We start from the raw sequence: 56,713 nt of genomic DNA, 5'->3' as shown, positions 1-56,713 counted from the left end.
ATAATCGCCGCGCTGTGACCACGCCGTCCTGCGTGTCGGAGCAAGCCAGCGTTTCCGACAATCTCTTCATTGATCGTCGCAACCAGAATCGTGGCTTCCGGCCCGAGCGTTTCCAGCCACTTGCGTGTCGTCTCGAGGCGTTGAAACGGAGTGCGCAAGGTGCCGAAACGAAATCCCGGCATGTTCTGCAAATGGGTGAGTCCTTCCGCATCCGCGGCTTCCACTGCGCGAATGACGAGATTTTCAGGTCGCATTGTTTCTCCGGGATGTTCTCAATTCCTCATTAAATTCAGTTGGTCCACTGGCAAACATCCAGACACGCAGAGACCGGCTGGCGGTTCTTGTCACAGATACAGCCCTTTGTTGCGGCATATGATACGGCCGGCATATCCTGCCGATAGTATGAAGACATATGCGCAAGCGCGAAACCGGAAACCATCAGGCACAGTATTCGATACATCTGGAACTCCCGTGCACGGCAAGATCAGGCATTGTCCTTGCCGGCACGAGAATTCTCAACTCCAACAACTGCCTCATGATTATATGGAGGCACAGTCTTGCCGCCATCATGGCTGCCAATAGCAATGCCGCCGGTGACGGCATTGCCATTATCGGTGGGCTAACGGTTTTTTGTACTTATTTTTCAGGGCCGTAGGCGTCGAAATCAAAGTATTTGTCGTTGACTTCCTTGTACTTGCCGTTGGCACGGATGGCCTTGATCGCCTTGTTGAACTTTTCGACCAGTTCCGGGCGTCCCTTCTTCAAGGCAACGCCGACGCCAACACCATGGATGTTGTCATCGGGCGGATAGGTGCCGACCATCTTGCAGCAGGCGCCATCCGGCGTCTTCAGCCACTCGCTCAGCGTTACGCTGTCATCGTTGACGGCATCCAGGCGGCCATTGGCCATGTCCAGGCGATATTCTTCCGCTGTCGGATAGGCCTTGATGGTGCTCTCGGTGAAGGCGTGTTCGGCATAATTCGCATGCGTCGTGGACACCTGAACGCCGATCGTCTTGCCTGCCAGGTCTTCCTTGGTCACGCCCTTGATGTCGGTGTCCTTCGGCGCGGCAATGCCGGGTGGCGTGTTGTAGTATTTATCGGAAAAATCGACCTGTTTCTTGCGCTCTTCCGTGATCGACATGGAGGAAACATAAGCGTCAAACTTCCCGGCCTGAAGCGCCGGAATAGTGCCATCCCACTCCTGTGTGATGAATGTGCACTCGGCCTTCATCTCCGCGCAAAGCGCCCGTGCGATATCGACATCGAAGCCGGAAAGAGAGCCATCCGGATTGATGAAATTGAACGGCGGATACGCGCCTTCCGTTCCGATAATCAGTTTCAGCGGTTCTTCGGCGCTTGCTGCGCCAATTGCAAAACCACCTGTCGTGGCCACGATCCCCATCATCGAAGCTGCCACAGCGATACGCTTTAAAACGCGCATTCCAGTTCCTCCCATTTCGTACCGGCTCCCTCTGGAATTGTTCTTCCGGTCCGGCCACTTGCAAAGGGGGAAGATTCACGCCGGCAATGCAAAATTGCCGACTCGTCATAATTTCTCCCCCGTCGCTATCATTAGATGGTTCGGCGCGGCTTGCACACTGTTCTTTCGCTTGCGGCGCACCGGTCCCTACCACGGTCGAACGCTTTCTATCCCTGGGATTTATCAATGCCGGTTTGCTGCCGATTGCCGGTTCCTTGCACAGCGGTGACTGCCAAAGGTCGCGAACACAATCGCCTGTTCACCGAACAGAAACGATTGAATTTCACCGTTGATAGGGCTTGAGCCTTCGATGGGTACTAAAAGCAGAGCGGACGCAAAGGGGTGCTGACCTGTTGCGGCTTTTTTGGAGCCTGGAGACTAATGCTCGGCAGACGAGCCTTGTTCGCCGCTGTTTTGCGGGCTTACGCCATAGTAATAGGGCGTTGCGAAAATGAAGCCCAGGATCACGGCAACGGCCAGAATAAAAAACAATAAGGACTTTCGCATTCAATTCTCCTGTTCACGAGAGACGAAACGAGCCTCCGGCGATCAAGTTCCGTCTCTCGACAAACAACTGTGACGCTCTATCTGCCGAAATCGAAACAGTGAGGGGATCGCCATGTCCAATCCGGAAGAGACAGAACCGACTGCGGATGGACTAAAAGAAGTTCTTCCGTCAAAATCGGCGGCAATACACGAGCTGATCCGGCGCGACGGAGAAAAGGAGATAAATCGCGAAGCGATGGCGCTGCTCTGGTCTGCCATTGCGGGCGGTATATCAATGAGCACTTCGATGATCGCTCGCGGCATTCTGGAGACCTATCTCCCCGAGGGCGACCTGTTCTTCCTGATAAGTTCCGCAGGATATACCGTCGGTTTCATAATCGTCATCATCGCCAATCAGCAACTGTTCACCGAAAATACGATAACACCGGTTCTGCCGTTCATGGTTGAACCTACATTGTCCCACTTTCTGAAGATGATCAGGCTCTGGGGAATAGTCCTTTTCGGCAACCTGATCGGAGGCGCCATTGCGGCCTACGTCATGGCCTCGATGCCTATTTTTTCAGACGAGGTGACGAAGACCTTCATCGGCATGGGAAAGCACCTCATGGCCAACACCAGCAATGAGTTGTTCAGCAAGGGCATAATGTCGGGGTGGCTTATCGCGACGCTGGTCTGGATGCTCCACAGCACCAAACAGGGTCACATCGCGCTGATATTTCTCGTCACCTACCTCATTGCGATCGGCGATCTGACACACATCATCGTTGGCTCGATCGAGGTGTTGTTTCTGCTGATTATTGGGGAAGTTTCACCATTTGACAGCCTCTTCAAGTTCGGCCTCCCCACATTGTTGGGGAACGTCGTCGGTGGAACATTCATCTTCGGATTAATTTCACACGCGCAGGTACGCGCGGACGAATGATGAGATTCCAAATATCTGGCGTGCTCTTCTCGGCAATCACGGTCAAGGCGTGCGCCCGATTCTCACCGGATTATCTGCTCAAAGCAGCATCGGCATCGAACTTCCAGACTCAATTGAACCCGTAGTCGCTGCCAGTTTGCTCTATCGGGCATATTCCAGTTGCAGTGCGACCAGGTCTGCGGTTGCGTCGCCATAGCGTGCTGCAATCTCCTTAAGAGTGTGGTCTAGAGCCTTCGCCGAGGCAGTTGTCTGATCGAGAGGTAGCTGGCTTTTGCCTGTATCCGCATTCTGATCCGGTATCAGGGCAAGACCGTAACGCGATTCGACAACTGCCTTTCCGGACGTGGCGACCGCTTGCGAACGATAAGTTCTCGACCATGCGTCGACGCTGAGCGCAAGCGCAATTTCATCAAAGCCGTCTGTGACCGGGATCGATAGGGTCTCACGGTTCCAGAACGAGAGAAAGTTGCGAGCAACGAGCCACATGCGCCGCGCCGTGAGATGAAACGATGCGGAATCATGTGCCGAAGTCCAATTTCCGGTACCGAGTTCGGCCGCCATCGCTTTCGCTTTTGCACGTCCCGCCAAGGCTTCAACCAAGGCAAGGCTTGCGGGAATCGAAGCGGTGACGCCGGTCGTGGTCATGACATTGTCATCAAAAACATAGCGCTGGTCCCGAACCCATCGTGCCCTGGGATAATTTCTTGCGATCTTGTCGAACGCGTACCAATGGGTGGTTGCCGCCCTTCCGTCGAGGATACCGGCGCGAGCGGCTATCCATGCACCCTCGCAGATGGACACGACGACTGCTCCCTTGCCCGACTGATCTCGTACCCACCCGATCACGGCTTCGTTCCTGCTGTCATGCATCGCCGGCACGATAATGATGTCAGCACCCTCCGGATGGGCCACGTCAAATGCATGTATGGTCGTATCCGGCTGGATTTTAAGCGCGGGCATCAAGTTGACTGGACCGGCGTGAGACGAGACAATGGCGACATCCGCAACATCCGCCCCCCTCAATACGCCATAAGGCACGATGAGATCGGTTGTCTCCGTGCCTCCATTATCAGCCACAATCGCAACGAGCGGCCGTTCTCGTCCGGCCTTCACAGGCGGCAGATGAATGGAGTTTGCATCGGCAGCCACAGCACTTCCCGCCCCCGAAATGCAGGAGGCGACCAGAAGGACCGCAAGGAGAATTTTCATAAGACGGCACATGAGGTTTATCCGTGTTTGATAGAAACGCCTCCAAAAATAGCCGTTGAAAGTTATGGCGAAAATGTCAATTCTATCGCATTTTACGCCAATGATGCAAAAGACCAGACTGATTGTCGTAATCGGGTATGACGGGGTGCAGGCCATGGACGTGGTCGGCCCTATGGAGGTTTTCGCGGCGGCGAACCTCTACCTCTCACAACCCACGCCGCAGTATGTTGTTACATTGGCTTCTCCGGCCGGTGGCTGCGTGAAATGCAGTTCGGCCGGCGGATTGCAATTGGGAAATGCCGTGGCGTTGCACAAGCTGCCGGATGAGATCGATACGATCATCGTGGCCGGCGGCAGCGAAGAAGCATTGCGCAGGGTTATCTTCGGCACGACATTGGTCGAATGGCTGAAGTCACGCAGTACCACAACGCGCCGACTTGTCAGTGTTTGCACCGGCGCTTTCGTGCTCGCTGCTGGTGGGTTCCTGGACGGGAAGCGTGCGACCACGCACTGGAATTCCGTCGACCTCCTGAAGGAGCTTCGACCGCAGGTCAATGTCGAACCTGATGCTATATTCGTCGCTGAGCCGCCGACATATACCTCGGCAGGCGTTACGACAGGTATCGATTTATGCCTGGCATTAGTTGAAGCCGATTGCGGGGCGCAAACAGCATTGTCCGTCGCTCGACAGTTGGTGCTGTTCATGCGCAGGCCGGGAGGGCAATCGCAGTTCAGTCCGGTTCTGGCGACCCAGGTCGACGCCACGCCGCGCCTGCGCAGGCTATTGGACGAAATCATCGAGAATCCGACCGGAGATCTTTCCGGTCCCGCTCTAGCGGCCCGTGCGGGAATGAGCGAGCGGACCTTCTCGCGCTCCTTCCACAGGGAAACCGGCACGACACCGGCACAATTCGTGGAAGCTGCACGCATTGAGCGTGCGAAGGCGCTTCTTGAGACATCGGACTGGTCTCTGCCACGCATCGCCGAGCGCTCAGGTTTCGGCAGCCTCCATTCCTTGCACCGTGCATTCCAAAAACGCTTGGGAGTTACGCCCCGCTCCTATCGTGATCGCTTTGGGGTGGGGTAGGAGATATCTGGAAGGAATAGCGTATCTCTATTCCCTGCCCGTCGTCATCTCCAGGCATCGGGGTGAAGAAGGCTGGACAGTGGCGTGCGCACGACCTTTCCATCGAGGTCGCTGAGAAGCTAAAGACGTTTGGGCCTGAGAATTCTAGGAATATTTGGCGCACCCGACAGGATTCGAACCTGTGACCTCTGCCTTCGGAGGGCAGCACTCTATCCAGCTGAGCTACGGGTGCATAGCCGGAAGGCTCGAAGCCTTTGCATGCGCGTTTCTAACCGAACCGCGCATGTGCATCAATGGCTTATTTTGATTAAGCGACGCAAATCTTGTCGTAAATCATGCATCACGAACGCAAGCCCGGGGCCTCCTGCCCCGTCCGCTCGACATATTCCGTATAACCGCCGCCATATTGATGAATGCCGTCCGGCGTCAGTTCCAGAACGCGGTTCGACAAGGCACCGAGAAAATGCCGGTCGTGCGATACGAACAGCATCGTACCCTCATAGGCGGCAAGCGCCTTGATGAGCATTTCCTTGGTATCGAGATCAAGGTGGTTGGTCGGCTCGTCCAGAACAAGGAAGTTCGGCGGATCGAACAGCATTGCCGCCATGACCAGGCGGGCCTTTTCCCCACCTGAAAGCACGCGGCATTTCTTTTCGATATCGTCGCCGGAAAATCCAAAACAGCCGGCGAGTGCACGAAGCGGAGCCTGCCCAGCTTTCGGAAAGCGCTCTTCCAGCCATTCCAGTATGGTCGCGTCCCCGTCGAGCACGTCCATTGCATGCTGCGCGAAATAGCCAAGCTTTACGCTGGCACCGATACTGACATTGCCTTTGTCCGGCTCGGCAGCGCCCGCGACCAGTTTCAGCAGCGTCGATTTTCCCGCACCGTTGACGCCCATGATGCACCAGCGTTCGCGCCGGCGGACCATGAAGTCGAAGCCGTCATAGATCGTGCGGCTTCCATAGGTCTTGTGCACGCCCTTGAGGCTCACCACGTCCTCACCCGAACGCGGCGCCGGAGCGAAATCGAAGGCGACGGTCTGGCGACGGCGTGGCGGCTCCACGCGGTCGATCTTCTCCAGTTTCTTCACGCGGCTCTGGACCTGCGATGCATGGGAAGCACGCGCCTTGAAGCGCTCGATGAATTTGATTTCCTTGGCAAGCATCGCCTGCTGACGCTCGAACTGGGCTTGCTGCTGCTTTTCGTTCAGCGCCCTCTGCCCCTCATAGAATGCATAGTCGCCGGAATAGGTGGTGAGCGAGCCGCCGTCGATTTCAATGATCTTGGTGACGATGCGGTTCATGAATTCGCGGTCGTGCGAGGTCATCAGCAGCGCGCCGTCGTAATTCTTCAGGAACGCTTCCAGCCAGATGAGGCTTTCGAGATCGAGATGGTTGCTCGGTTCGTCGAGCAGCATCACGTCCGGGCGCATCAGCAGGATGCGCGCCAGCGCAACGCGCATTTTCCAGCCGCCGGAAAGCTTGCCAACATCGCCATCCATCATTTCCTGCGTGAAGCTCAGACCCGCCAGAACCTCGCGCGCGCGGCCGTCCAGACCATAGCCGTCCAGTTCCTCATATCGCGCCTGCACTTCACCGTAGCGCTCGATGATCGCATCCATCTCGTCCATGCGGTCCGGATCAACCATCGCAGCTTCAAGCTCACGGAGTTCGGCTGCGACCACACTGACCGGGCCAGCTCCTTCCATGACTTCCGCCACGGCAGACCGTCCGCCCATTTCACCGACATTCTGGTCGAAATAGCCAACCGTCACGCCTTTTTCGACGGAAACCTGCCCTTCGTCGGGGTGTTCATCACCCGTAATCATCCGGAACAATGTCGTCTTTCCCGCCCCGTTGGGACCGACAAGGCCGATCTTTTCGCCGCGGTTCAAAGCGGCGGACGCCTCGATATAGAGAATTCGATGGCTGTTGGACTTGGTGATATTGTCGATGCGGATCATGAAACGGAAGAACTTTGTAAGAGGATGGAACGTAAGGCGGTCGCGTTGCGGCCTCCCTATGCCATGACGGCACGGGCAAGTCACCCTGCTTCGCGATTGTGAGCGTGACAGAATGTTCAGGGAATGTTGTGCAGCCACTGCTCGGTCGAGAATTTCTCGACCACGAGCCTTTCCGCAGCCGCGTATTCCTCCGGCGTTATCGTGCTGCTGACGCCGCCATTGAGCAACACGAAGGTTTCCTTCATGCGCTTGATGACTTCCTCACGCGGCAGGCCCGTCTGGCTGCGAACCGGATCGACGCGCTTGACGGCACTTGCCGTGCCCTTGTCGCTCAGCTTCTCACGCCCGATGCGCAGCACCTTCACCATTTTCTCGGCGTCCATGTCGTAGGCCATGGTTACATGGTGAAGGACCGTTCCCTTGGAAAAGCGCTTCTGCGCCGCGCCGCCGATCTTGCCTTTGGAACTCGAAATATCGTTGAGCGGCTTGTAGAAAGCGTCGATGCCAAGCGAATTGAGCGCTTTCAGCACCCAATCGTCCAGAAATGCATAGGAATCAGCAAAGCTCATATCGCGAACGAGTTCGCCGGGCGCATAAAGCGAATAGGTGATGGTGCTGCCAGGTTCCACGAACATGGCCCCGCCGCCGGTCACGCGGCGGACGGTCTCGACGCCAAATTCGCGTGTCGCTTCCATATCGACTTCGTTGCGCAGCGACTGGAACGCGCCGATGATGATGGCCGGGCGCTCCCATTCCCAGAAGCGGAGTGTAGGCGCGCGGCGCCCCGCGGCGACTTCCTGTGCCAGGACTTCATCCAATGCGAGATGCATGGCGGGCGAAACCGCAGGCATTTCAACGATCTGCCACTCGAAATCCCGCCATGTGCGCGCCACGCCCAGTGCTCGCCTGACGGCAATCGCCACCGCTTCGGGGCTGAAACCCAGCATCATGGCATCCGGGCGGAGGCCCGCCCTCACCGCGTCTGCGATCTGCTCCGACGATGCATCGACTGAAAGGCCCTCGACGGCATTGCAGATGTCCTGCAGAGCCTCATCCGGCTCAAGGAAGAAATCTCCCGCAACCTGCACATCACTCAGGCGTCCGTCGCGGACATTCAGATCGACAACGACAAGTTTTCCACCGTGGACTTTATATTCGCCATGCATGCGGGCAGCCTCCGAAGAGTGAAGGTGAGTGTTTCACTCTCATTTCATGAAACCTGCGGGAAAGGAAGCTCGTTCCGAGCAAAAGAGCGGGACTATATTCCAGCTTCTGATGGCGCGGAACGTTGAACAAGCGATGTCTGGCGCGCCTCTTTCGTTTTGTGGCCGACATAAAACCCGACGGCAATCATGCCCGCCAGTACGACGATGATCGATGTGAAACGAAAAGGCAGTCGGTGCATTTCAGAACCTCATTCTTGCCGCGGCAAACCAGAGCGGAAAATGTTTGTCGACCCCGCCTCATGGAATTCTTAACCACCCGGCAAAATTCCCATTGGTCACAGCACATTCATCCTCTGTTCAAGATACCGGAACTAAAGCATATTTCACCGATATCAGAGGGACACATCATGATACCTGCACTCAAGACGACCATTGCTTCAATATGCCTTGGCGGCCTGGTAACCGTCCTCGCCCCGCTTGTTGCACCGGCATCGGCAGCACAGCTGCAGCGTTGCGCAAGCGAGAACGGAATTTGCCAGCTGCCCTACCCGGCCGAAGTGGTTTACGGCACTGGCGGACGGAATACCTCGCGCTTCATCGACCGCCCGCAGGTCAACTGCTCCAACCGGGTTTTCGGCGATCCCGCGCCGGGCCAGAAGAAGAGCTGCTCCTTCGTCGTTCAGGATCGCTGGGACAGGCCGGACCGTCCGGGCCGTCCTGATCGCCGCGATCGTCCGGGCCGGTATGACCCGTATGACCGCTACGAAGATCGCGACCGTGACCGTGACTGGAGCCGTTGCGCGAAGGAAGGCGGTTTCTGTGATTTTTACGGGCGCAAGCGCGTCCGCTACGGCGCTGAGGGCCGGTTCACGGAAGGCGTCTTCCGGAATGGCGTTCGCTGCGACAATCGCGCCTTCGGCGATCCGGCACGCGGCAAGGCCAAGGCCTGCTACGTTCTCGACTAAGAACCCAGCCATGAGCATCCAAAAGCCCGGAACGAACAGTCCGGGCTTTTTTTAGTTAAAGCAGAATCTCGAATATACTTCTAACTTGTTGTTTTATCTTACTCTTCTGCAAATTCATGGGCTGAAACACAAAAAGGCGGCGACCGGTCAGATCGCCGCCCCTGTCGCTAGAAACATGGACTGGAGGTCATCATAGTTCTACGACAATGCTTGTGCCGTTGGCGGCACTATCAGCCAGCCTGTCAGAACGAGCGCTGGAAACGGATCTTGCCCTGCCAGGCGTCCTTGCCGTCCATGCTGGTGTTCTTGTCCTGCCACTTGGTGTAGGAAACTTCAGGCGTAATGGTGAAGCCCGGAACCAGCTGGTAGGCGACGTTGGCGGTTGCGGCGAAGGTTTCGCTGTCGTCGTAAGCGGCCTGTACGTTGAAGGTCGCCTTGCTGGTTGCCTTGAACGCTGCACCACCCCAGACTGCCCAGTCACCGCCCCACGTGCCGTAGAACGAGTCGACGATACGCACGCGATAACCACCCGACGTGCCGTAATGATCGTCGTTGGACTTGTAGGCGCCCTGCAGCCAGACCGAGAACTGATCGGTGATGTTGACATCGCCGCGGACCTTTCCGGCCCATTCCTCATTGCGGGCGTCATAGGCTACGACACCTGCGATCTTGCCCCAGCTCTGCTCGTATTTGAGACCGCCAACCACATGCGGCATGTAGTCCTTGATGGTGACGTCCACGTTGGAGTCGGAATTGCCGCCTTCTTCGAGCGAGACGATGGCCGAGAAGCCGTTTCCGCCCTTGAAGGTGTAGCTGATGAGGTTGGTGCGATAACCGCCGGCGAGGATCACGTCGTCGCTGATGACGTTGCCGAGATAGCCGGTGAAGGTAACGAAAGCCGATTCATCCAGACCGACACGCAGGCCGCCAAGCTGGATATAGGCATAACGCAGCGAGGTGCTGGTGGAGCCGCCATTGTAGTTGTCGGCCTTGCCGTTTCCGTCGCCGTTCCAGTCATAGCGCAGTTCGCTATAGGTCTTGAGCGTGCCGAGTTCCGTTTCGGAGGCGGTGGAGAAACGCAGGCTGACGCGGGCCAGCTTGTTCCAGGTGTCGCGCTCCAGCTGTGCCGGGGTGCGAGCATAGTTGTTGTCGCCGCCGCTTGCATCATAGCGAACATAGCCATGAATGCGCAGACAGGTTTCCGTTCCCGGAATGTAGAAATAGCCAGCGCCGTATGCATCGCATACGCGGACATATTCGACTGCTTCGGGTTCAGGCGCCACGATTGCATCGGCTGCCTGCGCGCCGGAAATCGCTACGAGCGATGCAGCCGAACCAAGAAGAATTTTTCTGATAGTCATAAAATGCGTCTCCAGTGGAAGAGTTAGACGCCACCGCTATATTTATTCACCATAATTTGATCAATGTTTATTCGATGTAAGTTTTGTGAATTATTTATATGTGATATAAAAACTACTTCATATAATATTATATATACTTCATCTATTTGGAAATAGACAAAATAATTCTCTTCATCGTCGCAACATGCAACGAATCCACCATTCCAGCGATTTTGTTAGTCTGCCCCTTAATGCCCGTCCGATCCGCTCAACAAGCGGTCGCCCTCGCCTAACCGGCGACGGTGAAGGTTTTATAACAGCATGAAGAAATATACGTCGTAACGCCGATAATGGGCCGTTGTTGCGCCCTCCGCGAAAACCGCGACTCGTCAATTCAACTGTCAAAAATGTTGATTCGTCATTGCGGACCTGACGAAGTGATTTTCCTCGGTCATTCTCCCCTCCGATAAAGAAAACAAACGGAACAGGGATAATGCAATGGTCTTATTCTCTATTGTCATAGGCGTTCTGACGTCTGCGGTGGTGATTGCAGCGTGCATTATGCTTTGGAGATATGAACGTTCCTGAGACCGATGAAATTTGACGCGCTGCCGCCGCCTTTCGACAGAAAACTCACGTAAGCCCGACAGAAAATTCACACGATCTTCACAAACGCAGGCCCATGCTCCGGAAAACTGAGCAAGAATTGGTGCTGTCGTGTTTTCTGATACCGTGAACAATTATTGGCGTGACACCTTTCGTGGGGAAGGCGTCGTGTTTGAAGACAAACACTTTTCGATCGCCACCACGCCGGCGCTCGAGATCGAAGCCGATGGCGCCATTCTTGAGATGGCGGATAGAACGCTGGTCGTTCTGCGCGAAGCGCTGGCCAGGCAGTTGCTTTCGGACACCCCGGCAAGCGCACCGGAATTTCACCGCCGCCTTGATAGGGCTGGCATAAAATGCCACGGCGCCGACCACCTGTTCTATTTTCCCGAGGCGGAACTGAAAAACATCGCCGAAATGGATGTTTCTCCCGATATACGTCTGCTTACGGAAGAAGACGCCGCGCTCTTCAACGCATTCTGCGATAAGGCTACCGAGGATGATCTCGACGCCGCGTCTGTGGAACTTGATCACTGGCTTGTCGCTGGTGCATTCGATAACGGCGAACTTGTCAGCGCTGCAAGCATGTATCCATGGGACGACACGAAACTCGCGGATACGGGCGTGCTGACCTTGCCTCATGCAAGAGGCAAAGGATATGCATCCAGATTGTTCCGCGGGATTAGCCATTTTGCGATCGAGCGGGGCTTTGAACCGCAGTATCGATGCCAACTCGACAATTTGCCGTCCGTTGCGCTCGCCAAAACCTGCGGCCTCGTCGAGTTCGGCAAATGGGATGTCATCCTGTCGCGATAGACCATCGGCGCCCGTTTCCGATAAACTCGCAATCGATCAAGCCGGATTTTCCGGCTTCTTTCGTGCGCGCTCACGGCAGCTGCGGCGAGCCGGATCATTCGGCGTGGGAGTAAGGAAATGGTGGGCGTGACAGGGATTGAACCTGTGACCCCTCCCGTGTGAAGGGAGTGCTCTCCCGCTGAGCTACACGCCCGATGAGCAGTGCTCAATCAAGGTGGTGCGGATATACTGGCCTGCGCCTGCATAAGTCAAGCGTCTGGTGTGCCACTTCCCAAAGAGATTTTACTTCTCCCGTCCGTGCCAATCGACAAACAAAAACGGCAACCATTCAGCAATGGTTGCCGTGCTGTTTTGAATGGCAAAGGGTTTCAGAGCGCTGCCAGACGCGAACCCGCCGTCTTGTCGAATGCCTTCTGCAAGCCGGAATCACGGTCATAGACATCGCCATAATAGCGAATCTGGCCGCTCGCATCCGGCCATGACGTGAAGTAGGAGATATAGACAGGAACCGGCTCCTTCACTTTGATGCCGCGTTCGTTCTTGCCGAAATACTTGTCCAGATCCTGCACGGTGGTTCCCATGACGGCAGCGGCCATGTCGCGCGGGCGTTCCAGACGGATGCAGCCGTGGCTGAGCGCCCGCATGTCGCGGCTGAAATAGGACTTGGCCGGAGTGTCGTGCATGTAGATGTCATGCGAATTGGGAAACAGAATCTTCAGTTCGCCCAGCGCATTGTCGAGGCTCGGCTTCTGACGAATGCCGACATGGGCCTTGCCTGCGGCAACCTCACTCCAGTTGACGGCGCTGGCCGAAACCTTCTTGCCGTCCGCATAAACCTCATAGCCGTTGCGGTCGAGATAGCTCGTGTCCCGCATGACCTTCGGCAGCATCTCGTTCAGGATGATCGAGCGCGGCACGCCCCATGACGGGTTGAAAACGACCGTCTGCACCTTGTTGTAGAAGAAATAGGTCTGGTGGCTCGGAGAGCCGATGACCACATTCATGGCCAGCTTTTCTTTTCCATCCTCGAAATATTCCGCACGGTAAGCCGGCTGATTGACCATCACGTAGCGCGTGCCGAAATCATGCGGCAGCCAGCGCAGGCGTTCCATGGAATAAAGGATACGGTCGCGCTTGACGGAGGACTGCTCGCCCTGAAGGGCAGAAAGCGTATTGCGGCCAATGACGCCATCCGGCGTGCTGCCGGAAAGCTTCTGGTAGTCCTTGATGGCCGCAACCAGTTCCGGATCGTAAACGTCGCCGTTTGCATGTGCGTCCAGCACCTGCCTGTGCTCTGCCAGATAGCTGGCGGGCGCATGTCTCGAAATGAGGGCGACCACCTTGCCGAGCTGCGGGTTGGCATCGCCCGGCTTGATGACGCCACTGAGCGAGATGCGGATCGGTTCGGCAGAGGGCGGCTCGGTATTCGCCAGTTCGCGCTTCAAAGCTGCATATTGCTCGTTGTCCGGCTGGAAGCCATGCAGATAGGCAGCCGGATCGCTTTCCGACGCCAGTTTTTCGAGAACGGCTTTCGGATCGACGCGATTGCGCGGCAGGTCGTGGAAACCGCTGAGGCGGTCGGCGATCACCCGGCCCTCGCCTGCATCGATGGCATAGCGCAGAGCGCGTGCCGACATGCGGATTTCAAACTCCGCAAGTTTCTGCTGGCGCTCGGCTTGGGCGGCAGCGTCGAAAGTATCAGCCGGAATCGTGACCGCATATTCGTCGGGATTGAGCCCGTCTTCATCGGCACGGGCAAAGAAAGCAGCGACGTCCTTGGCGCGGTCCAGCACCTTCTCATCCGCCGACCACATGAAGCTGCGCTTGTTGGAATAATAATCGACGATAGCCTGCGCTATCTCCTTCTCCGCCTTGACGTTGACGGACTTCAGATAGTCCACCGCTGCATCGAATGCACGCTGCCCCGGGGTTTCCTCATGCATCTTCGGGCGGATCGGCGACATGCCCGATGTCAACGGATCGACCATAGCAGGTTCAGTGGCCGCCGTGACGCCCATGTCGAGCGCGCTGAAATCGACATTGACCAGAGTATCGGGCTTGTAATCGTAAATCTGCGGGCCCTTCACCGTCACGCGCTGGGCTGGCGAAACGCTGCGCGCGGCCGTGTTCGGCGTAGACGGGCGCGGGGCCGCGACTGCTTTTGGCGTCGCAGCTTTTGGAAGCTCCGGCTGGGGCGCAATCTGTGGCGCCTGCTGCTGGCGGCGCTGCTGAAAAAGCTCCAATAACGAATTCGCGGCTTCAGCCTGCGCCGTGGGGAGAAACACCGAAGCTGCCAGAGCCAGCGCCGCTGCGCGACGGATAGTTAGTCCGCGCCCAGCGCTGCTCTTCTCATCTGTCTGCGAGTGTCTGGGAAACTGCATTTCAAACCGCCCAAATTGATGCGTTCGCTGAACAAGCGAATCCGTCCGAATCTCGCACGTAGAATTTACCAATCTCGTATAGAAACTTTTAACGCTAATGCTTCGGGAAGCAATTTCGCGTCCCACACCTATCACAATTGATTGAGGCACCTTCTTGGGAGACCGACCCGGATTGCCCTGATGAACAAAGTGACGCAGTGGCATCCATCCCGCATCGCGCTAAAAGCCCCTCAGACTTTGGTTCCGGAGCTGTCTTCGGGGCTTCGATCAACCTATCGCGCGAGCCGGAACGGTGACCATTTCCGGCTGGCGCAGCTGGCAAGCAAGCGAGGTACCGCGATGGCAGAAGCAAGCGCCGCCGATCTTTTCCCTCTTGGCGAAGACGACACCCCTTACCGCAAGCTGACTTCGGATCATGTTTCTGTCGATACGTTCAAGGGACAGGAAATCCTGACGGTTGACCCGGAAGGACTTCGCCTGCTTTCGGAAGCGGCTTTTGCCGATATCAACCATCTGCTGCGCCCCGGCCATCTTCAGCAGCTTGCCAGGATTCTCGAAGACCCGGAAGCGACCGACAACGACCGGTTCGTTGCCTACGACCTCCTGAAAAACGCCAACATCGCCGCTGGCGGCGTGCTGCCCATGTGTCAGGACACCGGCACGGCCATCATCATGGGCAAGAAGGGCCGCCGCGTCTGGACCGAAGGCGGCGATGCCGATGCGCTGGGCGCAGGCGTTCTCGACGCCTACAACAAGAAGAACCTGCGTTATTCGCAGCTGGCACCCCTGTCGATGTTCGAGGAAAAGAACACCAAGAACAACCTGCCCGCGCAGATCGATATCTATGAAGAAGGCGAAGACGCCTACAAGTTCCTTTTCGTTGCCAAGGGCGGCGGTTCGGCGAACAAGACGTTTCTCTATCAGGGAACGCCATCGCTCCTCACCCACGACCGCATGATCGATTTCCTCAAGGACAAGATCCTGAGCCTCGGCACTGCCGCCTGCCCGCCTTACCATCTGGCGATCGTCATCGGCGGCACTTCCGCCGAGATGAACCTGAAGACGGTCAAGCTTGCCTCGACGCGCTATCTGGACAGCCTGCCGACCAAGGGTTCGGAAACCGGGCACGCCTTCCGTGATCTCGAAATGGAAGCTGAAATCCACAAGCTCACGCAGTCGCTCGGTGTCGGCGCGCAGTTCGGCGGCAAATATTTCTGCCATGACGTGCGCGTCATTCGCCTGCCTCGCCACGGCGCTTCGCTGCCGATCGGCATTGGCGTTTCCTGCTCTGCGGATCGTCAGGCCAAGGGCAAGATCACCAAAGACGGCATCTTTCTGGAAAAGCTGGAAACCAATCCCGCCAAGTACATGCCGGACATTGACGAGGAAAAACTGTCGTCGCATGTGGTCAAGATCGACCTCAATCAGCCGATGCAGGACATTCTCAAGGAATTGTCGAAGCACCCGGTCAAGACGCGTCTGTCGCTCTCCGGACCGATCATCGTGGCGCGCGATTTGGCGCATGCCAAGATTCGCGAGCGGCTGGAAAACGGCGAAGCCATGCCGGATTATTTCAAGAACCACCCGATCTATTATGCAGGCCCGGCCAAGACGCCTGCCGGGTATGCGTCCGGCTCGTTCGGCCCGACCACGGCTGGCCGCATGGATTCCTATGTAGACCAGTTCCAGTCCTTCGGCGGTTCGATGGTGATGCTCGCCAAAGGCAACCGTTCGCGCCAGGTGCGCGAAGCCTGCGGCCAGCACGGCGGCTTCTATCTGGGCTCCATCGGTGGGCCGGCTGCCCGTCTGGCGCAGGATTGCATCAAGAAGGTCGAGGTCGTCGAATATCCGGAACTCGGCATGGAAGCGATCTGGCGCATCGAAGTGGAAGATTTCCCGGCCTTCATCGTCATCGATGACAAGGGCAACGATTTCTTCAAGGAGCTCAATCTGGGCTAGGCAGTTCAAGCAAGAGACAGAAAACAAGGGCGGCGCGAGCCGCCCTTTTCGTTTCAGGCGTTGGCCCCACCGTCGACGGTGAGCGAGGCTCCCGACACGAACCGTCCTTCGGGGCTGGCAAGCCAGGCCACCAGACTTGCAATATCGTCGGGCGAACCGAAGCTGCCGGTAGCGATGCGTTCGCGCTGCTGCTCCGCATGGTCGCCTGCTGCCGGATTCATGTCGGTATCGGTCGATCCGGGGTGAACGACATTGACCGTGACGCCTTGGGGGCCGAGATCGCGCGCCAGACCTTTCGTCAGACCGATCAGCGCCGCCTTGCTTGCCGCATAAAGGCTGATGCCCGGCCAAGGCACGCTTTCGGCGAGATTTGAGCCGATGGTGATCACGCGTCCGCCATTACCGAGATGCGGAGCGGCTGCGGAAACGGCGGCAAAGACAGCGCGGAAGTTTACCGCCATTACATCATCGAAATCGGCAAGCGTGACCTGTTCCAGCGGGGCAGCATGCCAGATGCCAGCGCTGTTGACCAATATATCCAGACGGCCGAATTCCTTGACGGTATTTTCGATGGCCGCTGCAATCTCGCTGGCATCGCGATTGTCGGCCTTCAGCGCCAGCGCCTTGCCGCCATCGGCCAATATCCCGGAGACCACGGTATCGGCCTTTTCCTTACCATTCACATAAGTGATTACGACTGCCGCCCCATCTTTCGCGAGCCGCCGCGCAATTGCGGCTCCGATGCCACGGCTTCCGCCAGTGACGAAAGCAACCTTCCCGTTCAGAGCTTCTGCTGGCATGTCATTTCCTTTCTGTATCAATTGATACATAATTGCTGACAGGCTTGCGCTGAGCGGTCAAGCGATTTATTTATTGATCGATACAGAAAGGAGGGAGCATGGCAGACAAAGGACGCCCCCGCAGCTTCGACCGCGAGACAGCGCTGCGTGCTGCAATGCTCAAGTTCTGGGAAAAAGGTTTTGATGGCGCGTCGCTGGCCGACCTGACAGCCGCCATGGGCATCAATGCTCCCAGCCTTTATGCAGCTTTCGGCAGCAAGGAAGGGCTCTATCTTGAAGCCCTCACCCTTTATTCCGGTGAAGTCGGAGTGGAAATATGGTCGACGCTGGATAAGACGCCGGAGGTCCGCCGGGCATTCGAGCAGTTTCTCTACGCCACTATCGACGCTTACTGTCAGGAATCGGTGCCTCGCGGATGCATGATCGCGCTGGATGCGCTGCACCGTACACAGTCAAGCGACAAGGTCTGCACCGTGCTGCGTAACTGTCGCCAGGCCAATATCGAAATTTTGAAAAAGCGGCTCGAACGCGGCATTCGCGACGGCGACATAGCCATGTCGGTCAACTGCGAAGCGGTCGCAACCTTTTACGCAACGGTGCAGAACGGCATGTCCATTCTTGCGCGCGACGGTGGAACACGAGCAGACCTTACAGCAGCCGCGCGGGGCGCCATGGCGGCATGGGACAAACTTGTTCCCGGCGAAGCACGATCAGGCGACGAGCCTTAACCCCGGAGCATCATCAAGATAATCCGCCACGATGGACGCTACTTCCGCACTTGCGATGATGCGGCGATGGCCAAGGCCGTCGGCCCAGCGCACCGTGACATGGGAGCCAGCTTTGCCAACCATTTCCGCGCAAATGGCGGGAACTTCCTTGTCGTCATGCGCATGAACGACTAGCGTCCGTATCGTCATGCGGCGAAGGAGCACATCGGTATCGAAATCCGTGATCGGACGCGCCGCGATGTAGCGGACCTGCTCCTTCATGGCGTTGCGCGCATCGCGGCCAAGCCCGAGCACTTTGCCGAAACCGTCGAAAACGCCCGCCATCGAGTGCGGAGAGGCAATCGTCACCAGCTTTGCCGGGCGGTGTGACCGGTAGCAACCGACGGAACCCGCCGCCGCATTGATGATGACCGCGCCGCCGAACGAATGGCCGATCATCGCGTCGAACGGGCCGTACTGGCGCCACGCAACATCGACGGCGGCGATTGCCTGTATCATGTTGAGCGTATGGCCCGCTGATGCACCATGTCCCGGCAGGTCGAGGGAAACGACCCGTTCGCCGCGTGCGACAAGCTCGCGAATGATCGTCATCATGTCGGCGGTGCGCGATCCCCATCCGTGGACGACGAGCGAGGTCCGCCCCACCGGAACCTTCGGCTCGAACAGATAAGTCGCGATCAACCCGCGATCGATAATCAGATCGAGCCGCTTTGCCTGGCCGAGTTCCGTGTTCGCTTTTTGAAGGCGCGCCGCATAGGCCTTCGTCTTCGGCTTGCGGCTTGGCGTCCGACAGAAAATCCTGAATGCCGCGCGGCCCGCCCTCTCGGCATCAATGCGTCCGAGCACACCCAGGCCGAATCGCGTAACCTGCAAAGAGAACGATGTCATGACAGGGCCTCAATTATGTTCAATCCTGAACAAATAATTGTACAAGAATGAACAAAATGCAAGACGAGACTCAAAAACTGCCGTGGGATAATCCCCGCTTCAAGAACTGGATTGCCGTCGTGCGCGCCGGCAAGGCGGTGGAACGCGCCCTCGCCCAAGGGCTATCGACCTTCGATCTGAAGATCGCCGACCTCGATGTACTGATGAATATTTATCGCCATCCCGGCGAATCCCAGCACGATCTTGCGCGCCGTATTCTTGTCGGGCGCTCAAACATCACCATGCTGCTGCCAAAGCTGGAAAAGCGTGGCTTGCTGGTGCGCGAAGGCGATCCTGCTGACAAGCGTGTGATGCGCCTGACGCTGACCGCCAAGGGCGAAAAGCTGCTGGGACACGCGCTGACGGTCTATACGGAACTGATCGACCGCGTCATGGCGCAGTCGACAGCCGCGCAATGCAACGCGATGGGCGACGTGATGCGCCGCATCTGCGAAATGCTGGAGAAGGAATAGGTCAGCGGTCCCGCTTGAGCCCCTTCCCGGCAAGCTCATCGAGATAGGTTTGCCACAGCGTCTCCTTCTCGGTGCCGAGCTTGTGGAGATAGGTCCACGAAAACAGGCCGGTGTCGTGCATGTCGTCGAAAGTTATTCGAACGGCGTAATTGCCGACCGGTTCGACCTTCATGATTTCGACATTGCGCTTGCCGCCAACCGTCACGCGCTGTTCCGGCGAATGGCCTTGCACTTCCGCCGAAGGTGACAGCACCCGCAGCAATTCGGCGGTCAGCTCGAATTTCTGGTCATCGTCGAATGCCACCGTCAGCAGCCTGCGGTCGTGCGAAACGCGCAATTCGGTCGGCCAGACTTCGCTCATAACCATTCTCCAGCTTGGATATTCGCCAGCTTTGATAGGCCCCGCGTTAAAATATCGCAATAGGCGCGATCATTATTGAAAGAGCTTCGTGCGCGCGAAACTGGACAATGAAGTCCGCAGGTCCTATCTCTAGGGAAACGATGCGGACATTCTTCCGCAACAAGCGGAAACAACGGCTTATGATGCACACAAACCAAGCCCAGCCACTTGTTTCCCCGACTGGACCCATGATCGATCCTTTCGGGCGCGCCGTTACCTATCTTCGCGTTTCGGTTACGGATCGCTGCGATTTCCGCTGCACCTATTGCATGGCGGAACATATGACGTTCCTGCCCAAAAAGGATTTGCTGACGCTCGAGGAACTGGACCGGCTTTGCACCGCCTTCATCGACAAGGGAGTGCGGAAACTGCGCTTGACCGGCGGCGAGCCCTTGGTGCGCAAGAACATCATGCACCTGATCCGGCAGCTTTCGCGCCATTTGAAATCAGGTGCGCTGGATGAGCTGACCCTCACCACGAACGGATCGCAGCTTTCACGCTTTGCCGACGAACTGGCGGAGTGCGGGATACGCCGTATCAATGTCTCGCTGGATACGCTCGACCCTGAAAAATTCCATCAGATCACTCGTTGGGGCGATCTGCCCCGCGTTCTTGAGGGGATTGAGGCTGCACAGCGTGCGGGTATCCGCGTCAAGATCAATGCGGTCGCACTGAAGGATTTCAACGAACATGAAATTCCTGAACTGATCCGCTGGGCGCATGGCCGCGGCATGGACATGACCCTCATCGAAACCATGCCAATGGGTGAGATCGAGTTCGACCGCACCGACCAGTATCTGCCGCTGTCGCAGGTAAGGGAGGACCTGTCGCGGCAGTTCACGCTATCGGACATCCCGTACCGCACGGGCGGGCCTGCCCGCTACGTGACGATTGCCGAGACAGGCGGGCGGCTTGGTTTCATCACGCCGATGACCCATAATTTCTGCGAAAGCTGCAATCGTGTCCGGCTGACCTGCACGGGGATGCTCTATATGTGCCTCGGCCAGAACGACGATGCGGATCTGCGCAAGGCGCTGCGGGAAAGCGAAAGCGACCTGCTGCTCAGCCAGGCGATTGACGAAGCCATTTCGCGCAAGCCGAAAGGGCACGATTTCATCATCGACCGCGATCATAATCGCCCGGCGGTTGCACGCCACATGAGCCTTACCGGCGGTTGAGCCGCCTATACTTGAAAAGCACAAATCACCTGAAATAGTTGTCGCGAGATCGACTTTAAAACGGTATGCAATCCAAGGCTCAGGCCCAAAACGGATTCTGTATCGTGCCGCAATCAGCGAATTTTCGTGCAAGTATTTTCATGCTTCTCGCCATGGGGACCTTCACCATCGGCGATACGATCACAAAATATCTCCTGACCGAGATGAACAGCGGGCAGTATATGCTGGTACGCGGCATATTCGCGACGGCGCTGATCGGTTTGCTGGCTTGGCGCCACGGCGCGTTGCGCAATCTTTCGCTGGAGAGGATGACGATCCTGCGTGTTGTGGGCGAAGTCGTCGCCACGATCACCTATATTTACTCCCTCGGTCATCTTTCGCAGGCCTTCTGTTCCGCCGTCTTTCAGGCAACGCCGCTTGTCGTGACGCTCGGAGCGGCGCTCTTCCTGAAGGAAAAAGTGGGCTGGCGTCGCTGGTGCTGTATCCTTGTCGGATTGGTAGGCGTTCTCATCATCATCCGGCCTGGAACGGATGGCGCGGCGAGCCTGGCCGCTGTCGCCGTGCTTCTCGCCAGCGTGTGCTTTGCCGCCACACGAGATATTGCGACACGCCGCGTGCCGGCGCATGTGCCAACCCTCTTTCTGTCGACATTGACCGCAGGCGCGATAACATTGACGGGTGGCGCGCTGACAGTTCCCATGGGTGGATGGCAGCCACTCGGGATGACCGCTGTCGGCGCCATGGCCATTGCCGCCGTTCTGCTTCTCGTGGGGTATCACTTCATCATTCTGGCGATGCGCGAAGGCGAGGTTTCGTTCGTTTCACCGTTCCGCTATTCCAGCCTGCTCTGGGCGATCGGCCTCAGCACTTTGATCTTCGGTGAAGCGCCTGACATATATACGATCATCGGATCTATTCTGGTGGTCGGCAGCGGCGTCTACATGGTCTATCGCGAAAACGTATTGAAGAAGCGCGAACGCAACAAGAGCACGCTCGCGACGATCCCGACCGGCGTGGAACCGTCATGATTGCAGGGGCCATCATCGCCGGGGGGCTTTCCAGCCGCATGCAGGAAGGTGGCGTTGCGGGCGACAAGTTCCTTCAGCCACTCGACGGCGACCGCTCTATCATTGCCCATGTCATCACGCGCATCAGCCCGCAGGTCGAAACTCTCGTTGTCAATGCGAACAGCGATGATCCCCGTCTGGCCAAACTCGGCTTGCCGATCATAAGAGACCTGCCTTCAAAACATGGGGGACCACTTGTCGGCATCCTGTCGGCTTTGATCCATGCGCGGGGGTCTTCCCTTTTACTGACAACGGCAGCCGATACGCCGTTCCTGCCTCGCGATCTCGCAGACCGTCTTCTTTCGCGTCGAAATGAAAGCGGAGCGCGCATCGTTCTCGCCGGTTCCCTTGACCGGGTGCATCCCATTTTCGGCCTGTGGGAAACGGGGCTGGCGGATGAACTGTCCGCCTGGCTCTCCGAAACGAACAGGGCGAGCGTGCTTGCGTTCGCTGAGCATATAGGTTTTGAGACCGTCGATTTTCCGCTTGCCTTCGCTGGCGATAGTCCGGAAACATATGATCCGTTCTTCAACATCAATCGGCCCGACGATCTTGTCGCGGCCCGAAAACTGGCTGAGTCGATGGAATGAACCAGAAGCTTTTCGGCATTACCGGCTGGAAAAACTCCGGCAAGACAACAATGACCGAACGCCTGGTGACATGCCTTACCGCCCGCGGATACCGTATCGCCACGATCAAGCATGCCCATCACAATTTCGACATCGACCATGAAGGAACTGATTCCTGGCGGCATCGAAAGGCGGGAGCGGCGGAAGTCGCTATAGTCTCGTCGCAGCGCTACGCGATCATGCATGAGAACCTGGGCGAAGAAGAGCCTTCCCTGCGTGAGATTGCCGCCAAACTTGCACCCTGCGATCTTGTCCTGGTCGAAGGCTATAAGCGCGAAACACACAAGAAAATCGAGCTGCGTCGGCAGGGAAGCCATGACGGGCCCGCGCTTTCCCGCGACGATCCGACTATCGTCGCCATCGCCAGCGACCAGCCCCAACCCGACGAAGCAGTGCCCGTGTTCGACATCAATGATATCGAGAAAATAGCCGATTTTATCGAAGGCGAGATGGCGCTTTGAGCAACTCCCTAAATTTTATGGTCAAAATAGCGATTTCCATTATAACGAGACAAAAACATGCAGAAAATGCAGACGAATTCACTCTCAAGAGACACAATTTAATTACACGGACCATCTTGCCAATCGTCTAAAAATGGTGGGAATATCGCCGACAGACCTGATGGTGGAGATGGAAGCGCGAAAAAATATTGCGCATGATCGGCTCAACCATCTATTGGTAGGGACAGGGGGAATCCGCTGCCAAACGTGCAATCTAAATTTACACGGTCGTGAGTGCCCCTTAAGCGGCTGAACCAGAAGAAATAATCAGGGAACCAGCCAGAACAAACGAGAGGACTGAAAATGCGCGTATTGAAGCGTATCGCCACTGCAGCATCGGTCGCAGCACTGGCAATCACAATCGGCAGCATGGCTGCTGGCGTTGCCAATGCAGAAGAACCACTCAAGCTCAAGATCGGCACCGAAGGCGCCTATCCTCCCTTCAACTTCATCAATCCGGACGGCACCCTCTCGGGCTTCGACGTCGATATCGCCAAGGCGCTCTGCGAGGAGATGAAAGCCGAGTGCGAATTCGTTACCCAGGAATGGGACGGCGCTATTCCTGCGCTTCAGGCAGGCAAATTCGACGCCTTCATCGCATCCATGTCCATCACGGACGAGCGCAAGAAGCAGGTCGACTTCTCCAATAAGTATTACAACACGCCTCCCGGCATTGCGGCTCCCAAAGACACCGACATCAAGGGTGTGACCAAGGAAGACCTCGCAGGCAAGACCATCGGCGTGCAGGTTTCCACCACGCACTCCAACTATTCTGAAAAGACCTTCACCGACAGCACGATCAAGGCCTATCCGACAGCGGAAGAATATCGTCTCGATCTCGCCAATGGCCGTCTCGATGCCGTCAACGACGACAGCGTGACGCTGGCCCAGTGGCTGAAGTCCCCGGATGGGGCTTGCTGCAAGATGGTCGGTACGTTCCCGCCAGTCATCGAAATCCATGGTCCGGGCGCTGGCGTCGCCTTCAAGAAGGGCCGCCCCGAACTGGTTGAAAAGTTCAACGCAGCCATCAAGGCCATCCGCGCGAACGGCAAATACAAGGAAGTCAACGACAAGTACTTCGACTTCGATGCTTATGGCGCTGAAAACTAATCCAAATTGATAGACATGCGCCGGTTTGCGTTTTGGCAAACCGGCGCAAAACATTTGTACGGGCATGCCGCACAAGCCTCGCCGGGTTGATGCCCGCAAGGCGATAAAAAACACAGGCAGTTGCCTTCAGGAAAAAGAATAGGCGCATGGAACATTACGCCACTTTGTTGAGTTTCGGCCCGGACGGTTGGGGGGCAAGCATTGCCTGGGGCCTTCTGGTTACCGTCTCGCTGGCCCTCGCAACACTTCCCGTCGGTCTCGCACTTGGATTTCTGGTTGCCGTCGGCAAACAATCCAGCGAACCCTCGATACGGCTGGCAGCAAACATCTACACGACGATCTTTCGTGGTTTGCCTGAGCTTCTGACCCTCTTTCTCGTCTATTTCGGCGCTTCGCTGGGGCTGCAGCGGCTCTTGAGCCTGTTTGGCGTCGAAGCCAATGTCGAAATCAATGCGTTCGGCGCGGGTATGGTCGCGCTGGGCTTCGTCTTCTCATCCTATTCGAGCGAAGTCTTCCTCTCGGCATTCCGCGCCATCCCGCGCGGCCAATATGAAGGCGGTTATGCCGTCGGCCTGTCGCACTGGCAGACCATGCGCAAGGTCATCCTGCCGCAGCTGATCCGCATCGCCCTGCCCGGTCTGGCCAATCTGTGGCTGGTGCTTCTCAAGGATACATCGCTGGTTTCCGTCATCACCCTGTCGGATATCCTGCGGCAAACCTCCATCGCGGCGCGCGTGACCAAGGAACCGTTTCTGTTCTTCGGCATAGCCTGCCTGCTCTATCTGGTTCTCGCAATCATCTCGTCCTACTTCATCGACCGCATTGCCCGCTGGGCCGATGCAGGCGCCAACCGTTCGCGAGGTGCATGATATGAGCCAGACGGTTTCCAACACGACGGTCCCGGTGATGGCTCCGCCGCCAGTGGTAAAGCAATGGACGCGGATGCGCGTCGCAGGCCACGTCATCGTCGCTCTATGGTTCCTTCTCTTCGCCGGCCTTGCGATCTATCTCTACAACGCATGGCGCGTCGATCTGTTTGAAACCTACGGGCCGCGCTACTGGTCCGGTCTTCTGATCACGCTCAAGCTGGTCGCTGTCTCCATCATCATAGGCGCCCTGCTCTCGCTGCCGATCACGGCTGCGCGCATGTCCAACAATCGATGGCTTCGCGGACTTGCCTTCGGCTATGTCTATTTCTTCCGGGGCACCCCACTGCTCGCGCAGACATTCCTTATCTATTACGGTTTTGGCACCTTCCGTCCGTTTCTCGAAAGCATCGGGCTTTGGGTGTTTTTCCGCGATGCATGGAATTGCGCGATTCTGGCGTTTTCGCTCAATACGGCGGCTTATCAGGCTGAAATCCTGCGCGGCGCCATTCAGAGCGTGGCCCTCGGCCAATGGGAAGGCGCCGCGGCTCTTGGCATTTCAAAGCGTGTGACCTTCTGGAAGGTCATTCTTCCGCAGGCGCTTATCGTGGCGCTGCGCCCTTACGGCAACGAAATCATCCTGATGATCAAGGGATCGGCCATTGTCGCCATCATCACCGTGCTCGACCTTATGGGCGAAACGCGGCGCGCCTATTCGCGGACCTTCGATTTCCAGACCTATCTCTGGGCAGCGGTCATTTATCTGGTGATCGTCGAGTGTCTGCGGCACGTTTGGGATTTTCTCGAACGACGGCTGACACGTCATCTTGTTCGCTAGAGATCACTAAATAGGCATAAGCCAAAATATCGTCCCCGGAAGTCTTGCGACTTTCGGGGACGATCTGTTTAGAATGCATTTTTCGAAAGTAATGCAACAGGCTGAGTCATGCTGAAAATCTGGGGTCGTATCAATTCCACAAATGTGAAGAAGGCGCTCTGGATAGCGCGGGAACTTAATCTCGACTATGAACAGATCGATGTGGGCGGCCAGTTTGGTGGCCTGAAAGACTCCACTTATCTTGCGCGCAATCCGAACGGGCTGATTCCGCTACTGGAAGACGGCGAGACTGTGTTGTGGGAATCCAATACCATCACGCGTTATCTTGCGGCAGTCTATGACAAGGGAACGTTCTGGATCGAGGACCCGGCCAGGCGCGCGCAGGCTGAAAAGTGGATGGATTGGGCCTCCACCTCCCTCGCCTCCAATTTCAGCGATGTCATCAAGCATCTGATCCGGTTGCCGGAAGCGGAACGCGATCCGGCCGTTTTGGAACGCGGTCTTCAGGGGCTGGCTCATTCGATGCAGATTGCCAATGACGGCCTCAGGGATGCCGCCTGGTTTTCGGGCGACAATTTCGGCATCGGCGACATTCCCATCGGTTGCTATGCCTATGCATGGTTCGAATTCCCAATTGAGCGCCCCTCTCTCCCACGGCTCGAAGACTGGTATGACCGTTTGAAACAGCGTCCGGCCTATCAGGCAGCCGTTATGACGCCTCTCACCTGATTGCTTACATCTATCCAGAGGAATGAACGAATGACGACCCCCGCTAAAGTCGCCTTTCTGGGTTTGGGCGTCATGGGCTATCCCATGGCCGGACATCTCAAGAACAAGGGCGGTCACGACGTCACGGTTTATAACCGCACGACGGCCAAGGCCGAAAAATGGGCAAGGGAATTCGGCGGCAGCTTTGCTGCCACGCCCGCCGAAGCCGTTCGCGATGCGGATTTTGTTTTCGCCTGTGTCGGCAATGACGATGATCTTCGCTCCGTCACTACCGGCCCGGATGGCGCATTCTCGACCATGAGGAAGGATGCGATCTTCATCGACAATACCACGGCCTCCGCGGAGGTTGCCCGCGAACTGGACGCCGAAGCGCAAAAGCGCGGCTTTCACTTCATCGATGCGCCTGTCTCCGGCGGGCAGGCAGGTGCCGAAAACGGTGTACTGACGGTCATGGTTGGAGCGCCGGAAGCTGTTTTTGAGCGCGCCAGGCCCGTAATAGATGCTTATGCGCGCATGGTCGGCCTCATGGGTCCGGTCGGCTCGGGCCAGCTTGCAAAGATGGTCAACCAGATCTGTATTGCCGGTCTCGTTCAAGGGCTGGCGGAAGGCATCCATTTCGGCAAGAAGGCTGGTCTCGATATCGAAAAGCTGATCTCGGTAATATCCAAGGGGGCAGCGGGCTCCTGGCAGATGGAGAACCGTTCCGGCACCATGAACCAAGGCAAATACGATTTCGGCTTTGCGGTCGACTGGATGCGCAAGGATCTTGGCATCTGCCTAGAGGAAGCGGACCGCAATGGCGCGCTTTTGCCGGTTACGGCTCTCGTGGACCAGTTTTACAAGGAAGTGCAGAAGATCGGAGGCAACCGCTGGGATACGTCATCGCTGCTTGCACGGCTTGAACGGTCCTGAGCCCAAGCGGTTTCCAACAAAAAGCCCGGCAACGCCGGGCTTTTTTCGTGTCTTATATGTCGAGCTTAGAACTTGACCTTCGCAGTGAGTGACAGGGCACCAACGAAATCATTTCCGAATTCGCCCTTGGAGCCTGTGGCATTGCGCGTACCAGCAATAACGGTATCGTCCAGTTCACCCGAGGAAAGCCAGCCAGCAGCACCAGCCAGACGAACCTCAAACTGATCGTTTGGCTTGTAGTTCGTGCCGAGACCGAAGAGCCAGATGTCTGTCTGTGAAGTCAGGCCCGTGCTGGTGCCACGATCCCAGGTAACGGTCGCAGCAGCCGACCATTGGTCGTTGAACTTGTGACCGACGCCACCGCTAACCGTCCAACCATCCTGATAGTAAAGGTTCAGGCTAGTGATTTTGGTTCCCTGACGAACGACCCTGCTATCCGCGGAATTAAAGTCCACAGAAGTAATGCTCGACCAGTCGGTCCACTTGACCGAACCGAAAGCAAGCCAGTCTGGAGCGATACCGGTCTGGAACCTGAATTCCACCGACTGAGGTGTAGAAACGTCGCTTTCAACGTTGATCGGTATGCCGCGACCTGTCAACCGATCGAGCGCCAGATTGTCGATGGTGCCTTCGAGGTTATATTTGACTTTCGACTGATAAACGAGCGTTGCGCGCATCGCATATTCAGGGATTTCGTAAGCGGCACCAAGACGCCAACCCACCGACTGGTCTTCAACATCCAGAGACGCTACGCGGAACGAGCCGCCAAAGGCTGAACCCGGAGGTATCATTCGGGTCTGTTCGCCCTTGAGCTCCTGATAGCTCACGCCACCCAGAATACGAAAATAGCTCTTCTCTCCAGCTGCAAACCGATAGGAGCAGTTTACACCATAATCGTTGGAGGAGATTTTCTGTTCAATCGCGGTGAACATTCGCACGGTATCGACGCCGACATCCGTCTCGATACCCCAAGGTTGGCGATATTGGGCCGCACAAGCGAGGTCATTGGTAAGGTCGAATTTCGCCGAAACTTTTGGAACCCAATAGCTCTTCGCTTCATCGACTTCCGTCTCGTAGGGGCGACGGGTAATCGGATTGATACCGCCTGTCGAGGCGCCGACCAAAGAGCCGCCAATATTCTTCAACTTGCGCTGAGGAGCTACAAAGGTGCCGGTCGCCTCAACGGCATTGCCTTGTTCAAAAAGAATATCGAAATCCTGCGAGCCGCGCTCGAAGCCGCCCGCATTGGCAGCGACCGCGCTTCCGAGGAAAGCTGCGACCATCCCTGCCATTTTCACGCGCTGTACACTCATAAATGTCCTCCCACACAGCAACGGTATTAACGTTGACGAAAACGTAAATCAGGAAGGATTCAGCCCGCAAGATGCATTAATTTGGATTAGCGTTTTGGAACTTTCGAAGCATATGCAGAAAATGGCTAAAACACCGATCATATCGTCGTTTCATTAGTAAAATTATACCAAGCACATGGCAAAACATGTCTGAATCGGCCAATTTTCGGCCGCTTTTTCGCCTTGTTGCGAAAGCGCAACATTGCTCAAAAACAATCGAAACGCCAGTTCGATCACTCCCTCCGCCGCTTGAAACGCGCCGAAATACGACTACCGGGCAACAAAACACCCGACAGCGGAAGCTGCCGGGTGTTTGATTCGACCGGAATCTGTTTTCTTATGTCAGGTCAATTCAGCCTGCATCACGGATGCGTGACTCGGCCGTTGCCACACGCTGCGCGGCTTCCTTCAGTTCCCCAAGCCGCTCACGCTCCGCTTCAACGACTTCTTCACGCGCATTCGCAACGAATTTCTCGTTGGAGAGCTTTTTCTCGATGCGGTCCATTTCGGCGGCAATCTTGCCAGCTTCCTTGGCAAGGCGTGCGGCTTCCGCCTTCAGGTCGATCAGATTGCCAAGCGGGATGCAGATTGTCGCCTCACCCAGCAGCATCTGTGCCGAACCTTTTGGAGCCTGTGCCTCGAACGAAACACTCTCGACACGCGCAAGACGCTTGATCGCAGCATCGTGACGGGCAAAGCGGTCAATACTTGCCGCATTCGCATCCAGAACGACAACAGGAGCAATCGCCCCAGCAGGCACGTTCATTTCCGCGCGAACCGAACGAATCCCGGTGACGAGATCAACCAGCCAGTTGATGTCAGCCGCTGCTTCCTCATCCTCGAACGACAGTTCCGGCCAGGCTGCAAGCGCCAGCACCGTATCGCGCTTCTGCCCCTCGCCTGCGGTCAGGGTCCAGAGTTCCTCCGTCATGAAAGGCATGAACGGGTGCAGAAGCTTGTAGATCTGATCGAGGCAATAGGCTGCAGTAGCCTGGGCTTCAGCCTTCGCAGCTTCATCGTCGCCCATGAAGATTGGCTTCAGCAGTTCCAGATACCAATCGCAGAACTGGTTCCAGACAAAACGATAGGCGGCGCCCGCCGCTTCATTGAAGCGATAGTTGTCGATGCCCTCGGTCACGGCGCGCGTGGCCTTGGTCAGCTCCGTCAGTATCCAGCGATTGACGGCAAGGCTGGCGTTTTCCGGCTTGAAGCCGGCGTCGAGCTTCACGCCATTCATCTGCGCAAAGCGCGTCGCATTCCAGAGCTTGGTGCCGAAATTGCGATAGCCTGCAATACGAGCCGGATCGAGCTTAACGTCACGCCCCTGAGCGGCCATGATCGCAAGGGTGAACCGCAGCGCGTCGGCGCCGTATTCGTCCATCAACTCCAGCGGATCGATGACATTGCCCTTCGACTTCGACATCTTCGCGCCATGCTTGTCGCGAACCAGAGCGTGCAGATAAACCGTATGGAACGGGATTTCCTCCATGAAATGGAGACCCATCATCATCATGCGGGCAACCCAGAAGAACAGGATATCGAACCCGGTCACCAGAACGCTGGTTGGATAATAGGTTGCGAGTTCCGGCGTCTTGTCCGGCCAGCCGAGTGTGGAGAACGGCCACAGCGCAGACGAAAACCATGTGTCGAGAACGTCGGTATCACGCTCGAGCGCAACATCTTCGCCATAGTGGGCGCGCGCAGAGGCCTTTGCCTCTTCTTCGCTCTTTTCGACAAAGCATTTGCCGTCCGGGCCATACCAGGCCGGAATCTGGTGTCCCCACCAAAGCTGGCGCGAGACGCACCACGGCTGGATGTTTTCCATCCAGTCGAAATAGGTCTTTTCCCAGTTCTTAGGAACGATCTGCGTGGTGCCGTCGCGAACAGCCGCCATTGCAGGCTTGGCAAGTTCGGCAGCGTTCACATACCACTGGTCGGTCAGGTAGGGTTCGATCGGCACGCCACCGCGGTCACCGTGCGGAACGGCGTGCGTGTGGTCCTCGATCTTTTCCAGATAGCCGCGCTCGTCCATCAATTCGACGATGCGCTTGCGAACCGCAAAGCGATCCTGCCCATCCAGCTCGTTGATGAGCGCCTTCAGTTCGGGCGTCAGTTCAAGGCCTTCCAGGAAGTCATTGTTGCCCTTGAGCGTCACTGCGGCCTCGGGCGTCAGGATATTGATGGCGCGCAGATCGTTGCGCTTGCCGACCTCAAAATCGTTGAAGTCATGCGCTGGCGTAATCTTGACCGCGCCAGAACCGGCTTCCGGATCGGCATAATCGTCGGCAACGATCGGAATGTGGCGACCGACGAGCGGGAGTACCACGTCGTTTCCGACCAGAGCATGATAGCGCCCGTCCTTCGGGTTGACCGCGACACCGGTATCGCCCAGCATGGTTTCCGGCCGCGTCGTCGCCACGACGATGTAAGTGTGCGGGTTTTCCGGGTCGAACGGGACATTCTCAAGCGGATAACGGAAATGCCACAGATGGCCTTTCGTCTCGCGAGACTCGACCTCAATGTCGGAAATCGCCGTCAGCAGCTTCGGGTCCCAGTTGACCAGGCGCTTGTCGCGATAGATGAGGCCCTGCTTATAGAGCGAGACGAAAACTTCCAGAACCGCGCGCGAAAGCCCTTCGTCCATGGTGAAGCGCTCGCGCGACCAGTCACACGAGGCACCAAGACGGCGCAGCTGGTTGGAAATCATGCCGCCAGATTCAGCCTTCCACTGCCAGATGCGTTCGATGAACTTCTCGCGGCCCATGGCATGACGGTTTGGTTCCTGCCGTTCAGCCAACTGGCGCTCGACAACCATCTGGGTTGCAATGCCTGCGTGGTCCATGCCGGGCTGCCACAGCACATTCTTGCCGCGCATGCGCTCGAAGCGGACCATGATGTCCTGGATCGTGTTGTTGAGCGCGTGGCCCATATGCAGCGATCCGGTGACGTTCGGCGGCGGAATAACCACTGCAAACGGATCGGCTCCCGGCTTCGCGCCTGCACCCGCCTTGAATGCATCCGCTTCTTCCCAGCGTTCAGCAATTTTCGGCTCTATCGCCGCGGCGTCATAGGTCTTCTCAAGCATGGAATTATCCGGTCTTTATGCGCGATGAATGAATTGAAGGCTCAATAGCAACTAACAGCTGACAAATCACTTTAAAAGTGACAGCGCCGCCGTCGGTCATTCTAAAAGTGAAAACCCGCCTGCTGCACAGACGGGTAAGATTTCAACGGATCGGGCCAGTACGCTTATCGCTCGCCGCGTACCACGCGCTCGATCTCTTCCCGCACAAGCCGCTCGACGAGCGTCGGCAAATTGTTGTCGAGCCAGTCCTGCAGCATCGGGCGCAGCAGTTCCGAAGCAATATCATCGAACGAGCGGCGCGGTTCAGCCCTGACCGCATGATTCAAATCCTGAAACGCAGCAGCTACCTGACGTTCCGCGATCTGCGACAACATATGGGCAGAAGGCTGCGGCTTTGCAACGGCTTCTGTAAGCGGGGCGGCAGCCTTGGGCTGGACAGGAACTTCCTGCTCGATTTCCGCATCGGGTTCCGGTTCCAGCAAGGTATCGACCGCCTTTGCAATCTCCGCTTCAACCGAAAGGTCCATTTCTTCCAGCGAAATATCCGTTGCGGCGGGCTGTTGCGGATGTGCCAGAGCCTCGGGGTTGGAATGATCGTCATTCTCGGCGTTGAGAACAACTTCATCCTCATCCTCGGCCTCGATTGCCGGTTCGGGCGCTGGCGGCACCGGCTCGCTGATCGGGCCGCGCAATGTCGGTTCGTCCTGGAACACATTGCGCATCATTGCGGGCCTCTCCGGCTGCGCAACGGGTTGCTCGGTGACCGGACGACGGAACTCGGCAACCTCTCCGCGAACCTGAGATGCCATCGGCGCGGGCTGGCGGGTGACATCGCTGTCTTCAATGATCCTGCGGATGGACGCGAGAATCTCTTCCATCGACGGTTCACGTGCTGCGCTGGATGTCTGTGCCATGGCTAATCCGCTTTCCTGTATTGCGACATTGTCTGCAAAAGACAGAGAATCAATGGATTAAGGGTAGCGGACGATCCCCCGTTTGAGAATCCCCACGCAGGACACGTGCTCTCAAACTCACAGCTTTATGGATTTGTTAAGAATTGGCGATGCCGCGAGAATCCCGAATCGACGGCAAAATAAAAGGCACCCGAAGGTGCCTTTCAATTCTCATTCCACACAAATGATCAACGGCCGTCCGGCGTGCGCAGGCCGAACCACTTGTCCTTGACGGCGTTGTAGTGCTCTTCCGGCTTGTATTCGGCAACCTGCAGCCCCATCTGGCTGGCGGTCATGCGACCGGTCGCGTTCAGAAGCGCATAGCTGGCAACAATGACGTTACGCTCGGATTCGACCAGAGCGATCTGCGCCGTGATGAGATCGTTTTGCGCATTCAACACGTCGAGCGTGGTGCGCTGCCCCACCTTGCGTTCCTCGATGACGCCATCGAGAGCAAGCTGTGCGGCAGAAATACCGTCCCGATTTGCCTTGACCGACGCACGGGCAGCTTCAAGCTGTGACCAAGCCGAACCTATCGCTTGCCGAACCTGATCGCGAACCACGTCGACTTCGATACGCGCCTGACCAAGCTGCTCCTTGGACTGGCGGACCTGTGCCGAAGTGCGGCCACCGGTATAGATCGGAATGCTCACACCAACACCGATGGAAGCCGAATTACCGTCGGTCTGCGAACCGCCCTCACCGGCATAAGTATCGAGGCGGCTGGCGCTTGCTGTAAGCCCGACGGAAGGAAGCAGAGCGCCTTCCTTGGCCTTTACGTTATATCCGGCAGCATTGACGGCGTACTGCGTCGCGAGGATGCCCGGATGGCCAGCAATCGCGATGGAGAATGCCTGATCCGGCGAGGCTGGCAGATTTTTGGCTGCCGCAGCCGTTGCAAGCTTGTCCGGCTGAACGCCGATCACCTGCACGTAGGTTGCTTCTGCCGACTTGACATCCGCACGTGCAGAATTGAGCGCAGCAACCGCATTCGAGCGGCTGGCGTCTGCCTGGGCAACGTCGGTGCGCGTACCCTCACCCACGTCGAGGCGAGCGCGGGCTGCACGAACCTGTTCGTTCAGGGCTGCAAGGTTGCGTTCACGCAGGGCCGCGATCTGGCGAGCGCGATAGACATCCATATAAGCGGTCACCGCCTCATAGAGTCTGTTCTGCTCTTCATTGCGGAGGTTCTCGCGCTGGGCAAAGACCTGTGTCTCGGCGGCGGCGACATTGTTCTTGGTTTGAAATCCATCGAACAGCATCTGGTTCAGCTCAATGCCGAATGTGCCTGTCGTACGATATCCCCGGCTTGAAGGGGTCTTGCCGCGCCCTACGTTATAAGAACCCGTAATCTGCGGGCGATAACCGGACTTGGCAATCGCCACGCCTTCATCCGTAACGCGGACGCCTGCGCGGGAGTAGTTCAGGTTAGCATTGTTCTTGTAAGCCTTGACGAGAGCGCCGGTCAACGTCTCCGAGAACGCCGCCTGCCCCGTTAAAATGGTGCCAGACAACAATGCTGCGGCCGCTACCAGTCCTTTGCACGTTTTGAACACCGGGTACCTCATTATAAGAACAAACGAATCCAACTATCGAACCGATTGGTTCGGGCAAATCCTAATAACCTCTAAATTCGGTTATTTCCATTGCCCCCGCCAGAGCTTGCACAAACAAATTCCACAGCGTTGCAGAATTGTATCATCCGCTAAAATTAAAACTCGAACTGCGGAATCCGTTCAAAGCCCGGTAGCGGACGAACCGCAGTGTTGAACACACCGCGTCCTGATGCAACACCATTTTCTTTAACGTAAATCCGCGCAACTCCGGCATTCCCGCGCCCTTCAACGGCAACGAGACGTCCGCCGTCCCTCAACTGGGCGAGAAGTGCGTCCGGGATGAAGTCGACGGCGCCCTCAATGACGATCACGTCATAAGGTGCTTCCGAAGGATAGCCTGCCTGCAGTTCGCCTGAAACGATCACAACATTGTCATAGCCCAATTCTGCGAGACGGGCAGTGGCGGCAGCAGACAATACGGAATCACTTTCGAGGCCGATGACCGAACCGGCCAGCTTGGAAAGGATGGCGGAGGAATATCCGGTGCCGCAGCCGACATCGAGAACGACGTCCGTGTTCTTGATGCTTGCGAGCTGCACCAGCTTGGCGAAAGGCGAAGGCTCCATCAGATAGCGAGGCTGCTTGCCTTCGCTTTCGAGAAGCTGGTCTTCGTCAATATAGGCAAGGACCTGACGGGCCGCCGGAACGAACGCCTCACGCGGGACGGTCAGGAAAGCATCGATCACTGCCAGATCGGTTACATCCGTCGTGCGGATCTGGTTGTCGACCATCTTTGTGCGAAGATCCTGGAAATCGGCTGCCATAGCCCTAAACCCTTCCTTATCGCGAAGTGCGATGTTTCATGCCATTGGAGCGCCCTGCATCCTGCCGGAGCACCATAAACGAGATTTGCCGTTGATGTGGCAAAAATCGCGGGTCCAGTCAATGAAACACAGCATTAGCGGCATTTATGCTCACTGTTACCCGACCAGAGCGCCGGGAGTTCACCGGGCGCGCCCGAGTTCACTCCATATGAGTGCTACGGCGCGTCGGAACATGAAAATGCCGGAAAGCCCTCCGCTTCCCGGCATCTGTTCTCGACGCACAGCCTAGCCGGAACTGCATCATGCTTCCGGGGATGGCTCTATCTTCTGCAGCGCATTGAAACAAGCGCAGCCGAAATCACATTATTGAGCGTTTGCCGCTGGAAACCCGGCTGCAGCCAGGGCGGAGAGCACTCTATCCTGGGGAACGTTTCCGCCGAACTCGACTTCCTTCTTTTCGAGGTCGATTTCGATGGGCGCCGTTGCATCAAGTCCGCGCAAGGCGGCTGTAACGCTATCGGCGCAACCGCCACATTTCATCTTGGGAATGGAAAACTTCATCAAATCAGTCACTCCTTCTAGGGATGGCCATAAGATGGAGCTTCCCATCGTGGCAAGGTCAAGGGCCTTTTTGCCATTTCGATTCAAGGCGCTTCGCAGGTCTCCGGCACGCTTTTTTCCAGTTCAAGCGGGGACTTGGTGAGCGAGCCAGTCATGATCTGCATCGGCTTGAAGGGCGGGTCCTCCTGCATGGCAGGATTTGTAAGGTGAATCGTATAGCAGCCTGTAAAGACTTCCTTCTTGCCATCCGCCGTTTCCGCTTCGATGGCCACGGGCTGGCTCCAGTAAATCTGCCCCGCCCCCGGGTCGGGATCGGTCTTCCGCAACGCTACCTTCACGCTCTTGGTGTTTTCATAACCTTTCAGGAAGGTCTTGAAGTCCGGCTCCCGTCCCTCTTCGGAATAATAGCCATAGGCCCGCGCATATTCCTTGCGGTTGATCGCATTGTAATAGGATTCGATGAGCGCCTGTGGAGTGGAACGATCGTCGCGATAATCCGGAACCGTCACGCCTCCGGCGGCATCCTGCGTCTGTTCGGAGGGCTTGGTTTCCTGAACCGGCTCGGGAGCATTATCGTGCTTTTCCTGGACGTTTCTCGGCGTTTCTTCAGGCGCGCCCTTCGGCGGGTTCTGCGCCAGGGCGCCTCCGGCTGCAAAGCCTGCTGACCCTGCACCCAGAAGGCCGATCACGGCAGCCAGCATGAGAGGTTTCATCCGGTCATTCGACATACGCTTCTCCTCTTCCGAGCAATATTTTGCAGAGCGTTTCGGGACGCTCCCGATTTGGTGTATTGCAGTAATGATGTTACAACACTAACTATAGTGAAAACGTGGCAATCGCAGAGGAAACTCAGCCTGTTGCGACAAGACTGGACGATTCTCCGTCCATAAGCCAGTACGATACCGGAAGAGAGAAAATGGGCCGTTTCGCAGTCATGACGCTAACCGACAAAGCAGCTGATCGCGTCCGCGAGATCATCGCATCGCGGGACGGCGCCCTGGGTATCCGGGTAGGCGTGAAAAAGGGCGGCTGCGCCGGGATGGAATATACCATCGATCTCCTCACCGAAGCCAAGGCTGGCGACGATGTCATCGAGAAGGATGGCGCGAGAGTTTACATCGCGCCGGAGGCCGTTCTTTTCCTGCTCGGCACCCAGATGGACTTCGAGGTAACGACCCTTCGCACGGGTTTTGTCTTCAACAATCCGAACCAGACCTCGGCTTGCGGATGCGGTGAGTCTGTTGAAATCAAAGCCGCCTCTCCGGAAAGCCTGCGCCAGATGCAGGGCGCAGCCTGACGCCAGACAAAGGTCCGCCTGCCGATGGATGACGAAGTTCTCCGCGATCTGTTGCAGGACTTTGGTCCCGTCACCATCCGCCGCATGTTCGGCGGCAAGGGCATCTATCATCAGGGCATGATTTTTGCGCTCGTCGTTCGCGACGAGCTGCTCTTCAAGGCTGACGAAGCAACCATTCCTCAATTTATTGACGCTGGCGCGACCCAATGGACCTACGAAGGACGCAAAGGCGGCGAACCTGTTGCCATGCCCTACTGGAGCGTGCCAAGTGAAGCTTTCGATGATCCGGAAGTGATGACGCGCTGGGCCCGCCTCGCCTATGACGCGGCCTTGCGAAGCGAAAAAACCAAGCCCAAAAAGAAATCGGCTGCAAAGCGCTCGCTTGCAGCCGATTGAACATTCTCAGTTTTCTTCCGTCAGATTCCGGTCGGAATCAGCATGAAGGCCGGGATATCGTTGCCGAAGCCAACAGGCGACGGGCCGTCATCGTCACGATCACGACGGCGCTTCTGTTCGTGCTGCGGCTTGCCGCGGCGCTCGTCATTGGAAGCGCGGATCGCATCGCGGCGGTCACTGGTTTCAATGACCGGCTGGGGCTGCTCGGCAGGATCAACGATTTCCGCAGGCTTGGCCTTCGCCTTGTCCTTCGGCTTTTCCTTGCCCTTGGCGTCCTTGCCTTTGCCGCGCGCATTCTTGCCCTTGCGCTGATCGTCCGCCTCGTCGGAGGCCGGCAGGGTGGACAGATCACCGTCCAGCCATTCGATCTTTTCACCGATCATGTCTTCGATAGCAGTCAGATATTTCGTATCCGAAGGCGTCACGATGGTGAAGGCCTTGCCGGAACGGCCCGCGCGACCGGTACGGCCGATGCGGTGAACATAGTCTTCCGAATGGATCGGAATATCAAAATTGAAAACGTGGCTCACATCAGGAATATCGAGACCACGGGCGGCCACGTCGGACGCGACCAGCAACTGCAGTTTGCCGTCCTTGAAATTGGACAGCATGGTCATGCGCGCGCGCTGATCCATGTCCCCATGCAGGGCTCCGGCGTTGAATTCATGCCGCGTCAGCGAGCGGAACAACTCTGATACGTCCTTCTTGCGGTTGCAGAAGATAATTGCGTTCTTGAGCGTATCGCCTTCGGCGCGGATGAGATCGCGCAGCACCGCACGCTTGTCCCAATCCTTCTTGGTGGATTTCACCAGGCGCTGGGTGACGGTCTTGGCCGTCGATGAGGCCTTTGCGACCTCGACGCGCGTGGGAGAATGCAGGAACTGTTCGGTCAGCTTGGTGATTTCCGGCGGCATGGTGGCCGAGAAGAAAAGCGTTTGACGCGTGAACGGGATGAGCTTGCAGATACGCTCGATGTCTGGAATGAAGCCCATGTCGAGCATGCGGTCGGCTTCATCGATGACGAGAATTTCGACACCGGTCAGGAGCAGCTTGCCGCGCTCGAAATGGTCGAGCAGGCGGCCAGGTGTCGCGATAAGGACGTCCGCGCCGCGCTCCAGCTTGCGTTCCTGGTCATCGAACGAAACGCCGCCGATCAGAAGAGCCACATTCAGTCGCTGATTGATGCCGTATTTGGCGAAGTTTTCCTCGACCTGCGCGGCGAGTTCACGGGTCGGCTCCAGAATGAGCGTGCGAGGCATGCGCGCCCGCGCCCGGCCCTTTTCCAGAAGCGTCAGCATGGGAAGCACGAAAGAGGCCGTCTTTCCGGTTCCCGTCTGCGCTATGCCCAGAACATCCTTGCGTTCAAGGGCTGGAGGAATGGCTCCGGCCTGGATGGGCGTGGGCGCAGTATATCCTGCCGCTTCAACAGCGGCGAGCACTTTCGGGGAAAGACCGAGTTCGGCAAATGTCGTCAATGGAGGCGCAGCTCTCTGGTTTGGAAATGGTTTCCACCCATCCTGTCATTGCAGCCGCGTCATCGGGCGCAGGAACCAAGGCAGAATAAGGCGTCTGCAACGCAATATGCGTTTTCTTGCAGCATCGCCTACGTCTACAGCGTGCAAAAGTCAACTAAAATACCATCGAAAGATATCAAATTGCTTCAATCATGCTGCAACAATCGAAATCAACGTCGAACATGAACAAATTTATTCAAATTATCAAAAGCTAAAAAGCAACCGGCACTGCTCAGGTCGCGCGCCCTTTTCCTGCCAGAACTAATGCCTGAACTGTTCCGTCAGGATGCGTTCATCCCATGAATGATTGCGATCAAAAAGAATGGCGACTTGGCTGTTCGGCGCTTCCCGCACCGTGACGGAGCGAACCGATTTGACTTCATTATTGTCCGCGACTGCGTTGACGGGACGCTTTTCGGTTTCCAGCAGATCCATACGAACGGTCACATGCTTGGGCAGCAGCGCCCCGCCCCACCGACGCGGGCGAAACGGGCTTACCGGGGTCAACGCCAGAAGCGGCGCCTCAAGCGGCAGGATCGGGCCTTGCGCCGAGAGATTGTAGGCGGTGGAGCCCGCTGGCGTCGCAACCATTACACCATCGCAAACAAGTTCATCGAGCCGCACCTTGCCGTCGATCGTTATCCTGATCTTGGCGGCCTGATAGGACTGGCGGAACAGGGAAACTTCGTTGATCGCCAATGCTTCGAACGATTGTCCGGATTCCGTTTCTGCGATCATGACGAGCGGGCGAATGGTTTCCATCTGAGCGGCCAGAATCCGGGCTGGCAGGTCGTCCACGCTAAACTCGTTCATGAGAAAGCCAACCGACCCGCGATTCATGCCATAGATCGGCGTGCCGCTGCTCATGAAGTCGCGCAAGGCTTGCAACATGGTTCCATCACCGCCAAGCGCGACAATGATGTCGGCGTCTTCCGCCGCCACATGGCCGTAGCGAGCCACCAAATCCTTTTGTGCGAGCAGTGATTCTTCGGTTCCTGATGACAGAAAATGCAGCGCGAGCGATTTATCTTCCATGTTTACAGTCCCGAATCCGGCCCAACTCTGACAAGTTTGCCACTGTTTTCCCAACCCGCTATTGGCTATCACATGAAAAACCCGGTTGCCATGACCTGCTTGCGACGAATTTTCGTTTTACAGTCGCTGCATTTGTGCTAATCGGGCGCAAGTGCCCTTATAGCTCAGTTGGTAGAGCACCTGATTTGTAATCAGGGGGTCGGGAGTTCGAGTCTCTCTGGGGGCACCAACAAATCCTCTTATTTGGAGGATTGTGCTTTTGTTACAATGACATAAGCTGGCGACAACACCTCCCACCTAGATCCTCACTGTTATCATTACAGCGCGCCGCAAGGCGAGGTGTTCATTGTGGAACATCCTCCACATCTGGCCACATTTTTGATTTCTGGATTCGAGTGCGCCTCCGCTTCGAGCCGAATTTCTGCCAGTTACACAATATCTCCGTGCAGGATCTCTGCGCGATTTCGCTTACTTAATTCTGCCCAACTTTAACCATAGTAATACTGAATATTTCTTTATTATATTTCTATACCCTAAAATATTTAGATATGTCTATAATAGAGATTTATAAATGGAAAAAGTTAGTATTATTATTGCGACTATTACGCGCAATAGACCAAGAATGCTTGCAAATCTTTATTTGTCTTTATGCGATATGGACTTTCCGGATTCTTTGAAAATCGAATTTCTTGTTGTCGAGAATAATACGGTCAGCACCTTGGATGGCTGGCTTGCCGAGATGAGGCCGAAAATTTACCCATACCCGGTGCTTTATTTGCTCGAAACAAGCATCGGCATTTCGTCTGCACGTAATCGCGCCCTTGAATTTGCTGAACAGGCGGGAGCGGATTTTCTTGTTTTTGTAGACGATGACGAGACCGTCGCAACCGACTGGCTGAAGCAACTGCTGGCCGAGCAGCAGCGCATGAATCTCGATATCCTTGGCTCCCCGGTACGGCCAAGGCCGTTCAATCCGCAACTGAATATCTGGCAAAACCTGATCTGGTCCGGCGTTGAGAAAAACAGCGTCAAAGCTGAACTGCGTGCGCGTCAGAAGTGGCAGGAAAACAAGGCCGACGCCATCAAGGTTGCAACCGGCAGCTGGATGGGAAGGCTCGACTTCTTTCGAAGAACGGGGTTACGGTTTGATTCGCAATTGGGTCTGACGGGCGGAGAAGACTGGAACCTGTGGCTTAAAGCCAAAAAACTTGGCGCCAGAACCGGCTGGGCGCCCGACGCGATTGTCTATGAAACCGTCCCCTGCTGCCGGATTAGCTTTTCTTACCATTTCCGCCGGAACCGGGATCATAATGCGAGTGAATTCGCGCTCCAATACAGAGTGAACCGCTGGCGGGCAATAAAGCAGTTTCCAGTCAGGTTTCTTAGCCGATTATGGAAACTGCTGAGTGCAACCTTTACCCTGCCCTTCAAGGGTGGACAGGGACTGGTTTCATTCGCTACGGCATTGGGAGGCGTTTCTGGGCTGCTTCAGGCATGCTGGGGCAAGCAATCCCTGCATTATTCGAAGACAACCGGCTTTTGAAAGCGTTCCTCCCGGGGCCGGCTCTCGACTTCGGGAGGAAGAGAGACTGATTTCAGTACCAGCCGACAGCCACCTGCGCCTCTTCGGACATACGGTCCGCGGTCCATGGCGGATCGAACGTCATGGTGACTTCCACCATTGAAACACCTTCGACCGCGCCGACGGCATTCTCGACCCAGCCGGGCATCTCGCCCGCCACAGGGCAGCCGGGAGCCGTCAGCGTCATCTCGATCTTCACGGTGCGATCATCTTCGATGTCGATCTTGTAGACGAGGCCCAGCTCGTAGATATCGGCTGGAATCTCCGGATCATAGACCGTTTTCAAGGCCGCAATGATGTCATCCGTCATGCGCAGGAGTTCTTCCTGCGGGATGGCGGAGGCAGAAAAGGCGGTTCGATCCTCAGTTTTCTGTTCCATGTCGGTCATCCGAAAAACTTCCTTGCCTTTTCCAAGGCTTCCGCCAATGCATCCACTTCAGCGCGGGTATTGTACAGGGCGAAGGATGCACGGCATGTAGATGTAACACCGAAGCGTTTCAAGAGCGGCTGCGCGCAATGCGTTCCTGCACGCACCGCTACCCCTGCCCGGTCGATCACCATCGACACGTCATGCGCATGAATTCCTTCAAGCGCAAACGAGATGATGGCTCCCTTGCCCGGCGCATTGCCAAAAATGCGCAAGCTGTTGATGCGTCCAAGCTGTTCGTGGGCGTAATCACGCAAGTCCTCCTCGTGAGCGAGGATCGCGTGACGGCCGATCTTTTCCATATATTCAAGTGCCGCGCCAAGACCGATAGCCTGAACAATCGGAGGCGTGCCTGCCTCGAAACGGTGCGGCGGATGATTATAGGTGACGTATTCTTCCGTCACCTCTTCGATCATTTCACCGCCGCCCTGGAAAGGACGCATCTTCTCGAGCATTTCCGACCGGCCATAGAGCACGCCGATGCCGGATGGGCCGTAAACCTTGTGGCCGGTAAAGACATACCAATCGCAGCCGAGATCCTGCACATCGACAGGAAGGTGCACAGCGCCCTGGCTGCCATCGACCAGAACAGGAATACCGCGCGCATGGGCGAGTTCCACGATCTTCTTTATCGGCGTCACCGTGCCAAGCGCATTCGACATATGCGTGATCGCGACCAGCCTGGTGCGTTCCGTCAGGCGCTTCTCGAACTCTTCGATGTGGAAGGTACCTTCGTCGTCCACCGGTGCGAACACGAGCTTCGCACCCTGTCTTTCGCGAATGAAATGCCACGGAACGATGTTGGAGTGATGCTCCATGATCGAAAGCAGGATTTCATCACCCTCACCGATATTCGGCATGCCATAGCCATAGGCGACCGTGTTGATCGCCTCGGTCGCGTTTTTCGTGAAGACGATTTCGTCAACCGAACCGGCGTTCAGGAAACGGCGCACCGTCTCACGCGATTTTTCATAGGCATCGGTTGCCGCATTCGACAAAAAATGCAGCCCGCGATGAACATTGGCATACTCGTTGGAATAAGCGTGAGCAACCGCGTCGATGACGCTCTGCGGCTTCTGCGCCGATGCGCCATTGTCGAGATAGACGAGCGGCTTGCCGTGCACTTCGCGCGAAAGGATCGGAAAATCCCGGCGGATCGCTTCGACGTCATAGCGCGCTAAAAGCGGATTCTTATGGTCCATGATCGTTCCTCTTGCCGTTTCGGCAGGAAAAGGCGGAGCGTATATTCACACGCTCCGCCTCAATCAATCAGGCATGGCTGGCGAGCCAGTTGGACAGCACTTCTTCCAGTGCCTCAACCAGCGTTTCGTCTTCCAGCTCTTCGATAATCTCGGCGATGAAAGCCTTGATCAGCAGGCCACGAGCCTCGTTTTCCGGAATGCCTCGGGCCATCAGGTAAAACAGATAGTCCTTCGACAATTCGGTAACCGTCGCACCATGGCCGCAGGCCACGTCATCGGCAAAGATTTCGAGTTCCGGCTTGGCATCGAACTCGCCTTCATCCGACAGCAGCAGCGTGTTGCAGGCCATGCGGGCGTCGGTCTTCTGGGCGATCTGCGCAACGCGGATCATCCCCTGGAAGACGCCGCGCGCGCGGTCCTTGACCACATTGCGGACGATCTCGGTCGAACGGGTGTTCTCCACCAGATGGCCAACCGTCATGGTCACGTCGGTATGGCTGTCATCGGCCAGCAGGTTGAGGCCGCGCAGTTCGAAGTCGGAATCTTCTCCGGCCACGTTGACGTGCACTTCCTGACGCACGAGCTTGCCGCCCGCATTGATGATGTAAAGCGTCAGGCGGGAACCCTTGCCCATGGTCGCATTGAACTGCGAGAGCTGCGTTGCCTGACCGAAATCTCGCAGGATAACCCAGAGAATTTCAGCGCCATCGCCAACGGTTACATGGTTGACAGAAGTGGAGAAGGCATCGCCCTCGCCGCCATTCTGGCGTTCCACGATCGTGGCCTTGACATTGGCACCAATGCGAACCGGGAAACGTGTGTGTCCCTGTCCGGCCTTCTGGATATTCTGGAGTTCCAGCGGGGCCTCCAGTTCGGTGCCATCGGCAATCGAAACCATCCAGCCATCGCTGACATAGGCAGCGTTGATCTGGCCAATCGTATCGTCGAAGCCCCGTGACCGGAGCTGGGTGACGAGCGAGCCGTCAGCCAGCGCTTCGCGAACCGGCGTCAGCGACACGCCTTGGGGTGCATTCGCAGCAAGAGCAACGCCGTTGCTCGCAGCGACGATCGACGAACCGGCGATGAGCGCGGGCAATGCCTGCGTTCCCGCGGAGGTATCGAAGGGCGCCACGCCTTTCAGAAGCGTACGGAAATCCGTGTAGTGCCAGCTTTCGATGCGACGGGACGGAATGCCGTTTTCCTTGAGCGATTCAAGGGCCGCATCACGTGCAACGACAACATCGCCATTGCCCGGCAGGTCGCCCATGCGGTCGGCAAAGCTGTCGATCAGCGCAGTTTCAGCTGGCGTTCGCGGCTTGGCAGCCGGGGCGGTCTGGATATTCATGATCCATCCCTCCTCAGGCAGCTTCGCCGATTACGTCGGCATAACCGTTTTCTTCAAGATGCAACGCAAGGCTCTTGTCACCGGACTTAATGACCTGGCCCTTGTACAGAACGTGCACGCTGTCCGGAACGATATGCTCGAGCAGACGCTGATAGTGCGTAATGACGACCACGGCGCGATCTGGCGAACGCAGCGCGTTCACGCCTTCCGAAACGATCTTCAGCGCATCTATGTCGAGACCGGAATCGGTTTCGTCGAGGACGCAAAGGCTTGGCTCCAGAAGCTGCATCTGCAGAATTTCAGCGCGCTTCTTTTCGCCGCCCGAGAAGCCAACGTTAAGCGGGCGCTTGAGCATGTTCATGTCGATGTTGAGGCCGCCAGCGGCGTCCTTCACGCGCTTGATGAATTCAGGAATCTTCAGTTCTGGCTCGCCACGCGCCTTGCGCTGGCTGTTCATCGCAACCTTCAGGAATTCCATCGTGGCGACGCCCGGAATTTCCATCGGGTACTGGAAAGCCAGGAAGATGCCCTTGGCGGCGCGTTCGGCCGGGTCGAGTTCGAGGATCGACTCGCCGTTATAGAGAATGTCGCCTTCCGTCACTTCATAGTCCTCGCGACCGGCCAGGATATAGGAAAGCGTGGACTTGCCCGAACCGTTCGGACCCATGATCGCAGCAACTTCACCCTTGTTCACGGTGAGGTTCAGGCCACGGATGATCTCTGTATCCGTGTCGGCGATCTTTGCATGGAGGTTCTTGATCTCAAGCATGAATGTAAACCTTGTTCTAATGCCAGGAAAAGGCTGGCCAGAAAATCTGATGCGAGATGGAATGGGCGCGTCGGTTAACCGACGCTGCCCTCAAGCGAAATGCCGATAAGCTTCTGGGCTTCGACGGCGAATTCCATCGGCAGTTCCTGAATGACTTCCTTCACGAAGCCATTGACAATGAGAGCGATTGCCTCCTCTTCCGGAATGCCGCGCTGCATCACATAGAACAGCTGGTCTTCCGAAATCTTGGAGGTGGTTGCCTCGTGTTCGAACTGCGCCGTGGCGTTTTTCGCCTCGATATACGGCACCGTATGCGCGCCGCAATCATTGCCGATCAGGAGCGAGTCGCACTGGGTAAAGTTACGGGCATTCTCAGCCTTGCGATGGGCCGAAACCTGTCCGCGATAGGTGTTGTTCGACTTGCCGGCCGAAATACCCTTGGAGATGATGCGGCTCGACGTGTTCTTGCCGAGGTGCAGCATCTTGGTGCCGGAGTCGATCTGCTGATGGCCGTTGGAAACGGCAATCGAATAGAACTCACCGCGCGAATTATCGCCACGCAGAATGCAGGACGGATATTTCCACGTAATTGCGGAACCGGTTTCTACCTGGGTCCACGAAATCTTGGAATTATCGCCACGGCAATCGCCACGCTTGGTAACGAAGTTATAGATGCCGCCCTTGCCATCCTTGTCGCCGGGGAACCAGTTCTGGACCGTCGAGTACTTGATTTCGGCGTTTTCGAGCGCAATCAGCTCAACGACAGCCGCGTGCAGCTGGTTTTCGTCACGCTGAGGTGCGGTGCAACCTTCGAGATAGGAAACATACGCGCCTTCATCGGCGATGATGAGCGTTCGTTCAAACTGACCGGTGTTCTTTTCGTTGATGCGAAAATAGGTCGAAAGCTCCATCGGGCAGCGAACGCCCTTCGGAACATAGACAAAAGAACCGTCCGTGAAGACAGCCGAATTCAGCGTCGCATAATAGTTGTCCGAAACAGGAACCACAGAAGCCAGATACTTCTGCACCAGTTCGGGATGCTCGCGGATCGCTTCGGAAATCGAGCAGAAAATCACGCCAGCTTTGGCGAGTTCTTCCTTGAAGGTCGTGACGACCGAAACGCTGTCGAACACGGCATCAACGGCCACACGGCCCGACGCATAGACATTATCGGACGGATTTCCGTCGATTTCGCTCGGCTCGCCCTGTTTGCGAACGCCAGCAAGAATTTCCTGCTCGCGCAGCGGAATACCAAGCTTTTCATAGGTCTTCAGCAGTTCCGGATCGACTTCATCCAGCGACTTCGGACCGGACTGGTTTTTCGGCGCCGCATAGTAATATGCGTCCTGGAAATCGATCTTCGGATAATCGACGCGAGCCCAGGTCGGCTCTTCCATGGTGAGCCAGCGTTCATAGGCCTTCAAACGCCATTCCAGCATCCATTCCGGCTCGTTTTTCTTGGCGGAAATGAAGCGGATAATATCTTCGTTAAGGCCCTTGGGGGCCTTCTCAGCTTCGATCGTCGTCTCGAAGCCATACTTGTACTGGTCCACGTCAAGGCCGCGGACCTGATCAATGGTCTCCTGCACTGCAGGCATCGGCGTTCTCCATCCTCGTCGGGGTCAAGGCCCGACAGTTGCAAACGTCAAGGCGATAATAGTCTTGATTACCGTCTCGATATAGTGTGCGTGGCCCTTCTTTAAAACCTCTCTAAACTGAATTTCAAGCGCCGGGTGTAAATTTGCCCGAAAAAATGCCGATTAAAACAATCAACTTATAAAAATCCCCCGTGAAACAGCGTTTTCAGGTAACATGCGTCCCCGGGCGGCACTTCAATTTCGGCTTGGCGTCAGGCTCTTTTCGCGCGGCGCTCGACAATTTTGCGGAACACTTCGAGAAATGCATCGACCTGATCGGGCGTTGCGGTCGGCTCCAGTGAAACGCGGATTGCCCCCAGACTGTCTCCGTATCCCATTGCCGACAGCACATGACTGGGACCGACTTTGCCAGACGAGCAGGCCGAACCCGCTGAAAGAGCGACCCCGCCAAGATCAAATGCGATCTGCACGGTTTCGGCCTTCTGTCCTTCGAGGGAAAAGAATGTGGTGTTCGGCAGTCTATCGACCGATTGGCCATAGATCACCGCGTCTGGAGCAATTGCGGTCAGCCCTGCTTCCAGCCTGTCCCGCATTGCCGGAGACCAGCCATCCCCGTCCAGCCGCGCTTTGGCGACATCAGCCGCAGCCCCAAAACCGGCGATCAGCGGCAGGGCTTCGGTTCCCGCTCTATGCCCCTTCTCCTGCCCCCCACCGCGAACAAGCGCGCGCGGCATCATGAGATCGGAAACGGCAATGATGGCGCCGACACCTTTCGGTCCGCCGATCTTGTGTGAGGAGATTATGAGATAATCACCGCAATTATCTGAAATGTCTAATTTAATGCGTCCAGCGGCCTGCACGGCATCGACGATGTAAATACCGCCAGCAGCTTTCACAATAGCGGCGATTTCCGCAACGGGCTGGATGATCCCCGTTTCATTATTGGCAGCCTGTATCGCCACGAGCGGCAGGCCGGCGCTTTTGTCGTGACGGCCGAGGGCAGCCTTCAGGGAATCAAGCTCCACTATGCCGTTTGCGTCGACCGGCAGCACCGTGACGTCCTGCGGGGCAAACTGGCCACCGGACAGCATGCATGGGTGCTCCGTCCCGCTCACATAGAGATGCGACAGGCGGACCGGCGACCGCCCCATCATGTAGTGCGGCGTCAGCAGCGTCGAAGCGGCTTCTGTTGCACCTGATGTAAAGAAAACATGGTCCGGCCTAGCATTGACGAGCGCGGCAACGCTGCGACGCGCTGCTTCAACGAGCGCGCGTGCGGCGCGGCCTTCGCGATGCACGGAGGATGGATTTCCGGTGACGCCGAGTGCGTTGACGACCGCATCCCGCGCCTCTTCAAGCAACGGAGCACTGGCATTATAGTCCAGATAGAGCCTCTTGCCGCTCCCGTTCACCGTACCTATCTCCTAAACAAAATTCTGGAAGCGCAATTTTCTTGAATTTTCAATCAAGAAAAGCCTATTAAGCCCCCATAGGAACTGAAACTCGCTTTCAGTCTGTCGAAATTTCAAACCGGTTCTAGAAGCGGCGTCCAACAACGTCAAGTTTCGCCGTCCAGATCCGGTCTTCCCGTTACGAGCGGAGTACACATGCCAGAAGTCATTTTCAACGGCCCTGCCGGACGCCTCGAAGGTCGCTATCAGCCTTCCAAAGAAAAGAATGCTCCAATCGCGCTCATCCTTCATCCGCACCCGCAGTTCGGCGGCACGATGAACAACAAGATCGTCTATGATCTTTTCTACATGTTCCAGCAGCGCGGCTTCACGACGTTGCGCTTCAACTTCCGCGGTATTGGACGCAGCCAGGGCGAATTCGACCACGGTGCGGGGGAGCTGTCGGATGCGGCAAGCGCTCTCGACTGGGTGCAGGCGCTTCACCCCGACTCCAAGACGTGCTGGGTCGCCGGTTACTCGTTCGGCGCGTGGATCGGCATGCAGCTTCTGATGCGCCGCCCGGAAATCGAAGGTTTCATTTCGGTCGCCCCGCAGCCGAATACCTATGATTTCTCCTTCCTGGCGCCCTGCCCGTCATCCGGCCTCATCATCCATGGCGATAACGACAAGGTCGCGCCGCCGAAGGACGTGCAGGCTCTGGTCGACAAGCTGAAGACCCAGAAGGGCATCACAATCACCCAGACCACGATTCCGGGAGCAAACCACTTCTTCACCGGTCAGGGCGATGAACTCATCGAGGATTGCGCCGAATATCTTGATCGCCGTTTGGCTGGCGAACTGGTGGAAGCGCGTCCGAAGCGCCTTCGCTAACAAACAATCCGGCAAGTCGTTTTCCAGATTTGCAGCGTCTCATCCGGCGGGTCTCCCGCCGGATTTTTCATGCGATGCTACCATCGCCGCCAAATGATTCGTCCTTTCACATCCATCTCACGAGCGTGACATGCCGGTTTATGCTATCCTCGCTATCGCCATCGTGTCCGAAGTCATCGGAACGCTCAGCCTCAAGGCGTCCGAAGGCTTTACCCGGCTCGGACCATCCATGATCGTCATCGTCGCTTATGGACTGGCCTTCTATTTTCTTTCCCTGACGCTGAAGAGTATTCCCGTCGGTATCGCCTATGCGGTATGGTCTGGAATAGGCGTGACGCTCGTTGCTTTGATCGGGTGGCTATTGTTCGGCCAGAAGCTCGACCTCGCCGCCGTGCTCGGCATGGGATTGATCATTGCCGGTGTCATTGTGCTCAATCTGTTTTCAAGCACCGCACAACACTGAGGCCAACGCCAGTTCCCCCAATAGATGAAGCCAAATTACCGGTTTGCAATCCGCCAATTCGGGAGTTTCCTTGTTATTGGCGGTTGATTGGTGCTAAAGGCGGACTTATCACATGGGTGTAAGCAGCCGCTTGCGACCAGTTTCAACTTCGCCTTATCAGTCAGGGAAAAGGAATGTCCGGTTTCAAATCCGATTTTCTTCGCACGCTTTCCGAGCGTGGCTTCATTCATCAGATTTCCGATGAAAGTGGCCTCGACGAATTGTTGGCCAAGGAAACCGTGACGGCCTATATCGGCTTCGACCCCACGGCTCCGAGCCTTCATGCAGGCGGACTGATCCAGATCATGATGCTGCACTGGCTCCAGCAGACCGGCCACAGGCCCGTCGCGCTTATGGGCGGCGGCACCGGCATGGTTGGCGACCCGTCCTTCAAGGACGAAGCCCGCAAGCTGATGACAGAGGACACTATTGCCGAGAACATCGCTGGCATCAAGCGTGTCTTCGCCAACTACCTTACCTTTGGTGATGGCCCGACCGACGCCCTGATGGTCAACAATGCCGACTGGCTGCGCAACATCAACTATCTGGAATTCCTGCGCGATGTGGGCCGTCATTTCTCGGTCAACCGCATGCTTTCGTTCGATTCGGTGAAGACGCGCCTCGATCGTGAGCAGTCACTGTCATTCCTCGAATTCAACTACATGATCCTTCAGGCCTATGATTTCGTGGAACTGAACAAGCGCCACGACATTCGCCTCCAGATGGGCGGTTCGGATCAGTGGGGCAATATCATCAACGGTATCGATCTCGGTCACCGTATGGGAACGCCACAGCTCTACGCCCTCACCTCGCCGCTGTTGACGACGGCATCCGGCCAGAAGATGGGCAAGTCGCTTGGCGGCGCCATCTGGCTGAACGCGGAAATGCTGAGCGCCTATGATTTCTGGCAATACTGGCGCAACACGGAAGATGCGGACGTGGAGCGGTTCCTGAAGCTCTATACGGCACTTCCGCTGGACGAGATCGCCAAGCTGGCCACTCTTGAAGGTGTTGAAATCAACGAGGCGAAGAAAATCCTCGCGACGGAAGTAACGGCCATGCTGCATGGACGTGACGCAGCCGAGGAAGCCGCGGAAACGGCGCGCAAGACCTTCGAGGATGGCGAACTGTCGGAAAACCTCCCGACGGTCGGCGTTCACAAGGCAACACTGAATAGTGGCATCGGTGTTCTGGCGTTGATGGTTCTCGCTGAACTGTGCACGACCAATGGCGAAGCCCGTCGCCATGTTGAAGGCGGCGCGGTGCGCATCAATGACGAGCCGGTCAGTGATCCCCGCATGATGGTCGACGCTGGTGCTCTGAACGATCAAGGCGTCATCAAGCTGTCGCTGGGCAAGAAGCGTCACGTGCTGATCCGTCCAGCATAAGCTGGACGATCATGGAATGAACAAAGCCGGGCCTTGCGCCCGGCTTTGTTATGAGAGGCATCGTTAAAGCGGGAAAGCTTGTCGGCGGATTACCGTTCGTTATATCCGAGCAATTGCTTGGTACGTGCTTCTATGACTTTCGCCCGGCAAGCCGGAAACGAAAGCACCTGTCCTTCACGTCCCCAATCGCCATTCGCGTAGAATTTGCAGGACGCTTCCTTGTAGCTGTTCCAAAGGCGCTGTTCGGCCAGCAAATCAGTCTTTGTCTGCCCATCGGCCTGACCGTAGGTCTTCTTCCATGCCGCGTTCAGCGCACTGTCGGCCCGCTTCACCCACGCGCCGCCACACTCCGCCCAAGCGGAGTTTGTTCCATCGGATTGCTGAATGCATTTGTCGTAGACAGAGTCCGCATTCGCATGCACCGCCGGCAGCAAGAAAGCCAGTGTCAGAAAGATTCGTTTCATCGTGTGCAACCTCGTTCAGATCGGCCGTTTTGCGTTAGAACTCGAATATGGAGCGGAATATGCCGGGAGCGATGACTGAAATCGGGTTGACGATCACCTGGGGCTGCTTGGCGCTGCCAGCAAGCTTGTAGGTAATCCCGATCAAGCCACGGTCGCGTCCGTTGCCGAGCAACGCACCTACGATAGGAAGTTCGCCGAACAGCCGGTTGACACCGTAAGCGGGCATGAATGTGCCGGTGATGGACATGTTGCCTTGCTGGTCATAGAGCGTTCCCTGGAAGGTCGTACCGACGGCGGGTCCTCGCACAACTCCCTTCGACAGGTTCAGGTAGCCATTGCCCTTTTCGATCAGCGAGAAACCGCGCTCCACGTCAACACGTGATACGTCGATATCGCGTTTTACGGCCTGATTGAGACTTGTGCCCCATCCGAGGGTGGGCTGGAAACGATCTTGGCCAGACGCGGTTCGTTGATAATGGCAAAGTTGCGTGCGTCGATCTGGCCGCGCAAAGGGCCGTTGCCCTGTGCTGCAAGCCCGACTGTGATCTTGCCGCCGCGCATCTTGTCATAGAAGTCGAAAAAGCGAAGAACCGCGCCAGCATCGTTCGACTGAAGCGAAATGGAGCGCGCATCGCCCTGATCGTTGTTCGTCGCCACGAATGACTCACCGGATGATGTAACAGCGTTGACCGACACGCCCGAAACCTTGCTGCCAGCACTTTCATAGGAAACATTGACGTTGCGTAGCGTTTCGCCGTTAAAGCCTCCGACCTCGTCGATCTGCGCGCTTACAACCACGCGTGGGTTGCTGGATTTGCTGCCGCTTCCGCTTTTTCCCCCAAGGTCCGAGACCTGTTTGATGAGGGCGCGCGCATCGAATTGCGAGCCGCGCACATTGACACGATAGCTGTTGCCGCTCTTCGTCGCCTTGACCGCCAGGCTATCGTTTCTGTTCAGGCGTATCTCGCTGAAATTCGCGGACTGGAAGTCGCCTTTCGCGATCGATAGATCGCCCTTTGCGCCGAAGGCATCCCCGGAAAAAACAAGATTATGGATGTCCATCTTGCTTTTGTCGTCAGGGCTCTGGACCAAATCGAAGGTGGCTTTCGCGGGTATGCCCGCACCTTTGCGCCATCCGAGCCAGGGAAGGTCAATCTGGGTCTTGCCGAGATCGGCCGAAACATGGCGCTTCCCGCCGTCCTCCATTCCGAGGTCAACCGACATTGGGCCGGAAAAGATGGAGTTCAGCCCCGGAAAGACCGCGTTGCGGGCCTTGTCGTCAATGTCCAGCCGGACCTTCTGCTCGCGTTTGACCGGACCGGACCGATCGACCGGCTCGACCAGATTGATCTTTGCAGAAACACCGTCGAGCATCGCATCGGCGGTGATATTGGCGGCTGACTGATCGACCTTGATGCTGCCCGTCGCATCGCTGACGGACGAGCCCGCTATCGGCTTCGAAATATTGAGACCTGTAAAGCCAATATCGGCATTCCAGCGAAGCGTGCCGGGCGGCGGATCCTTGGAGACGGCAAAGTTTACTTTGACGCGCGATTTCACATCGCCAGTCACATCTCCCGGCTGAAAAGGCACACTCTTCAGGACGTCGATTGGCTTGTTCCCGGCAATTTCCGCAATGGCCGCAGCTTCGCCGGAGACACCGAGATCCAGTTCTGCGATAACCGGGCGTTGCGGTCCCCACGGAATGATGAGCGTACCGTCCGACACATCAACCTTGCGGTTGTTCGGCGTATAGGCCACGCCTTTCAAAAGCTTGATCGTCGTATAGGCCCCACGGACCGATATTTCACCCTCGGCGTCCCGCACGGGGGGCAGTTCTCCCACCACATCGAAGCGTGTGTCGACGACCTTGAAATCCGCCTTGATTTCATCGCCCGTCAGCGGCGGCGGCAAGCCCGGCCCGTTGAAACGGCCGCCCGCGAGCGAAATATCGATGCGGCTGTCCTTGAGCGTCCCGCCGAAAAGGTTTTTCAACACCCATTCTCGGGCGCCGTCCGCAACATCGATAGGCCAGAGATGCTTGGCGTCGGCCACAGGCATCTTGGGAATGCGCAGCAAGAAGATCATTTCCGGCGAACCGGCCCCGAATGCCATGCTTCCCTGACCAAAGAGCTGACCGTTCTCCGTCTGCACATCGAGATTTGCAAACTGGATGCGTTGCTGATCGGCCATGTAGCGCCCCGCTATCCGTGTTGCGAAGGATAACGGCGGATCGGTCGATTCCGACGGCATGCTCGTCGCCGAAGTGGTGAGCACCTCAAAGCGATACGTAGGCCCGCCCGTATTGCTTTCGGTTTCCGGCTCGGGTCCAAAAGCACCGTTGAACTGTGCCTGCAAACCGCCAAGCTGCAGGCGGGATGACTTGATCTCGATTTTACGGCTTCCGACCGCATGCTCAAGATTAAGGCGAACACCCCCGCGCACGTCCTCGACCTTGCCAAGTTGCATATCCAGATCATCAATGGCGAGTTCAGTCGCGAGACGTTCGGGCTTGTCGCCATCTGCAGCTGACCCCATCAGGGACAAGCGGGCCGATGCCTCAAGTTCGAAATGGGCCGGATTGACACGGTTGCCGTTTATGAGGGGAGCAACTTCCGGCGGGGAGCCTAGCGCAATGGGAATGTCGCGGATGTTCAGCTCAAAGCCCGCCAGGCTGTTATCGCCTGCATGCTGGTCAATCTTGCCATCCAGCGCAATTTTCTTGCCCTTCCAGATGACGCTGCCGGTGATGCCGATCTTCCCGCCTTCTTCGATCAGGCGGGCCTCCTCGATGTCCAGAACCTGCTGCTCATCGCCAACCTTGAAAGCGACGGTACTGTTGAAAATGCCGATGACATGCGTGTCCTGCGCGCGCAAAAGCTCCAGGCTGCGGCGCATGGCAGCAAAAAGCTCGCCTGAAACCGCGTCGAAATCGAGAATGCCGTTTTGATCGTAAGGCAGCGACTTCCAGAAACCCGGCCCCTCCGTTTCCGGCATTTCAAAGGACACACCATCCACTTCAAGCTGGGCGACGCGCACCTTGCCGGTCAAAAGCGGCAGCGGCGCCAATCCGAGACGCACCGATTTGATTCCGCTGATTTCCACGCCCTGCTTTGGATCGGCGATCGACACATCCCGGGCCTCGAGTGCAACATGGCTGTCCTGATCCAGCGACAGCGCCGCGCTACCTATGGAGGCCGATGCGCCTTCTCCAAGAATATGCGTCAGGCTTTTCTGCGCTTCGTCACGCAAAAGATTGCTGTCAACGCCGCTGCGAAGGATGACGAAACCGGCGCCTGTGATGAGAACCAGAAGAATGCAGACCGATAAAACTGCATGGGAACAGCGCGACAGAAAAGAGCGGCTCGAACGTGCCGGGCCGGGCAAAAAGCCTCCCTCGACATCAGCGGCGAGACGCTCGATTCTTTTCATCTCCCGCTTGCTGAAGCGGATCTTCTGCGGTTTCTCTGTCAACAACCCAGCCAGAAAAAGAGTGCCATGCCAAACGATCCCTCAGAATTTACTTTATTAAGTGATCGTAATCACCTGTTTTATAAGCAGTTTGTTACTTGTGCGACATGCATGAACTGGTAGCCTTGCGCATATCAACTACCGTCACGATGACGCCGTGAATGGTTGCACAAGCCTTGCCCGAATGCGATAGCTCAGACTGTAACAGGTGGTTTCCATCCTAATCCATAAAAGAAAGGCACAGATATGGCTCATCCCCAAGTTGGCGATCCGGCACCCGATTTCACTCTGCCTTCGGATAATGGCGAAATCTCCCTGTCGTCCCTTAGGGGCAAGCCGGTGGTCATCTACTTTTATCCAAAAGACGACACTTCCGGCTGCACCAAGGAAGCGATTGCCTTCTCCCAACTGAAGCCGGAATTCGACAAGATAGGGGTTCGCGTCATCGGCCTTTCTCCCGACAGCGCGACGAAACACGCGAAATTTCGCAAGAAGCACGACCTGACCGTCGATCTTGCTGCGGATGAAGACCGGGTAGCACTTGAAGTCTATGGCGTATGGGTGGAAAAAAGCATGTATGGCCGCAAATATATGGGCGTTGAACGCACAACGTTCCTGATCGATGCGCAAGGAAAAATCGCTCAGGTCTGGAACAAGGTGAAAGTAGACGGTCATGCCGATGCGGTTCTCGAGGCTGCACGCGCGCTTTGAACGATGACAAACAAGCCATCTTACGAACAGACGCTGCGCGGCAATGCCATCCGCGCCATATCCGCCAGCGATCTTGACGAAAAGGTCAGGCTGACACGAGAAACTGCCGCCCGTTGGTTTGGCCGCACACTGTCGGTTCGCAGTCCGCTCGATCCGCCCTTGCCCGAGCGTCCCGGACGGCCTGAAAAGCCGGAACTCGTACCTCCGCGGATGTTGAAGAAGCGATCGCTCAACACGGAACACGGGCGCATTGCCTTGATGCACGCCCTCGCCCATATCGAGCTGAACGCCATCGATCTTGCGCTGGACATTGTTGCCCGTTTCGCCGCCAAACCGATACCACGCAGTTTCTTCGACGGCTGGATGAAAGTCGCCGATGATGAAGCCCGGCATTTCACACTGCTGCGTGATCGCCTCAAGTCGTTGGGTGCGGATTACGGCGACATGCCCGCCCATGATGGGCTCTGGCAATCCGCCCACCAGACCCGCAACGATCTCGAAGCCCGCCTCGCTGTTGTACCGCTTATTCTCGAGGCTCGTGGGCTCGATGTGACGCCATCCTTGCTGGAGAAGATGATCGAGACTGGCGATCATGAGACCGCTGCAATTCTGGACGTCATCTACAATGACGAGAAAACGCATGTCGCCGTCGGCGCCAAATGGTTTCGTTTTTTCTGTGCCCGGAACAGAATCGACCCGGTCGCGAGATTTCAGGAGCTGGTGCGTGCAAATTTCCGCGGCGACCTGAAGCCGCCCTTCAACGAACTGGCTCGTGCCGAAGCGGGCTTGACCCCGTCCTTCTATCGTTCGCTGTCCCCGGTATCCATCTAGCCCTTATC

The 56,713-nt window shown here is 56.8% G+C and carries 51 protein-coding genes, 3 tRNA genes and 1 pseudogene (1 of these 55 cut by a window edge); 25 read left to right on the top strand and 30 right to left on the bottom strand.

Annotated features, from left to right (window positions below; genetic code table 11):
• From ACS5UA_RS11795 to ACS5UA_RS11785, 3 genes are all read right to left on the bottom strand, one after another.
• Positions 1 to 254, bottom strand: the 5' portion of a protein-coding gene (locus tag ACS5UA_RS11795) for a GNAT family N-acetyltransferase (protein ID WP_025089572.1). It extends 244 nt beyond the left edge of the window; only the first 254 of its 498 coding nucleotides appear in the window; the start codon lies at positions 252 to 254; its stop codon lies off the left edge, out of view.
• Positions 255 to 636: 382 nt separating this feature from the next.
• Entirely contained in the window at positions 637 to 1,443 is an 807-nt protein-coding gene (locus ACS5UA_RS11790; protein WP_443101326.1) for an ABC transporter substrate-binding protein, read from the bottom strand.
• Between the two features lie 417 nt (positions 1,444 to 1,860).
• Positions 1,861 to 1,989 carry a hypothetical protein gene (locus ACS5UA_RS11785; RefSeq protein ID WP_265974218.1) on the bottom strand — a complete coding sequence of 43 codons (129 nt, stop codon included), beginning with the start codon at positions 1,987 to 1,989 and terminating at the stop codon, positions 1,861 to 1,863.
• A gap of 112 nt (positions 1,990 to 2,101) precedes the next feature.
• On the opposite strand from ACS5UA_RS11785, the gene ACS5UA_RS11780 reads away from it, so the two are divergent.
• Entirely contained in the window at positions 2,102 to 2,911 is an 810-nt protein-coding gene (locus tag ACS5UA_RS11780; RefSeq protein ID WP_025089575.1) for a formate/nitrite transporter family protein, read from the top strand.
• A 141-nt stretch (positions 2,912 to 3,052) separates the two neighbouring features.
• Here ACS5UA_RS11780 and ACS5UA_RS11775 read toward each other — a convergent pair whose 3' ends face one another.
• Positions 3,053 to 4,120, bottom strand: a complete 1,068-nt coding sequence (locus ACS5UA_RS11775) for a DJ-1/PfpI family protein (RefSeq protein WP_273772333.1) — start codon at positions 4,118 to 4,120, stop codon at positions 3,053 to 3,055.
• Positions 4,121 to 4,223: 103 nt separating this feature from the next.
• On the opposite strand from ACS5UA_RS11775, the gene ACS5UA_RS11770 reads away from it, so the two are divergent.
• Positions 4,224 to 5,207 carry a GlxA family transcriptional regulator gene (locus ACS5UA_RS11770; RefSeq protein ID WP_443101325.1) on the top strand — a complete coding sequence of 328 codons (984 nt, stop codon included), beginning with the start codon at positions 4,224 to 4,226 and terminating at the stop codon, positions 5,205 to 5,207.
• A gap of 155 nt (positions 5,208 to 5,362) precedes the next feature.
• Here the strand turns inward: ACS5UA_RS11770 and ACS5UA_RS11765 are convergent.
• The 3 genes from ACS5UA_RS11765 to ACS5UA_RS11755 all read right to left on the bottom strand — a co-directional run bounded on the left by ACS5UA_RS11765 (position 5,363) and on the right by ACS5UA_RS11755 (position 8,336).
• Positions 5,363 to 5,439, bottom strand: a tRNA-Arg gene (locus ACS5UA_RS11765).
• A 108-nt stretch (positions 5,440 to 5,547) separates the two neighbouring features.
• The gene (locus ACS5UA_RS11760; protein WP_443101324.1) at positions 5,548 to 7,170 is read right to left on the bottom strand and encodes an ABC-F family ATP-binding cassette domain-containing protein; all 1,623 of its coding nucleotides are present in this window, start codon (positions 7,168 to 7,170) and stop codon (positions 5,548 to 5,550) included.
• Positions 7,171 to 7,286: 116 nt separating this feature from the next.
• Entirely contained in the window at positions 7,287 to 8,336 is a 1,050-nt protein-coding gene (locus ACS5UA_RS11755; RefSeq protein ID WP_273772337.1) for a lipoate--protein ligase family protein, read from the bottom strand.
• A gap of 407 nt (positions 8,337 to 8,743) precedes the next feature.
• Between ACS5UA_RS11755 and ACS5UA_RS11750 the strand changes: the two genes are divergently transcribed.
• Entirely contained in the window at positions 8,744 to 9,301 is a 558-nt protein-coding gene (locus ACS5UA_RS11750; RefSeq protein WP_006472740.1) for a hypothetical protein, read from the top strand.
• A 242-nt stretch (positions 9,302 to 9,543) separates the two neighbouring features.
• Here the strand turns inward: ACS5UA_RS11750 and ACS5UA_RS11745 are convergent, their stop codons facing one another.
• The gene (locus tag ACS5UA_RS11745; RefSeq protein WP_006466749.1) at positions 9,544 to 10,662 is read right to left on the bottom strand and encodes a porin; all 1,119 of its coding nucleotides are present in this window, start codon (positions 10,660 to 10,662) and stop codon (positions 9,544 to 9,546) included.
• 753 nt (positions 10,663 to 11,415) lie between these two features.
• Here ACS5UA_RS11745 and ACS5UA_RS11740 point away from each other — a divergent pair.
• The gene (locus tag ACS5UA_RS11740; protein ID WP_155268862.1) at positions 11,416 to 12,063 is read left to right on the top strand and encodes a GNAT family N-acetyltransferase; all 648 of its coding nucleotides are present in this window, start codon (positions 11,416 to 11,418) and stop codon (positions 12,061 to 12,063) included.
• 118 nt (positions 12,064 to 12,181) lie between these two features.
• Here the strand turns inward: ACS5UA_RS11740 and ACS5UA_RS11735 are convergent.
• Positions 12,182 to 12,256: transfer RNA gene (locus ACS5UA_RS11735), tRNA-Val, on the bottom strand.
• A 175-nt stretch (positions 12,257 to 12,431) separates the two neighbouring features.
• Positions 12,432 to 14,444, bottom strand: a complete 2,013-nt coding sequence (locus ACS5UA_RS11730) for a L,D-transpeptidase family protein (protein WP_443101323.1) — start codon at positions 14,442 to 14,444, stop codon at positions 12,432 to 12,434.
• A 339-nt stretch (positions 14,445 to 14,783) separates the two neighbouring features.
• On the opposite strand from ACS5UA_RS11730, the gene ACS5UA_RS11725 reads away from it, so the two are divergent.
• Positions 14,784 to 16,403 (top strand): fumarate hydratase, encoded by a 1,620-nt coding sequence (locus tag ACS5UA_RS11725; protein ID WP_025091462.1) that lies wholly within the window; start codon positions 14,784 to 14,786, stop codon positions 16,401 to 16,403.
• A 53-nt stretch (positions 16,404 to 16,456) separates the two neighbouring features.
• On the opposite strand, the gene ACS5UA_RS11720 is transcribed toward ACS5UA_RS11725, so the two are convergent.
• Positions 16,457 to 17,203 (bottom strand): SDR family NAD(P)-dependent oxidoreductase, encoded by a 747-nt coding sequence (locus ACS5UA_RS11720; protein WP_443101322.1) that lies wholly within the window; start codon positions 17,201 to 17,203, stop codon positions 16,457 to 16,459.
• 98 nt (positions 17,204 to 17,301) lie between these two features.
• Between ACS5UA_RS11720 and ACS5UA_RS11715 the strand changes: the two genes are divergently transcribed.
• On the top strand, positions 17,302 to 17,931 hold the full coding sequence (locus ACS5UA_RS11715; RefSeq protein WP_113341815.1) for a TetR/AcrR family transcriptional regulator: 630 nt from the start codon (positions 17,302 to 17,304) through the stop codon (positions 17,929 to 17,931).
• Here the strand turns inward: ACS5UA_RS11715 and ACS5UA_RS11710 are convergent.
• Positions 17,914 to 18,819, bottom strand: a complete 906-nt coding sequence (locus ACS5UA_RS11710) for an alpha/beta fold hydrolase (protein WP_443101321.1) — start codon at positions 18,817 to 18,819, stop codon at positions 17,914 to 17,916. The genes ACS5UA_RS11715 and ACS5UA_RS11710 overlap by 18 nt on opposite strands.
• A gap of 47 nt (positions 18,820 to 18,866) precedes the next feature.
• Here ACS5UA_RS11710 and ACS5UA_RS11705 point away from each other — a divergent pair, with 47 nt between their 5' ends.
• Positions 18,867 to 19,331, top strand: coding sequence for a MarR family winged helix-turn-helix transcriptional regulator (locus ACS5UA_RS11705; protein WP_443101320.1), 465 nt, complete (start codon positions 18,867 to 18,869; stop codon positions 19,329 to 19,331).
• A gap of 1 nt (position 19,332) precedes the next feature.
• Here ACS5UA_RS11705 and ACS5UA_RS11700 read toward each other — a convergent pair whose 3' ends face one another.
• The gene (locus ACS5UA_RS11700) at positions 19,333 to 19,692 is read right to left on the bottom strand and encodes a gamma-butyrobetaine hydroxylase-like domain-containing protein (RefSeq protein ID WP_025091458.1); all 360 of its coding nucleotides are present in this window, start codon (positions 19,690 to 19,692) and stop codon (positions 19,333 to 19,335) included.
• 182 nt (positions 19,693 to 19,874) lie between these two features.
• Between ACS5UA_RS11700 and moaA the strand changes: the two genes are divergently transcribed.
• The 9 genes from moaA (at position 19,875) to ACS5UA_RS11655 (ending at position 27,560) form a co-directional block, all read left to right on the top strand.
• A complete protein-coding gene (gene moaA, locus ACS5UA_RS11695; protein ID WP_368649824.1) occupies positions 19,875 to 20,909 on the top strand; it encodes a GTP 3',8-cyclase MoaA in 1,035 nt (344 codons plus the stop codon).
• 140 nt (positions 20,910 to 21,049) lie between these two features.
• A complete protein-coding gene (locus ACS5UA_RS11690) occupies positions 21,050 to 21,937 on the top strand; it encodes a DMT family transporter (RefSeq protein WP_031345994.1) in 888 nt (295 codons plus the stop codon).
• Complete coding sequence (mobA, locus tag ACS5UA_RS11685) at positions 21,934 to 22,566, top strand: molybdenum cofactor guanylyltransferase (RefSeq protein ID WP_368649822.1); 633 nt, start codon at positions 21,934 to 21,936, stop codon at positions 22,564 to 22,566. Before ACS5UA_RS11690 ends, mobA begins: the two co-directional genes overlap by 4 nt.
• Positions 22,563 to 23,066 (top strand): molybdopterin-guanine dinucleotide biosynthesis protein B, encoded by a 504-nt coding sequence (gene mobB, locus ACS5UA_RS11680; protein ID WP_196108653.1) that lies wholly within the window; start codon positions 22,563 to 22,565, stop codon positions 23,064 to 23,066. Before mobA ends, mobB begins: the two co-directional genes overlap by 4 nt.
• 342 nt (positions 23,067 to 23,408) lie before the next feature.
• A complete protein-coding gene (locus tag ACS5UA_RS11675; protein ID WP_006466734.1) occupies positions 23,409 to 24,215 on the top strand; it encodes an ABC transporter substrate-binding protein in 807 nt (268 codons plus the stop codon).
• A gap of 146 nt (positions 24,216 to 24,361) precedes the next feature.
• On the top strand, positions 24,362 to 25,084 hold the full coding sequence (locus ACS5UA_RS11670; RefSeq protein ID WP_006466733.1) for an ABC transporter permease: 723 nt from the start codon (positions 24,362 to 24,364) through the stop codon (positions 25,082 to 25,084).
• 1 nt (position 25,085) lies between these two features.
• Positions 25,086 to 25,919: an ABC transporter permease gene (locus ACS5UA_RS11665; RefSeq protein WP_025091453.1), complete on the top strand. Its 834-nt coding sequence runs from the start codon at positions 25,086 to 25,088 to the stop codon at positions 25,917 to 25,919.
• A 108-nt stretch (positions 25,920 to 26,027) separates the two neighbouring features.
• A complete protein-coding gene (locus tag ACS5UA_RS11660) occupies positions 26,028 to 26,648 on the top strand; it encodes a glutathione S-transferase family protein (protein ID WP_443101319.1) in 621 nt (206 codons plus the stop codon).
• A 30-nt stretch (positions 26,649 to 26,678) separates the two neighbouring features.
• Positions 26,679 to 27,560, top strand: a complete 882-nt coding sequence (locus tag ACS5UA_RS11655) for an NAD(P)-dependent oxidoreductase (RefSeq protein ID WP_039852556.1) — start codon at positions 26,679 to 26,681, stop codon at positions 27,558 to 27,560.
• 65 nt (positions 27,561 to 27,625) lie between these two features.
• Here the strand turns inward: ACS5UA_RS11655 and ACS5UA_RS11650 are convergent, their stop codons facing one another.
• From ACS5UA_RS11650 to ACS5UA_RS11620, 7 genes are all read right to left on the bottom strand, one after another.
• A complete protein-coding gene (locus tag ACS5UA_RS11650; protein ID WP_268869141.1) occupies positions 27,626 to 28,843 on the bottom strand; it encodes an OmpP1/FadL family transporter in 1,218 nt (405 codons plus the stop codon).
• Positions 28,844 to 29,264: 421 nt separating this feature from the next.
• A complete protein-coding gene (locus ACS5UA_RS11645) occupies positions 29,265 to 31,997 on the bottom strand; it encodes a valine--tRNA ligase (protein ID WP_443101318.1) in 2,733 nt (910 codons plus the stop codon).
• Positions 31,998 to 32,161: 164 nt separating this feature from the next.
• Positions 32,162 to 32,911 (bottom strand): PopZ family protein, encoded by a 750-nt coding sequence (locus ACS5UA_RS11640; RefSeq protein WP_253177125.1) that lies wholly within the window; start codon positions 32,909 to 32,911, stop codon positions 32,162 to 32,164.
• Between the two features lie 227 nt (positions 32,912 to 33,138).
• Positions 33,139 to 34,518, bottom strand: a complete 1,380-nt coding sequence (locus ACS5UA_RS11635; RefSeq protein WP_006472153.1) for a TolC family outer membrane protein — start codon at positions 34,516 to 34,518, stop codon at positions 33,139 to 33,141.
• A gap of 143 nt (positions 34,519 to 34,661) precedes the next feature.
• Positions 34,662 to 35,330, bottom strand: a complete 669-nt coding sequence (locus ACS5UA_RS11630) for a protein-L-isoaspartate O-methyltransferase family protein (protein WP_176056026.1) — start codon at positions 35,328 to 35,330, stop codon at positions 34,662 to 34,664.
• Positions 35,331 to 35,693: 363 nt separating this feature from the next.
• On the bottom strand, positions 35,694 to 35,894 hold the full coding sequence (locus tag ACS5UA_RS11625) for a heavy-metal-associated domain-containing protein (protein ID WP_006472152.1): 201 nt from the start codon (positions 35,892 to 35,894) through the stop codon (positions 35,694 to 35,696).
• Between the two features lie 80 nt (positions 35,895 to 35,974).
• The gene (locus ACS5UA_RS11620) at positions 35,975 to 36,619 is read right to left on the bottom strand and encodes a hypothetical protein (RefSeq protein WP_253177126.1); all 645 of its coding nucleotides are present in this window, start codon (positions 36,617 to 36,619) and stop codon (positions 35,975 to 35,977) included.
• Positions 36,620 to 36,807: 188 nt separating this feature from the next.
• Between ACS5UA_RS11620 and sufA the strand changes: the two genes are divergently transcribed.
• Together sufA and ACS5UA_RS11610 are read left to right on the top strand one after the other, a co-directional pair.
• On the top strand, positions 36,808 to 37,188 hold the full coding sequence (gene sufA, locus ACS5UA_RS11615) for a Fe-S cluster assembly scaffold SufA (RefSeq protein ID WP_253177127.1): 381 nt from the start codon (positions 36,808 to 36,810) through the stop codon (positions 37,186 to 37,188).
• A gap of 24 nt (positions 37,189 to 37,212) precedes the next feature.
• Entirely contained in the window at positions 37,213 to 37,584 is a 372-nt protein-coding gene (locus ACS5UA_RS11610; RefSeq protein WP_253177128.1) for a TfoX/Sxy family protein, read from the top strand.
• A gap of 20 nt (positions 37,585 to 37,604) precedes the next feature.
• On the opposite strand, the gene ACS5UA_RS11605 is transcribed toward ACS5UA_RS11610, so the two are convergent.
• Both ACS5UA_RS11605 and ACS5UA_RS11600 read right to left on the bottom strand, forming a co-directional pair.
• Positions 37,605 to 39,059, bottom strand: a complete 1,455-nt coding sequence (locus ACS5UA_RS11605) for a DEAD/DEAH box helicase (RefSeq protein ID WP_253177129.1) — start codon at positions 39,057 to 39,059, stop codon at positions 37,605 to 37,607.
• A 300-nt stretch (positions 39,060 to 39,359) separates the two neighbouring features.
• Complete coding sequence (locus ACS5UA_RS11600; RefSeq protein WP_253177130.1) at positions 39,360 to 40,133, bottom strand: NAD kinase; 774 nt, start codon at positions 40,131 to 40,133, stop codon at positions 39,360 to 39,362.
• 153 nt (positions 40,134 to 40,286) lie between these two features.
• Between ACS5UA_RS11600 and ACS5UA_RS11595 the strand changes: the two genes are divergently transcribed.
• Positions 40,287 to 40,362 (top strand) — tRNA-Thr (locus ACS5UA_RS11595).
• A 342-nt stretch (positions 40,363 to 40,704) separates the two neighbouring features.
• Positions 40,705 to 41,676: a glycosyltransferase family 2 protein gene (locus tag ACS5UA_RS11590; protein ID WP_113464449.1), complete on the top strand. Its 972-nt coding sequence runs from the start codon at positions 40,705 to 40,707 to the stop codon at positions 41,674 to 41,676.
• Between the two features lie 52 nt (positions 41,677 to 41,728).
• Here ACS5UA_RS11590 and ACS5UA_RS11585 read toward each other — a convergent pair whose 3' ends face one another.
• The 6 genes from ACS5UA_RS11585 to ACS5UA_RS11560 form a co-directional block, all read right to left on the bottom strand.
• A complete protein-coding gene (locus ACS5UA_RS11585) occupies positions 41,729 to 42,103 on the bottom strand; it encodes an SUF system Fe-S cluster assembly protein (protein ID WP_006466712.1) in 375 nt (124 codons plus the stop codon).
• Positions 42,100 to 43,344 carry a cysteine desulfurase gene (locus ACS5UA_RS11580; protein WP_006472144.1) on the bottom strand — a complete coding sequence of 415 codons (1,245 nt, stop codon included), beginning with the start codon at positions 43,342 to 43,344 and terminating at the stop codon, positions 42,100 to 42,102. Before ACS5UA_RS11580 ends, ACS5UA_RS11585 begins: the two co-directional genes overlap by 4 nt.
• A gap of 67 nt (positions 43,345 to 43,411) precedes the next feature.
• Entirely contained in the window at positions 43,412 to 44,689 is a 1,278-nt protein-coding gene (gene sufD / locus ACS5UA_RS11575; protein WP_006472143.1) for a Fe-S cluster assembly protein SufD, read from the bottom strand.
• A gap of 13 nt (positions 44,690 to 44,702) precedes the next feature.
• Positions 44,703 to 45,458 carry a Fe-S cluster assembly ATPase SufC gene (sufC, locus tag ACS5UA_RS11570; protein ID WP_006466709.1) on the bottom strand — a complete coding sequence of 252 codons (756 nt, stop codon included), beginning with the start codon at positions 45,456 to 45,458 and terminating at the stop codon, positions 44,703 to 44,705.
• A gap of 74 nt (positions 45,459 to 45,532) precedes the next feature.
• A complete protein-coding gene (sufB, locus tag ACS5UA_RS11565; protein ID WP_006466708.1) occupies positions 45,533 to 47,056 on the bottom strand; it encodes a Fe-S cluster assembly protein SufB in 1,524 nt (507 codons plus the stop codon).
• Between the two features lie 251 nt (positions 47,057 to 47,307).
• Positions 47,308 to 48,468, bottom strand: coding sequence for a cysteine desulfurase family protein (locus ACS5UA_RS11560; protein ID WP_006472142.1), 1,161 nt, complete (start codon positions 48,466 to 48,468; stop codon positions 47,308 to 47,310).
• A 195-nt stretch (positions 48,469 to 48,663) separates the two neighbouring features.
• Between ACS5UA_RS11560 and ACS5UA_RS11555 the strand changes: the two genes are divergently transcribed.
• The 3 genes from ACS5UA_RS11555 (at position 48,664) to tyrS (ending at position 51,228) form a co-directional block, all read left to right on the top strand.
• The gene (locus tag ACS5UA_RS11555) at positions 48,664 to 49,338 is read left to right on the top strand and encodes an alpha/beta hydrolase (RefSeq protein ID WP_006472141.1); all 675 of its coding nucleotides are present in this window, start codon (positions 48,664 to 48,666) and stop codon (positions 49,336 to 49,338) included.
• Positions 49,339 to 49,468: 130 nt separating this feature from the next.
• Positions 49,469 to 49,801, top strand: a complete 333-nt coding sequence (locus ACS5UA_RS11550) for a DMT family transporter (RefSeq protein ID WP_006466705.1) — start codon at positions 49,469 to 49,471, stop codon at positions 49,799 to 49,801.
• Positions 49,802 to 49,974: 173 nt separating this feature from the next.
• On the top strand, positions 49,975 to 51,228 hold the full coding sequence (gene tyrS, locus ACS5UA_RS11545) for a tyrosine--tRNA ligase (RefSeq protein WP_253177131.1): 1,254 nt from the start codon (positions 49,975 to 49,977) through the stop codon (positions 51,226 to 51,228).
• An 89-nt stretch (positions 51,229 to 51,317) separates the two neighbouring features.
• Here the strand turns inward: tyrS and ACS5UA_RS11540 are convergent, their stop codons facing one another.
• Both ACS5UA_RS11540 and ACS5UA_RS11535 read right to left on the bottom strand, forming a co-directional pair.
• Positions 51,318 to 51,692, bottom strand: a complete 375-nt coding sequence (locus tag ACS5UA_RS11540) for a lysozyme inhibitor LprI family protein (protein WP_151567832.1) — start codon at positions 51,690 to 51,692, stop codon at positions 51,318 to 51,320.
• Between the two features lie 34 nt (positions 51,693 to 51,726).
• Positions 51,727 to 55,124: pseudogene (locus ACS5UA_RS11535) on the bottom strand (RNA-binding protein).
• Positions 55,125 to 55,409: 285 nt separating this feature from the next.
• On the opposite strand from ACS5UA_RS11535, the gene bcp reads away from it, so the two are divergent.
• Positions 55,410 to 55,874, top strand: a complete 465-nt coding sequence (bcp, locus tag ACS5UA_RS11530; RefSeq protein ID WP_241084349.1) for a thioredoxin-dependent thiol peroxidase — start codon at positions 55,410 to 55,412, stop codon at positions 55,872 to 55,874.
• A 3-nt stretch (positions 55,875 to 55,877) separates the two neighbouring features.
• On the top strand, positions 55,878 to 56,705 hold the full coding sequence (locus ACS5UA_RS11525; protein ID WP_021585083.1) for a ferritin-like domain-containing protein: 828 nt from the start codon (positions 55,878 to 55,880) through the stop codon (positions 56,703 to 56,705).
• Positions 56,706 to 56,713 lie beyond the last annotated feature (8 nt).

The organism is Brucella sp. RRSP16 (genome assembly GCF_052246815.1).
GTDB lineage: Bacteria > Pseudomonadota > Alphaproteobacteria > Rhizobiales > Rhizobiaceae > Brucella > Brucella intermedia.
Note: the sequence above shows the minus strand (reverse complement) of the source record. Positions and strands in the feature narration are given on the sequence as shown.

Excerpts from the sequence above, each read along its gene's own strand:
- ACS5UA_RS11790 (WP_443101326.1), bottom strand. The coding sequence starts at position 1,443 with ATGCGCGTTTTAAAGCGTATCGCTGTGGCAGCTTCGATGATGGGGATC.
- ACS5UA_RS11785 (WP_265974218.1), bottom strand. The coding sequence starts at position 1,989 with ATGCGAAAGTCCTTATTGTTTTTTATTCTGGCCGTTGCCGTGATCCTG.
- ACS5UA_RS11780 (WP_025089575.1), top strand. The coding sequence starts at position 2,102 with ATGTCCAATCCGGAAGAGACAGAACCGACTGCGGATGGACTAAAAGAA.
- ACS5UA_RS11775 (WP_273772333.1), bottom strand. The coding sequence starts at position 4,120 with ATGAAAATTCTCCTTGCGGTCCTTCTGGTCGCCTCCTGCATTTCGGGG.
- ACS5UA_RS11770 (WP_443101325.1), top strand. The coding sequence starts at position 4,224 with ATGCAAAAGACCAGACTGATTGTCGTAATCGGGTATGACGGGGTGCAG.
- ACS5UA_RS11760 (WP_443101324.1), bottom strand. The coding sequence starts at position 7,170 with ATGATCCGCATCGACAATATCACCAAGTCCAACAGCCATCGAATTCTC.
- ACS5UA_RS11755 (WP_273772337.1), bottom strand. The coding sequence starts at position 8,336 with ATGCATGGCGAATATAAAGTCCACGGTGGAAAACTTGTCGTTGTCGAT.
- ACS5UA_RS11750 (WP_006472740.1), top strand. The coding sequence starts at position 8,744 with ATGATACCTGCACTCAAGACGACCATTGCTTCAATATGCCTTGGCGGC.
- ACS5UA_RS11745 (WP_006466749.1), bottom strand. The coding sequence starts at position 10,662 with ATGACTATCAGAAAAATTCTTCTTGGTTCGGCTGCATCGCTCGTAGCG.
- ACS5UA_RS11730 (WP_443101323.1), bottom strand. The coding sequence starts at position 14,444 with ATGCAGTTTCCCAGACACTCGCAGACAGATGAGAAGAGCAGCGCTGGG.
- ACS5UA_RS11725 (WP_025091462.1), top strand. The coding sequence starts at position 14,784 with ATGGCAGAAGCAAGCGCCGCCGATCTTTTCCCTCTTGGCGAAGACGAC.
- ACS5UA_RS11720 (WP_443101322.1), bottom strand. The coding sequence starts at position 17,203 with ATGCCAGCAGAAGCTCTGAACGGGAAGGTTGCTTTCGTCACTGGCGGA.
- ACS5UA_RS11715 (WP_113341815.1), top strand. The coding sequence starts at position 17,302 with ATGGCAGACAAAGGACGCCCCCGCAGCTTCGACCGCGAGACAGCGCTG.
- ACS5UA_RS11710 (WP_443101321.1), bottom strand. The coding sequence starts at position 18,819 with ATGACATCGTTCTCTTTGCAGGTTACGCGATTCGGCCTGGGTGTGCTC.
- ACS5UA_RS11705 (WP_443101320.1), top strand. The coding sequence starts at position 18,867 with ATGAACAAAATGCAAGACGAGACTCAAAAACTGCCGTGGGATAATCCC.
- ACS5UA_RS11700 (WP_025091458.1), bottom strand. The coding sequence starts at position 19,692 with ATGAGCGAAGTCTGGCCGACCGAATTGCGCGTTTCGCACGACCGCAGG.
- moaA (WP_368649824.1), top strand. The coding sequence starts at position 19,875 with ATGCACACAAACCAAGCCCAGCCACTTGTTTCCCCGACTGGACCCATG.
- ACS5UA_RS11690 (WP_031345994.1), top strand. The coding sequence starts at position 21,050 with ATGCTTCTCGCCATGGGGACCTTCACCATCGGCGATACGATCACAAAA.
- mobA (WP_368649822.1), top strand. The coding sequence starts at position 21,934 with ATGATTGCAGGGGCCATCATCGCCGGGGGGCTTTCCAGCCGCATGCAG.
- mobB (WP_196108653.1), top strand. The coding sequence starts at position 22,563 with ATGAACCAGAAGCTTTTCGGCATTACCGGCTGGAAAAACTCCGGCAAG.
- ACS5UA_RS11675 (WP_006466734.1), top strand. The coding sequence starts at position 23,409 with ATGCGCGTATTGAAGCGTATCGCCACTGCAGCATCGGTCGCAGCACTG.
- ACS5UA_RS11670 (WP_006466733.1), top strand. The coding sequence starts at position 24,362 with ATGGAACATTACGCCACTTTGTTGAGTTTCGGCCCGGACGGTTGGGGG.
- ACS5UA_RS11665 (WP_025091453.1), top strand. The coding sequence starts at position 25,086 with ATGAGCCAGACGGTTTCCAACACGACGGTCCCGGTGATGGCTCCGCCG.
- ACS5UA_RS11660 (WP_443101319.1), top strand. The coding sequence starts at position 26,028 with ATGCTGAAAATCTGGGGTCGTATCAATTCCACAAATGTGAAGAAGGCG.
- ACS5UA_RS11655 (WP_039852556.1), top strand. The coding sequence starts at position 26,679 with ATGACGACCCCCGCTAAAGTCGCCTTTCTGGGTTTGGGCGTCATGGGC.
- ACS5UA_RS11650 (WP_268869141.1), bottom strand. The coding sequence starts at position 28,843 with ATGGTCGCAGCTTTCCTCGGAAGCGCGGTCGCTGCCAATGCGGGCGGC.
- ACS5UA_RS11645 (WP_443101318.1), bottom strand. The coding sequence starts at position 31,997 with ATGCTTGAGAAGACCTATGACGCCGCGGCGATAGAGCCGAAAATTGCT.
- ACS5UA_RS11640 (WP_253177125.1), bottom strand. The coding sequence starts at position 32,911 with ATGGCACAGACATCCAGCGCAGCACGTGAACCGTCGATGGAAGAGATT.
- ACS5UA_RS11635 (WP_006472153.1), bottom strand. The coding sequence starts at position 34,518 with ATGAGGTACCCGGTGTTCAAAACGTGCAAAGGACTGGTAGCGGCCGCA.
- ACS5UA_RS11630 (WP_176056026.1), bottom strand. The coding sequence starts at position 35,330 with ATGGCAGCCGATTTCCAGGATCTTCGCACAAAGATGGTCGACAACCAG.
- ACS5UA_RS11620 (WP_253177126.1), bottom strand. The coding sequence starts at position 36,619 with ATGTCGAATGACCGGATGAAACCTCTCATGCTGGCTGCCGTGATCGGC.
- sufA (WP_253177127.1), top strand. The coding sequence starts at position 36,808 with ATGGGCCGTTTCGCAGTCATGACGCTAACCGACAAAGCAGCTGATCGC.
- ACS5UA_RS11610 (WP_253177128.1), top strand. The coding sequence starts at position 37,213 with ATGGATGACGAAGTTCTCCGCGATCTGTTGCAGGACTTTGGTCCCGTC.
- ACS5UA_RS11600 (WP_253177130.1), bottom strand. The coding sequence starts at position 40,133 with ATGGAAGATAAATCGCTCGCGCTGCATTTTCTGTCATCAGGAACCGAA.
- ACS5UA_RS11590 (WP_113464449.1), top strand. The coding sequence starts at position 40,705 with ATGGAAAAAGTTAGTATTATTATTGCGACTATTACGCGCAATAGACCA.
- ACS5UA_RS11585 (WP_006466712.1), bottom strand. The coding sequence starts at position 42,103 with ATGACCGACATGGAACAGAAAACTGAGGATCGAACCGCCTTTTCTGCC.
- ACS5UA_RS11580 (WP_006472144.1), bottom strand. The coding sequence starts at position 43,344 with ATGGACCATAAGAATCCGCTTTTAGCGCGCTATGACGTCGAAGCGATC.
- sufD (WP_006472143.1), bottom strand. The coding sequence starts at position 44,689 with ATGAATATCCAGACCGCCCCGGCTGCCAAGCCGCGAACGCCAGCTGAA.
- sufC (WP_006466709.1), bottom strand. The coding sequence starts at position 45,458 with ATGCTTGAGATCAAGAACCTCCATGCAAAGATCGCCGACACGGATACA.
- sufB (WP_006466708.1), bottom strand. The coding sequence starts at position 47,056 with ATGCCTGCAGTGCAGGAGACCATTGATCAGGTCCGCGGCCTTGACGTG.
- ACS5UA_RS11555 (WP_006472141.1), top strand. The coding sequence starts at position 48,664 with ATGCCAGAAGTCATTTTCAACGGCCCTGCCGGACGCCTCGAAGGTCGC.
- ACS5UA_RS11550 (WP_006466705.1), top strand. The coding sequence starts at position 49,469 with ATGCCGGTTTATGCTATCCTCGCTATCGCCATCGTGTCCGAAGTCATC.
- tyrS (WP_253177131.1), top strand. The coding sequence starts at position 49,975 with ATGTCCGGTTTCAAATCCGATTTTCTTCGCACGCTTTCCGAGCGTGGC.
- ACS5UA_RS11540 (WP_151567832.1), bottom strand. The coding sequence starts at position 51,692 with ATGAAACGAATCTTTCTGACACTGGCTTTCTTGCTGCCGGCGGTGCAT.
- bcp (WP_241084349.1), top strand. The coding sequence starts at position 55,410 with ATGGCTCATCCCCAAGTTGGCGATCCGGCACCCGATTTCACTCTGCCT.
- ACS5UA_RS11525 (WP_021585083.1), top strand. The coding sequence starts at position 55,878 with ATGACAAACAAGCCATCTTACGAACAGACGCTGCGCGGCAATGCCATC.